We start from the raw sequence: 53970 nt of genomic DNA on the forward strand, positions 1-53970 counted from the left end.
CAGAGCGGTGAGGTTCCACCCGTACCCATCCCGAACACGGCAGTTAAGCTCACCTGCGTTCTGGTCAGTACTGGAGTGAGCGATCCTCTGGGAAATCCAGTTCGCCGCCCCCACTCATACAGAGCCCACTGGACTTCGGTCCAGTGGGCTTTTTTCATTTATGGCGAGTGGTAAACGCTCGCTCGCACACTACACAGACAGCGACCGCTCTCTCGGTCGCGTCTCTCATGTCGTCTGAGAGTGGCAACGCTCTCGTCGAACGCGCCGGTTCCGCCGACACCACTCCCGTTCGACCGTGACGGTGTTTCGAGGGGACCCGGACGGCCGTTCCGCTCGAAACTCGGCGAAATCGACAGACGAAGGCCCGATTTCGAACACGTTGATTGGGGTGAAATTCAGCGAAAACCGGGGTTACGATTCTCCCCTTTTACCGTATCAGGGTTAGAAGGGAGGGTTGCATGCGCGGCAGCAAACACCTCACCGTAGTCATGGTCGTTGCGATGCTCGCCGTCGCGATGGTCCCCGGGACCGTCGGTGCAGCGAGCACCGATGCCCTCCAGGTCGGCGTCACGCAGGACGCCGACACGGGCGACGCGACAGTGACCGTGACGCGGAACGAGACGGCCGTCGAGAACGCGACGGTCGTCGTCGAATCGAGCGGTAACTACTCCGGGAACGGAACGTACGCGACGGGCGCGAACGGCACCGTCGACCTCCCCAATCCGCAGGAGCGTGTGAACGCGACGTTCACCGTCACGGAGGGGAACAACACGACCACCGCGTCGGCCGTCCTCGTCCCGCTCGACGAGTCCCTCGACATCTCCGTCGAGGCTGACGACGCCAACGACACGCTCACCGCCACCGTCACCCAGTACGGCGACGCCGTCGAAGGCGCGTCAGTCATGGTCAACGGGAGCGCGTACGACAACGGAACGTACGAGACGGACGCGAACGGCACTGTCGAGGTTGCCGAACCGACGACCGCGACGAACCTGACGTTCGTCGCGATGGACGGCGACCTCACCGCGGAGACGACGGTCGCGGTGGAGGCTGACGACCTCAACGTCTCTGTCGAGGTTGACGACGCCAACGACACGGTCGTCGCCACCGTCACGCAGGACGGAGAACCGGTCGAGAACGCGTTGGTTCAGGTCAACGGGACCGACTACGCCGACAACGGAACGTACGAGACGGATGCGAACGGCACCGTAGAGGTCGCCGAGCCGACGACCGTGACGAACCTGACGTTCGTCGCGACGGCCGACGGCCTCACCGCCGAGACGACGGTCGCGGTGGAGGCTGACGACCTCGACGTCTCCGTCTCGCAGGATGAAAACGAGTCGGTCACCATCACCGTGACCGAAGACGGCGAGGCCGTCGAGAACGCCTCGGTCGCGGTCGAGGGCAACTACACGGACGCGGGCGAGTACGAGACGGACGCGAACGGTACCGTCGAACTCACCGCGCCCCTGCAGACTGTCACGGTCGACGTGACCGCCGAGTACGACGGCCTCAGCGCCGAGACGACCGCCACCCTGCAGGGTGAGGTCGCCGAGGACGACCCGTTCGGCCAGCTCGTCAGCCGGTTCGTCGAGCGGCTCAAGGACACGGGCGGTGACGGCCCCATCGGACAGGCCGTCTCCGACTTCGTGACCGAGAACAACCCGGGTAACGCGGACGACAAGCGTCCGGACCACGCCGGCCCGAAGAACAGCAGCGATGACGCCGACGGCGAGGAGGACGCACCCGGAAACTCCGACAAGGCCAAGAACGGTAACGCCGGTGGCCCGCCGGAGCACGCGAACAACGACAAGGCGAACGACGAGGACGAACAGCAGACCGCCGAGACTGAGGAGACCGACGAAGAGGAGACCGACGACGACTCCGACGACGAGTCAGAAGACGATGACGAGTCCAACGGTAACGGCAACGGCAACGGCAACGGCAACGGTGGTGGCCCGCCGGAGCACGCGAACAACAACTAACTAATCGAACACGGGTTCCCACGCATCAAGCGTGGGCTTGGGTTTCACCCTTCGTACGCGCCCGGGCGGGTACTGTGGACAGAGGCACCCCCAACATCTTACGCCCCTGACCGTGGTTGTCAGAGCACGACGGTCGGGCTACTCACTCGCCCGACGCGACTTTTTCTGTGGAAACGTCACCGAGCGCGCCGACGAGCGCGGGGTCGACGTCGAACCGTCGAACCGCGAGCCGTGCGCCCGCGACCACGAGGTCGTCGTCGACGCGGGCGGGCGCGCCGCTGGGATACCACGCCGAGTCGTCGGACGCGCGGACGCTCGACCGGAGCGACTCGCGGAGCCGACGGTGTGCGAACAGCGTCGAGACGAACGCGAGGGACGCCGCGAGCGTCACGCCGCCGCCGTCGAACTCCGTCTCGGTCGCTTCCGTTCTGGCCGTTTCGAGCGCGCCGGCGACGGCGAGCGACTGTCTCGCGTGGTCGCCGTCGGTGAGCGCGCGGGTGAGCGCGGCGTCCTGAATCTCTCGAATCGCGCTTGCTGTCGTCGGGTCGGTCATCGGAGGAGAGACGAGTTAGCTCACGCCCCGTCGAGCGGCGGCACGCGGAGCGTGTGGTCGACGACGGTCTCGTCCGGTCGCAGCGTCACCGTCCCGAGGAACACCGTCTCGCCCTCGGCGGCGTTGGTCGCGACGGTCTGAAGCGTCGCTCGTTGGTCGAGTTGCTCCCAGGTGACGCGCTCGACGAGGCGCTGGAACGCGTCGGGGTCGGTCCACCCCGAGTCGATATCGGACGGGACGTTGACCACGAACCGAAGTTCGGTCTCGGTGACGTGGATGCCGACGCGAAACGTGTCCGCGTCGGTCGAATCGTCCGGCGAGGGCTCGGTGGCGGCCGCGTCGGAGTCCGTGCTCGACGCGGGTGCGGTTTCGCTCGCCGTCTCGTCGGGGTCGGTCATGCCCGGCTGTCGGAGACGTGGAGACAAAGATGCACCGGACGTGAGCCGAAAGGCGAACCACGAGCGCGCGTCGTCGCCGACACCCCGGCGCGACCCGGCTACCGCGTGCCGCGAACCCGGTGACGGAGCCGCGTCTCCGGCGCTCGAACCGGGGTGTCGACCCCGGGGAACCGTCCTCCTCGACCCCGGTAGCGTGCGAATCTCACGCACACAGAGACGAACGTCGAACGGTTATTAGCGTTCGAGACACCAGTCCGACCAACGAATGAGTTACAAGATCGGTCTCGTCGGAAAACCGTCCGTCGGGAAGTCGAGTTTCTTCAACGCGGCGACGATGAACGACGTGCCCGAGGGCGCGTACCCGTTTACGACCATCGACCCCTCCATCGGCGAGGCGTACGTCCGCGTCGAGTGTGCGGCCCCGGAGTTCGACGAGTCGTGTACGCCCTCTGTCGGCTACTGCGACCACGGAATGCGGTACGTCCCGGTCAAACTCGTCGACGTGGCGGGTCTCATCCCCGGCGCGCACGAGGGGAAGGGCCTCGGGAACCAGTTCCTCACCGACCTCAACGAGGCGGACGTGCTCGTCCACGTCGTGGACTTCTCCGGTGAGACGGACATCGAAGGCGAGGCGACGGAGGGCCACGACCCCCGGGAGGACATCGACTTCCTCGAGAACGAACTGGACATGTGGTACCTCGGCGTCCTCGAGAAGGGCATCGACCGCTACCGCTCGGGCTACCACGGCGAGGACAAAGACATCGAAGTCGACCTCGCGGAGCAGATGTCCGCGTTCAAGACGAACAAGGACGAAATCAAGCAGATCATCCTCTCTCTCGGCCTGGAGCTCGACCCCGACGAGTGGGACGACGCGGACAAGGAGTCGCTCGCCCGCGAGATTCGAAAGCGGACGAAGCCCATCATCATCGCGGCGAACAAGATGGACAAGCCGGTCTCCCAGGAGAACTACGAGGAAATAACGGCCGACGCCGACTACGAACACCTGACGTTCGTCCCGACCTCGGCGCACGCGGAGAAGGCGCTGAAGAAGGCCGACGAGGGCGGCGTCGTCGACTATCGCCCCGGCGACGACGACTTCGACATCGTCGGCGGCGTGAGCGACGAACAGGAGGCGGGCCTCGAACAGATTCGCGAGTTCGTCGCGGAGTTCGGCGGCACGGGCGTCCAGCAGTCGCTCGAAAACGCGCTGTTCGACGTGATGGGTGCCATCGCCATCTTCCCCGGGAGCGCGAACGGCAAGAGCGACTCGCAGGGCGTCTTCCGCGACTGCTTTATCCTCCCCGAGGGCTCGACGACCGAGGACTTCGCGTACCACCTGCACTCGGACATCGGCGACGGCCTCCTCCACGGCATCGACTGCCACTCGAAGCGCCAGATCGGTTCGGACCACGAACTCGCGCACCGGGACGTGGTCGAAATCGTCTCGACGAACTGACTCTCTCGGACGCCAACCGCAACACCGTTATATCCGTGGCTGTAGGACCCGGGTATGGGTGAGGCCGAAACGACGGCCGCGACACTCGACGTCGAGATTGGGGGTCTCGGCGGCGAGGTGACGCTGGCCGACTTGTTCCCGTCGTCGTGGGTCGAGTCACATTGTCAGGCGGCATCGATTAGTGAATTCCTCGAAGAGAGCGGTTTCGCGGTCGCAGACCAGGAGTCCTTCGAGTCGATACCGGCCCACGAGTTGGACCGGTACGTCGACGCGAACACCGAGTTCGACGACTGGCAGGCGATGCTCTCCGCCGGCGTCGAGCGCTACGTGCTCGAACAGGCGGGGGCAGACGGCCCGACCGCCGACGCGGCCGCCGAGGTTGACGACGTCGGCGAAGTCGAGGCGGTCGAGGGGAGCGACTCGGCGGAAACCGAGACGGAAGACTCCCTCGAAGCCGGCGTCTGAACGCGGACGCGGGCGAGGGGCCGGGAGAAGGGAAGGAATCTCGGCTCAGGTAGTGCTGTTCTGTCCGGTGTCTTCGACGAGCGCAGCGCCGCGAGCGAGCGCGTCGTCCCACCAGTCGCATTCCCGAGCGTCGGCCACGGACAGCGGTGCTTCGGGTTCTTCGGGTCGTTCGCCGAGGTCGAGGCTCCACCACTCCACGTCGTGCCACGCGTCGTGTTTGTAGCCGACGCGCTCGAAACGGCCGACGCGCTCGAAGCCGAACGACTCGTGGAAGGCGATGCTCGCGGGGTTCGGGGTCGTGACGACGGCGACGGCAGAGACGTATCCCTGCCGTTCGAGCAGGTCTAAAAGCGCCGTGTAGAGGCCGCGGGCGACGCCGCGACGCTGAAAGTCCGGGTGGACGTAAATCGAGGTCTCGACGGCCCACTGGTAGGCGACGCGCTCTCGAATCGCCCCGGCGTAGGCGTAGCCGGCCACCTCGCCGTCGAGTTCGCAGACGAGCCACGGGTAGCCGGTCTTCTTCTCCAGTTTCGCTTCGAGGTCCGCGACGCTCGGCGGGTCGTAGGCGAACGAAATCGCGGTGTCCTCGACGAACGGCGCGTAAATCTCCCGAATCGCGGGGAGGTCGGACGCCGTCGCCGTGCGGAGGCGGACAGTCATGACTCAGGAGGGGTCACGCGGAGAGAAAGATGCGACGATGGCGGCCGGTCTCGCGGGTGATTCGGCTCGAGGTCGAACCGGCGCTCAGTCGCTCGTCGGCGCCGCGTCGAGGCCGTCGGCGACCGCCTGCGCCCGCTCGCGGATGTCGTCGGCGTCCGCGCGAACGTGTTCGCCCCCGTCGTAGAGCACGTCGCCGTCGACCATGGTGAACACCACGTCGTCGCCGTGGGCGGAGAAGACGAGGTGCGAAAGCACGTCGTGCATCGGCGTCGCGCGGGTGAGGTCGGTGTCGATACCGACGATATCGGCTTTCCACCCCTCGCGGAGCGCGCCGACCCGGTCGAAGCCGGCGGCCTTCGCGCCGTTGCGAGTCGCCATCTCGAAGACGGTCGCGGCCGGCGTGCTCGTCGGGTCGAACGAGTCGACTTTCTGGAGGAGGCTGGCCTGCCGCATCTCGGTGAAGGGGTCGAGCGTGTTGTTGCACGGCGGGCCGTCGTTGCCGAGGGCGACGTTGATGCCGCGGTCGAGGTAGTCCGGAATCGGCGCGATGCCCGACGCGAGCTTCATGTTCGACGACGGGCAGTAGGTGACGTGCGTACCGGTCTCGGCGAGCACTTCGCGCTCGGACTCGTCGGTGTGGACGCAGTGGGCGAGCACCACGTCGTCGCCGGTGATTCCGACCTCGTCGAGCCAGTGGATGTTCCGCATGCCCGTCTCCGCCTCGACGGTGGCGATTTCGTCGCGGTTCTCGCTCGCGTGGGTGTGGATGCGGACGCCGTCGTACCGGTCTGCGAGTTCGCGGACGCCCCGCAGACACGCCTCCGAGCAGGTGACGGCGAACCGCGGCGTGACGGCGTACCGAATGCGCCCGTCGAAGCCGTCGTGGTAGCGCTCGATGAGGCGCTCGGACTCGGCGAGGCCGGCGTCGGTGTCTTCCTGTAGTCCCTCGGGCGCGTTCGTGTCCATGAGCACCTTCCCGATTCGCCCGCGGATACCCATCTCGCCCGCCGCCTCGAACGCCTCCTCGGCGTGTCGGACCGAGAGGTGGTCGACGACCGTCGTCGTCCCGGACTCGATGCATTCGAGGTAGCCGAGCTCGGCGGCGACGCGCATCCCCGCCGCGTCGAGGCCGGCTTCCATCGGAAGCACGTGGTCGAAGAGCCAGTCGAGAAGCGACGTGTCGTCGGCGATACCTCGTCCGAGCGACTGTACCGAGTGGACGTGCCCGCCGACCAGCCCCGGCGCGATGACGTCGAACTCGCGTCGCTCGTGGTCCGGATACCGCTCTGTCAGGGTAGCGCGCCCTCCGACCGCGACGATGCGGTCGTCGTCGACGACTACGGCTCCCTCTTCGATGATAGTGGACGCGTCGGCGACCACGGTTCCCGCGAGTAACATCCTCGTGCGGGTAGACGACCGGGCGTGAAATAGGTGGTGACCCGGTCGCCGTCCGAGGTTGGTTGGAGTGAGCTTGCGGTCGGTGGCGGTGTGGGTGGTCGGGACCGGTTCTCGCGAGGCGAACGGACCCCGCGTCACTCCGACTCTTGTTCCGCCCGCAACTCCCTCACAATTTCGCTAGTATATGCTAACCAGTTCCGACCCGAGCGGTATCGCTCCAGAAATACTCGGAGAGAACCCCGAACACGCACGGGCGTGATTAGTACATGCTAAGTCAGTTCGCGACAGAGCGGAGACCGAATGCGCGAGTTCGAATTCGTCGTTCGCTTTTCCGAGGGCACCGACGAGCTGATGGACCTGTTTTACGAGTATCCGAGTTTGCGGTCCCGTTCGTCGGTCTGTTCGTCCACCGAGGACGTGATGTGGCGGGTCGACCACGTCGTCGGCACGCCGGAGGCGCTGTCGGCGTTCGAGGGGGTGTTCCTCGACGAGACGCGGTGCAACGAGTGTCTCGACGCGCCCGACTGCCACACCCACCGCGACTACCACGTCCTCGACCGGTCGGACAACTCGATGACCGTCTACACCTACCGCGAGGAGGTGAGTAACTGCCACTCGATTCCGCGGTACGTCCTCGAACACGTCGGACCGGGCGTCATCTTCGAATCGTCCCGCCGTGCGGGCGCGTACCGCTGGCGCATCCTCTACCCCGGCGACCACCCGCTCGGCGAACTGTACGAGACCATCGAGGCGCAACTCAGGGAGGGGCTGCAGCTGGACGTCGAACACCTCACGAGCGCGGGCAACTGGGACGCCGAAGCGCGTATCGCGGCCGACCTCTCGTCGGCCCACTGGGAGGCGCTCGAAACCGCCGTCGAACACGGCTACTACGAGCGACCGCGAAAGGTGACCGTCGAGGACCTCAGCGAGGTGCTCGACGTGCCGCGCTCGACAGTTCAGTACCGTCTGCGAACCGCCGAGGACCTCGTGATGTCGAAACTCGGCGACCGAAATCGGTAAGGAATCGACGACGCTCGGAAGCGGACGCTCGCTGCTCGAACCGTCATCGTATTTCGAACCGAACACGCTCGCTGTCGCTCGCGGTTCGAGAGTTGAGAGAAGTGCTCCGTCAGGGATTCGAACTCACTCGCAACGCGCTGCGTTGCTCGCTGCTCGAACCCTTCTGTTGCACCTCGGACTCGAACACGCTCGCTGTCGCTCGCGGTTCGAGAGTTGGGAGAAGTGCTCCGTCAGGGATTCGAACCCTGGTCATCACCGTGAGAGGGTGATATGATTGGCCGGACTACACCAACAGAGCACGTTGGTACATCCTTTCGTATTGCTCGTGATTGTAAAAGGCTGTCGCTTCAAATCGGGTATGATACCGACTGCCGTGTTGCGATTAGACGACCTGCTCGCCCTCGCGATACACCTGCTCGACCGTCCGCCACGCGCCCGCGTCCTCGCTCGGGTCGGCGTCGAGGACGACGAGGTCCGCGACGTAGCCCTCGGCGACCTTCCCCACGTCGTCCAGTCCGAGCAGGTCTGCGCCGCCGACGGTCGCGGCTTCGAGGGCCTCGGCGGGCGACAGGCCGTACTCGACGAGCAGTTCCATCTCGCGGAGCGCGTTCTGGCCGTGGTCGTTGAACGGCGTGCCCGCGTCGGTTCCCATGGCGATTTTCACGCCGGCGTCGAGCGCGTGTTCCCACGCGCCTTCGAAGCGCTCGACGGCGTCTTCGGCCTTCGCGACCGCCTCGGGCGGGATGCCGGCCTCGACGCCCGCCTCGACGATTTCCCGAACCGCCGAGGCCGTCGGGACCCAGTACGTGCCGTGGTCGACCATGAGCGCCGCGGCCTCCTCGTCCATGAACATCCCGTGTTCGACGCTCGAAATTCCCGCGCGGACGGCGTTCTTGATACCTTCCTCGCCGTGGGCGTGGGCCGCGGTCGGGACGCCCTTCGCGCTCGCGGCGTCGACGAGGGCGCGAATCTCAGCCTCCGTGAACTCGGGCGCGCCCGTGACCGCGCCGGTGGTGAGGACGCCGCCGGTCGCCATGCACTTCACCACGTCGGCGCCGCGTTTCAGTTGTTCTCGGGCGGCCTTGCGGACCTCGTTCGGGCCGTCGGCCTCCCGGCCGAACCAGTGGCCGTGGCCGCCGGTCATGGTGATGTTCTCCCCGGCGGCGAGGACGCGCGGCCCGTCGAGTTCGCCGTCGGCGACCGCGGCCTTCGCGCTCGTCGCGAGGTCGCCGGAGCTCCCGAGGTCGCGGACGGTCGTGACGCCCGCTTCCAGCGTCTTCCGGAGGTTGGCCGCGGCTCGGTAGCAGGCGCGTTCGACCGGCTCAGACTGGTAGGCCGCCACGTCGGGGCGGCCGTCCATCATGAGGTGGACGTGGGCGTCGACGAGCCCCGGCGCGACGACCGCGCCCGGGAGGTCCCGCGTCTCGCCGTCGGTCTCGTCGCCGACGGACGCGATGCGCCCGGTCGACTCGTCTATCACCACGTTCGCCTCGCGGGCCCCGTCGGCGTCGACGACCCGCACGCCGGTCAGCGTGAACATGGGTCTCTCAACCGAGCCGGACGACGTAAATCCGCGGGTGTCGGCGAGGTGGAACCGCCCGACAGCGAGACGGTCGACCAGTACGCGAAAAAACGGACCGACTCACTCGGGAACGACGTCGCCGACAGTGACCGCGTCGCCGACGGACAGCGTCTCGCCCCACGACGACTCCGGAACGGCGGTGTTGACCATGAGCCGGAAGTCGTGGTCGAACCAGTCGCCGCCGGACCACTCGGGGAGCGTCTCGCGGCGCTTCGTCATGAACGTCGTTCGGAAGTCGGGCGTCTCTTCGCCCGTGTCGGGGTCCCGGCTCGGGACGACACAGCGCTGGCAGGGGTTGACGCCCTCGAAGGCCGCGGCACCGATAGCGAACTCGACGACCGTCCCGCGCCGGTCGAACAGGTGGTCCTCCCAGAACGGCTCGGTCGCGTCTACGACGAGGTTCGGCCGGAGGCGACGGCGCATCTCGTCGGCGTCGACGCCGTCGAACCACGAGGCGACCGCTTCGAGCGTCCCCGTCGAGATGACCGTCGGCCCGCTGGCCTCGGTGTCGTCGGGGAACCCGCCGGCCGGGTCGCGCCGGAGTTCGACCGGGTAGCCGAAGTACGCCGAGAGCCAGTCGTCTGCCTCGTCTATCGGCCCGTCGTAGTCGGCCATCTCGGGGGCCGAGAGTTCGACCGTGCCGTCGTCGAGCGAGACGGAACTCCGGATGCGGTGGACCGCCCGCTCGCGCTTCCCGTTGACGTACTCGCCGTCCTCGTCGAAGATGGCGTACTCGCGGTCGCCGCGGAGCCCGCCGTTCTCGACGATATCGGCGGCGTCGACGAACTCGGCGTCGAGCGACTTCACGGGGTAGACCGCGATGCGGTCGAGCGTCACGGCCGCCGCTCCGGCGGTCGCGCCCGCTGCCGAATCCGTGGTCGCGTTCGCTCCCGTCTCGGCCGTCGCCGAGGTGCTATCGTCGTTCGGGCTCCCGTCCGTCATCTACTCCTCGGCTTCGTCCGCGTCGTCGTCCTCGCCTTCGGTCGCGTCGGCGAACAGCTCGGCGATGGTCTCCTCGTCGACGATTTCGTAGCCCGCCTCGGAGACGGTGACGAGATTCAGCTCGTCGCTCTCGATTTCGTCGTCGGCCGCGACGAGCGCCTGGACGGCGAGCGCGAGGCCGTCTTCGAGCGACAGGTCCTCGGCGTACCCGTCTTCGAGGGCGGCCTGCACGTCTTCGCGGTGGCCGCCGATGGCGACCGCCTTCCACTCTTGGGGCGTCCCCGACGGGTCGGTCGCAAAGAGGCGACCCGAGCCGTTCTCGACGCCGCCGATGAGGAGCGACGCGCCGTACGGGCGGGTGCCGCCGGACTGCGTGCTCTCCTGGATGTTGTCGGTGATGGTCTTCGTGAGCGTCTCGACGCCGATGGGCTCGCCGTAGCGCAGGTGCTCGCGCTGGGCGGTCGTCCGCGCGAAGTCGACGAGCTTCCGCGCGTCGGCGACGTGGCCGGCCGTGGCCGCGCCGAGCGCGTCGTCGAGCTTGTGGAGCTTCTCGATGCTTTCGGCTTCCATGAGTTCCGACGGAGTCGACCGGAGGGCCGCCAGAACGACGCCGTCGGCGGTGCGGACGCCGAGGACCGGCGCGCCGCGCTTGACGGCCTCGCGGGCGTACTCGACCTGATAGATGCGTCCGTCGGGGGAGAAAAGCGACGTACCGCGGTCGTAGGCCTGCTTGTCGTTTCGGTTCATCGTGCGACCTCCTCGCTCGCGTCGGCGACGTTCGTCATTACTCCGTGGTCAGTTCCGGAGGCGGAAAAAGCCTCCACACCCGGCATCGGTGTGGGGTTCACGTTCGAATCGCCGGGAAATCCGCGTTTTCAGACGAATCGAGGGCTGGAAGCCCCGTACTACGCTTCGACCACGTCCGCGTCGGGAGCGTTCCGCTTCACGCTCTCGATGCCCTGTTTCGCCTTCTGTTTCGACGCGTAGCCCTCGCCGGAGTCGGCGAGGATGTTCCCGTTGTCGTGGACGAGTCGCCACCGGTACTTGTCCGCCGCGTCGACGAACACCTCGAAGTGCGCCTTGCTCATACTCGGATACTGTTGTCAGCAAACAAAAGTGTACCCGCCAACGACGGGATTCGAACGCAGACCTACGCCGCCTCGGGTTCGAGCGCGTCGGCGTCGACCTCCAACAGTCGTTCCTCGCAGTCGTCACAGCGGACGACGAACACCTCCCACGAGCGGCAGCACGACTCGGCCGTCTCGGAGCCGAATCGAACGTCCCCGCCGCAGGCCGGACAGCGGTCGAGGTAGATGCGGAGCCCTCTCGCCAGCGCGCTCCGCTGTTCGCCCGTCAGGCGGTCCCAGTCGTCGAAGCGGTCGCCGAGGGCGGCGTCGGCGGCCACGTCCGCGACGAGCGCGGCGCGCGACTCCCACGTCCCGATGGTGGTGCCGTCGACGACCGCGACGAACCACCGGTTCCGAGACCGGGATTCCAGCGAGATGTCGTCGGCGTCGAGGTCGGTGAGGTCGGCGAGTCGCCGTCGAATCGTCGCGTCGTCGGTGCGCTCGATTTCGTCGTTCCACGCCGACTCGAACGCGGGGTCGAGGCGCAGTTCGTCGCCGCTTTCGTCCCAGTCGAGCGCGCCGGCCTCCAGGAGCGACGCCTCCACGTCCAACTCCTCGGCGGACTCGCCGCCCTCGTCTAACTGCCCCGCCTCGACCTGGTCGCTCGTCGATTCGGCGTCAGCGTCGTTCTCCGTCGCCGGCGCGGCCGGCGCGGCCGGCGCGGACCCGACGCGGGTCGGCGTCGGTTCCTTGTCGAACCATCGGAGGACCCGGTCGGGGAAGTACGTCTTCGTGAGCGTCGGCGTGCCGGGAATCAGGTAGCCGCGGAAGTAGATGGCACCCGCGAAGACGGCGAACGAGACGAGCGCGAGCGGCGGCCACGCGATGCCGAGCAACAGACTCAGCGCGGCGGCGATGACGACGTTCACGACGGTACACGGCGTACACCGGTTCTCGCCGGTGTACTCGGGCTGACGGAGTCGGTCTGCGAGTGTCGGTGTGGGCATAGCGAGGGGAAGCTTCGTTCCCTGTTATGAGGACTCACCCGTCAATAAACCTACCTATCATCTGTCACGAATCCCGCAGGTGAACGAACGTGACCCGTGGGGCACACAGACGGCACGTGACGACCCGCGACGACCCTTCCGATAGCACGCGTCACGCCCCGTTTATCGCTCCGGAACGCGTTTATCGGATATGGCCTCGTACTCCGCTGTCGCCCTTCTCGCGGTGTTCTTCGTCGGTCTCGTCGCCGGTGCCGGCGTCGTCGCCTACTCGCTTCCGACGGAGACGACGACCTCACCGACCAGTTCGATGACCACCGCGACCGGCTGTCTGCTCGCCGACGAGACCGCGCCCAGTTCGTGGGTCGGTCGGATGCCCGCCGGCGACCAGACGACCGTCGCGTTCAACCGGACCTTCACGCACGACGCGCCGAGCGTCGTCGTCCGCGGCGAACTCGACACGGCCGAAGACGGCGTCTACGTCTACCGAATCACGACCGCACCCGACGAAGACGGCGAGAAGGAGCCGTCAGACGACTGCGTGCCGCGCACGACCCTCGACGCCGTGGTCTCGGTCCCGAGCGACTTCGACTCGGTCACGGTCACCTTCGACGGTGAGGAGATGGTCCGCTTCGAGGCCGGTGACTCGTCACCGCTGTTCCGGACGCTCGAAGAATGAAGAGAGTAGGTACAACGGGAACGGCGAGTCTCAGCGCTTCGGTCGCTTGAACACGAGCGCCGTCTGTCCGCTGTTCGCGCCGGCACCGCGCGAGTCGGAAATCGTGTCCACGAGCTCCCAGCCGTCGCCGCCGAGGGAGTTGAGGGCGTCTTCCATCGGGGAGGTGTCGCCGCTGAACAGGCCGCCGTCGGCCGTGCGGACGATTTTGTACTCCCACTCGCCCGAGTCAGTCATCGGATTCCTCCGCGCCGCGGTCGGCCGCGTCGGGTTCCCGGTGTTCTCGGTGTCCCCGGCGCTCGTACGTGACGAACGAGAAGCCGTCTCGGTCGTCGCGGTCGGTCTCGACCCACCCGCCGCGGTCCCACTGGGGGAACCGCGTGTCGCCCTCGTGGGTCTCGTCGAGTTCGGTGCGAACTAGCCCCGCGGCGCGGGCGAGGAACTGCTCGTAGACGGTCGCGCCGCCGACGACGTACACGGTCTCGACGCCCATCTCGTCGGCCGCGTTCTCGGCTGCGGCGACCGCGGAGTCGACCGAATCGACCGCCTCAGCCCCCTCGGGGAGGTCGAGGTCGCGGGTCGTCAGGACGACGCTGTGGCGGTCCGGAAGCGGGCCGCCGAGCTGGCGGGCGATGCTCTCGTAGGTCTTGCGGCCCATCACGACCGGATGGCCGGTCGTCGTCCGCTTGAAGTGCTTCAGGTCCTCGGGAATATGCCACGGCATGTCGCCGTCGCGACCGATGACGCGGTTGTCGGCGACGGCGGCGACGAGGACGAACCGGACCGCGACGTCGCCCCCGGTTCCGGACCCAGCGGGCTCCTCGCCGCTCATTCGGCCACCGCGAAGCGAATCCCGTCGGCGGGGTCGTAGTCCCGGAGGACGATGTCCTCGAACGAGAGGTCTTCGAGCGGCACGTCGGCCACGTCGAGCGTGGGGCGCTCGCGGGGTTCGCGCGAGGCCTGCAGGAGCAGTCCGGGAACGTGGTCGTAGTCCTCCTCGCCCTCGGCCTCCTCGGGTGCCACGTCGAGGAGCCACTCGCGCACGTCGAGGTACCCTTCGGGGGAGTCCACGTCGGCGAGACGGGACTGGAGTTCGTCGAGGTGGTCGCCGTACCACGCGCCGCGCTCGCCGGTGCCGCAGTAGACGTGGGCGTCCACGATGGTGTGGGCGAACGACCCGAGTTCGAAGCCGGCGCGCTGGGCGACGACCTGCGCGAGGATGGCGTACGCCGCGAGGTTGAACGGGACGCCGAGCGCGATGTCGCCGGAGCGCTGGGTCAGATGGAGGTTGAGTTCGTCGCCCTGCACGTTGAAGACGAAGGTGTAGTGACACGGCGGGAGCGTCGAGACGGCCGCGTTCGCGGGGTGCCACGCGTTGATGACCAGCCGGCGGGAGTTCGGGTTCTCGTCGAGCGTGTCGAGGACGTACGCGAGCTGGTCGAACGTCCCCTCGTCGTTCATCCAGCGGTGGTCGTCCTCGGGCCACGCCTCGCCTGCAAGCCCCTCCTCGGGGACCGGATAGCGCCGCCAGAACCGGCCGTAGGCCGTATCGAGATGGCCGTCGTCGTCGGCCCACGCGTCCCAGATGCCTGTTTCCTCGCGCAGGGTGCGGATGTGTTCCTCGCCGGAGAGGTACCAGAGGAGTTCGTGGATGAGGGAGTTCCACCGGAAGCCCGAGAGGTCCTTCGTCGTGAGGAGCGGAAAGCCCTCCTGCAGGTCGACGGTGTAGTGCTTCGAGAAGCCCGAGATGGTGTCTACCCCGGTTCGGTTGGGTTTGTGTTGTCCGGTGCCGAGAACGTCTGTCACGAGGTCGAGATATTGGCGCATGAGAGGTGGCCTGGTTGGGTGTTGCTCTCGGTTGCGAGTTCTTTCGCTTTTCGGCTCAGCTCCGCAGCACCCACAACACGGAATAGCCCGCTTTTCGTACCTGTGCCCATGATTCGCAACCTCGCGCAGGGAATCCGGGTCTTCACGAGCAACGCCTTTCTCGTCGACGGCGAGACCACCGCGCTCGTCGACGCCGGCGCGAACTTCGACGTGGTGCCGAAGGTCCGCGAGTTCACGGAGTCGCTCGACGCGGTGTACCTCACGCACACGCACCCCGACCACATCGGAAACGTCGACGCCGTCCGCGACGCGTTCGACGTGCAGACGTGGGGTTACGACACCGGCAACCTCGCCGTGGACAAGCGCATCGACGACGGCGAGCGCATCCAAATCGGCGACGACGTGTACGAGGCGGTCCACACGCCGGGGCACAAGGACGACCACCTGTGCTTTTTCTCCCGCGGGTCGGGCGTCTGCTTCGCGGGCGACCTCGTCTTCGCCAACGGCGGCTTCGGCCGGACCGACCTCCCCGAGGGCGACCGCGGCGCGCTCGTCGAGAGCATCGACCGCCTGCGCGAGGTCGTCGGCGACGACCTGACCGAACTCCACACCGGCCACGGGCCGAGCGTCACGACTCGCCCGAGCGAGGACCTCGAACTCGCGGCGAAAGCGGCGCGGACGAGGTAATCCCACCGTAGCGACCGCTTCACTGTCGCACTTTCTGTGTGTGCTATCGGCTCGTGTAGCCGCCGTCGACGGTGAGCGCCTCGCCCGTCGTGAACGACGCGCCGTCGGAACAGAGCCAGACGACCGCGGAGGCGATTTCGTCCACGTCGCCGAGGCGGTTCATCGGGTGGAGCGACTCGATTCCCTTCCGCGCCTCGGGGTCGTCGAGGCCGCCCTCGCCGAGTAACGGCGTATCGACGAAGCCCGGACACACCGCGTTGACGCGGACGCCCTGTTCGGCGTACTCGATGGCCGCGCTCTTCGTCAGCCCGAGGACGCCGTGCTTCGCGGCGACGTAGTGGCTCGCGTTCGCGAAGCCGACCTTTCCGAGAATCGACGCCATGTTGACGACGACGCCCCCGCCGTTTTCGAGCATCGCGGGAACCTCGTGGCGCATCGACCGCCAGACGCCGTTGAGGTTCACGTCGATGACCTGCTGCCACTCGTCGAACGAGAGGTCGGCGGTCGGTTTCTGCGCGCCGCCGATGCCCGCGTTGTTGCAGGCGAAGTCGAGTCGGCCGTACTCGGAGACCGCCGTCTCGACCACCGCGGCGACGGCGTCGCCGTCTGTCACGTCGGTCTCGACGAACGTCGCCGTCCCGCCGGCCTCCTCGATTCGCGCGACGGTCTCCTCGCCGCCCTCGACGTCCACGTCGGAGACGACGACTCGCGCACCCTCCGCGGCGAACGCCTCCGCCACCGCGCGGCCGATTCCCGAGCCAGCACCAGTTACGACCGCGACTTCGGTGTCGAATTGAGCCATAGTACGCTATAGTCAACAACCACCTGACAGATAACCGTTTGTGCGACTCTCAGGTCGGGAGAACGTCGCGGGCGCCGACCAGTGTGGTGGGTGCGTGGCGGCGGTTACTCCTCGTCTTCTTCCGGGACGGCGTCCGGATGGAGGCCGAAGTAGCCCGGCTCGTCGCTCCGGGGGTCGTTGATGACGAAGTCCTCCTGGTTGGCGACGATCCACGGGATGGTCCACTGAACGATGCGGTTTTCGGTCTCCTCGCTGAGGTCGTCCTGCGGGGACAGCCCCTGCATCAGGCGGGCGATTTCGCCCACGGTGTACATGTAATCGGGGTCGAGGATGTCGGCGGGTTCGTACAGGAGATACCCGTAGAGGGTTTCGAACTCGTCTTTCGGCTTGGGCATACTCACGCTTCTCGGTCGACGGGCAAAACCCCGACGACCGCGGGCAGCGAGCGGCCGGCGGCGTGCTGGTCGACGGCGGGCGTCCGTCGCCCGTGCGACCGCCAGCGACCTCATGAGTAGGCTTATCAGGCGCGACGCGAGACCCGAAGCGATGAGCGACGCCGCTGCACGACTGGTTGAGACCTTCCGAGACTTCGGTGGGGACGACCTCCGAGACCTCTGGGTCTTCGACCATCACGGGTACGAACACCTCTATCTGAGAGAGGACGTGTCCGACGCCATCGGATGCGTCGACATCTCCCGATTCATCGACAACGAACGGTTCGGCTACATCACGAGAGACACCTACGAGACGCTGTACTACGCCGACTACGGCTACACCGTCCGCGGATTCGACTCGTTCGAGCAGTTCCGAACGTTCCTCGGCGACCGTCCCGTCGGCATCTTGGCCAGCTTCGACCGCGGCACCGACGGCCGGGATTTCGCCGCCCTGAACGACCGAGTCTGCGAGCTGAACGAGGCGTTCGACGGAGCGGAACTGTTCGACGACGCGGCCGCCCGTGACCGACGGCCCTGAGAAGGCGACCGTACCCGCGAGAGACGACCCTCAGCACTCGATTCGACGCGGAGAGCGCCGCCGCTGGCGACGTCGCGTCCGAAAGAAAAGTCGGGATGTACCGGGTCTACTCGAAGAGTTCGACGGCTTGGTCGTAGCGGGCGGCGGGCTCGTCCCAGTCGACGACCTCGAAGAACGCGGAGACGAAGTCGCCGCGGGCCGGGCCGTAGTCGTGGTAGTAGGAGTGTTCCCAGACGTCCAGCGCGAGGATGGGGTGGGAGCCCCAGAGTGCGCCCTGGTCGTGCTTGTCGACGACGACGTTCCGAAGCTGGTTCGAGAACGAGTCGTAGACGAGAAGCGCCCAGCCGCCGGCCGCGCCGGCCGCCGCTTCGAATTCGCCCTTCCAGGCTTCGTAGGAGCCGAAGTCCTCCGCGATACGCTCTGCGAGCGCGCCCTCGGGCTCGTCGCCGCCTTCCGGCGACATGTTCTGCCAGAACAGGTCGTGCAGGATGTGTCCCGAGCCGTTGTGGGTGACGTTGCGGAGCGCGCCGGCGGACGAGCCGAACTCGCCTGCTTCGCGGTTCTCGGCGAGGGTCTCCTCGGCCGCGTTCCAGCCGTTGACGTAGCCCTGATGGTGGGTGTCGTGATGCCACGTCAGCACCTGCTCGGAGATGTGCGGTTCAAGGGCGTCGTACTCGTACGGAAGCGGGTCGAGTTCGTAGCTCATAATGTGTAACCTCCATATCACGGGTCGGGCGGAATCCTGTTAAAACTTGAGGAGAGGTATGCTAGCACAAACCACGACGTGCGGGTCGCTGTCGGTCGATTTCTCCGATTCGAGAAACTCCGCTTCGCGCGAGCGTGTCAGCCGTCGAACGGGTCCGTTCGGCGCTCGTACTCGATTTCGGTCGAGACGGCGTCGGCGATGTCCGACCCGAACTCCCGTTCGACGACGTGCAACGACAGGTCCAGTCCGGAGGTGACGCCGCCCGCGGTGAGCACGTCGCCGTCGTCGACGACGCGGGCGGAGACGACTTCCGCGGCCGTCTCGCGGAGGTCCGAGAGTGCGCCGCCGTGGGTGACCGCGGGGCGGCCGTCGAGGATGCCGGCGCGGGCGAGGAGCATGCCGCCGGTACAGACGCCGGCGACGGTGGTTCCGGCCTCGTGGAGCGCCGCGATGGCGTCCGGAATCTCGCCTTTCTCGGCTTCGGCCCACGCGCTCTGTGCGGCCCGGGAGTTCCAGCCGCCGCCGGGGACGACGAGGAGGTCCGGGCGGTCGGTCTCGGGGTCGAGGACGCCGTCGACGCCGACGCGCATCCCGTGGCTCGCGGTCACGAACTCGCGGTCGGAGAGCGCGACGAGTTCGGCCTCGCAGTCGGCCCCGGCCGCGCCGGCGTTCTGGAACACTTCGAACGGCGCGACGGCGTCGAGTTCGTCGAAGCCGTCGTAGAGGATGATAGCGACCTGCATGCTTGCGGAGTCGGTTTCCGGGGAGAAAGTCGTTCGCGCCGCGGCGACCGAGGGCGGAGAACGGAAGCGGCGGTCGAGAGCCGCCGCCGTCGCGACCGTCGGTCAGTCGTCGCCGCGGGCGGCCTCGAACATCGAAATCGCCCGTTCGCGGCGCTCGGAGTGGTCCACGATGGGCTCCGGGTAGTCGGGCGCGAGGCGCTCGCGTTCGAGGTCGGTCAGCTCGTGCCACTCGTGGATGGTGTTGGCCGTCACGTCCGATAGCTCGGGGACGTACCGATTGATGTACTCGCCGTCGGGGTCGTAGCGCTCGCCCTGCGTCATCGGGTTGAAGATGCGGAAGTACGGTTGGGCGTCGGTCCCGGTCGAGGCGGCCCACTGCCAGCCGCCGTTGTCGTTTGCGGTGTCGTGGTCCGCGAGGTGCTCGCGGAAGTGCGCGTAGCCGTGTCGCCAGTCGCACAGGAGGTCCTTCGTGAGGAACGACGCGACGATCATCCGGACGCGGTTGTGCATGTACGCCTCCTCGCGGAGCTGTCGCATCCCGGCGTCGACGATGGGGTAGCCGGTCTTCCCCTCCTTCCACGCCGCGAGTTCCTCGGCGTCGTCGCGCCACGCGATGTCGTTTTCGTACTCCTTGTAGTTCTCCGTGACGACGTTCGGATGCTCCCGGAGGACGTGGGCGTAGAACTCCCGCCACGCCAACTGCGACTGGAACTCCTCGACCGACTCGTCTCGCTCCCCGCCGACGCCCTCCCGGGCCGCCGCGGTCGCCGCGTACACCTCGCGGATGCCGATGGTCCCGAACTTGAGGTCCGTCGAGAGCCGCGACGTGGCGTCCCGCGTCGGGTAGTCGCGGTCGTCGGCGTAGCGGTAGATGGCGTCCGCACAGAACGCCGAGAGGCGCTCGCGGGCCGCTTCGGTCCCCGCCGACTGGACCGCGGCCGACGGCTCCTCGAAGCCGAGGTCCGACATGGTCGGTAGGTCGCCGGCGGCGACGTCGAACTCGGCGTCACCGAGCGCTTCCACCGCGGTTTCGAGCGTGTTGGCGTCGGCGAGGTCGTCGGCGTCCGGTTCCGGATAGGGCTCGGGCTTGTCGCGGTCGCGCCACTTCTTCCAGAAGTAGGTGTAGACGGAGTAGGTGTCGCCCGCGTTTGTCGTAATGCTCCCCGGCGGGTGGAAGATGGCGTCGTGGACCGGCTCGCGGCCGACGCCGGCGTCGTCGAGGGCGAGTCGCACGTCGGCGTCGCGCTCGCGGGCGAGTCCGGAGTAATCGATTCCCCAAGTGGCTCGCTCGGCGTCGAGCGCCGCCGCGACCGCCGGGACGACGGCTCGGGGGTCGCCGCGGGCGACGAGCAGGTCGCTCCCGCGCTCTCGGTACGCGCCGCGGAGTTCGGCGAGCGCGTCGAGTAAGTACCTGACGCGGGGCGCGCCGGCGTGGTCGAGCACGTCCCGGTCGAAGACGAAAAGCGGGGCGACGGGGCCCGCCTCGGCGGCCGTCGCGAGGCCGCGGTTGTCCGCGACTCGCAGGTCCCGGCGGTGCCAGTGCAGTTGCATAGCCGCGCCTCAGGACGGCGGCCATGTCAATGTAGCGGCAGTCCGACTCCGACGCGAGAGCGAAGCCGCCTAACCCGTCCGTTCGAACGAACTTAATCGGCCTACGGCTCGGGAAACGGCATCCTACCGCGCCTAACGGCCGTCACTGCCCCGTTTTCGGACGCCTGCTGGCATGGATATGGTACGGTGGCCGACCCTCGCGGCGGCGCGACTGTCTCGGGTAATATGATGTTATCGACCGAATTCCGGGACGAGAGCACGTTTACGTTCTTGCTATCTGGTGTACCCGGTTCATACCTATACCGCGTCGTAGCCACGGTTCTGGTATGTCCGGGCATCGCTTCCTTCCTGACTCCGCGGTCCGACAGCCGCGTCTCCGCTCCCCACTCGTGTTTCCGCTCCTCCTCTTGACGTTCGTCTGCGGAACGCTCGGGTGGCTCGTCTGGGTCCCCTACGGCGTGTTCCTCGGCGTGCTTCCACCCCTGGTCGTCTTCGGCTTCGCGTTCGCCGAACTCTCGTCGACCTCGCCGTCGCCGCCGATGCTCCCGTCGGCGCGTCCCTCGCCGCCGCTCTCGCTCGACGGCCGCGTCGACCTCGCCGCCGCGCTACACGGCGCGGGCGTCTTCGCGACCGACGCGGACGACAACCTCTCGCTGTCGCCGCGGTTCGCCGAGGACTGGCGCGCCCGCATGCTCGACACCGACGGTCGGGACCGCGACCGCGAGGCGCTCGCGGCGCTCCTCGGCGTCGCCCCGGAGCGGGTCGAGATGGGGTGGAACGAGCGGGGACTGTTCGCGCGACTCGACCGCGGCACCGTCGGGCAGTGGACCTCCCGGGCCGCGTTCGTCGCCGACCTCACGGCCGTCGCGACGTTCCGCCGGTACTACCCCGAGTGGTGGCGATTGCCGACGGCGGACCGGAACCGCGTCCTCGGCGCTCTTCGGTTGTGTCTCCGAACGTGCCCGACCTGCGACGGTGCAGTCGCGGTCGAGAGCGAACAAGTGGCACGGCCCGACAGCGAGCGGGCGAAGCGACGCGTCTCGGCGACCTGTCGGGGGTGCGATTCGGTCCTGTTCGACGGCGTCGTCGAGCAGTCGGCGGGCGAGCCGTCCGGGTCCGACGAGGGGGCCGGCGTTCACCCGCAGAACACGCGCTGAGCGCGCCGCTCCGCCCGACTGAGCCGCGACGGCGAGGGCTCGGATTCGCGGCGGACCGCCGCGCTCAGGGCAGCGGGTCGATGCCGTCGCGCCGGCCGTCGAGAACGGAAAAACGCTCTCCGCGGCGTCGTTCGAGCCACCGGAGCAGGCGCTCGGCCCACCGGAGCTTCTGCGCTTTCATCGCCCCCACGCTCGGGTCGTCGAAGTCCCAGCCGACGAAGACGAGCCGTCCCGCGCCGAGTTCGTCGGCGATGAAGGCCGCTCGGTCGCCGTCGGTGAAGCCGCCCCAGTTGACGACGGGGCCGACCGGGGCCGCCTGCGTCGTCCCGAGGACGTTGTCAGCGTCGAACCGCGGCACCCACTCGCGGACCGCGGGGAGGTTGTCGCCGTGGGCGTGGGCCGCGACGGGCACGCCGGATTCCGTTAGCTCGACCGCCGTCTCGGGGTTCTTGTCGAGGTCGGTCACCATCAGGTCGAGGTCGAACCCGGCGGCTCGGACCGCGTCGGCGGCGGTGGAGGCGGCGACGACCACGTCCACGTCGGGGGCGTCGAGCCTGTCGAGTTCGTCGTCGAGCGTCGGTGCCGCCCCGCAGACGGCGACGGTCGCGTCCGCCCAGTCCAGTCGGTCGCGGTCGAAGGGGCTCACGAGGTCGGCGAGCGCGTCTCTGGCGCGCTCGTCGCCGGTTCGGTCGAAGCCGAAATCGTCGAGAATCCGTCCGTAGACGGGTTCCCACGTGGTGAAATCCATGGTGTAGCTGTCGCTCAGAATGTAACTGTATGGGCCGGAATGGCACTCGTGTACCCCTACCCGCGTGCCCTTCCGGCGTCCACAGGACCGTTTTAGGGTCGGATGGTATAAGTTTTCTCTTAGTAGAACGGTCAACGTCTGCCGAACGTCAGACGAATAGACGGATCTGGCACGAGATAGCGTACCAGTCAGTTCGTCGCCCGCTCGACGGTCTCTAACGCGGCTTCGAGGGCATCTGAGGCGTCCGTGACGAGCGTCGGAAGCCGGGCGAGCGCGGCGGGACTTCCGACCAGAAGCGCACCGGTGTCGCCGGCGGCCAAGACGGCTCCCGCGTCGCCGGCGGCGGCGGCGAGAGATTCCCGGTCGTCGGCCCCGAGCCCTTCCAGTTCGAAGACGCGCGTGACGCTCTCGGCGGCGACCTCGCGGTTCGCGCCGACGCGGTCGAGGTGCCTCGCGGCCTCGCCGGGCGTCGTCACGTCGAGTTCTTCGACCGACACGTCGCCGGGTTCGCGGACGCGGCGGCGCTTGAACTCGTGGCCGATGAGGGCGGCGTCGCGGGTCTCTTTCACGTCGTGGGTCCGGACGACGTGCGCGCCGCGTTCGACCGCCATCGACGTGGCGGCGAGGCTGACGGGCAGCGCCTCCTCGGTCGAGCGACCGGCCACGTCGCGGAGGAAGTTCTTGCGGTTGATGGAGACCAGGATGGGGTGTCCGTAGCCGCGGAACTCCCGCAGGCGGTCGAACGTCTCGCGGTCGTGTTCGAGCGTCTTCGCCTCCGACCAGCCGCCGAAGGCGGGGTCCACGATGGTCTTGTCGGTGAAGCCGTTCAGTTCGAGGGCGTCGTAGATGTCGTCGACTTCCTCGATTGCACCGGGGCGGGTGAGGTCCGGCGGGCTGGCCATCTTGGCGACGGCGGCGTCGAACTCCTCGCAGACGCGGGGCATCTCCGGGTCGGCGAAGCCGCAGATGTCGTTGACCATGTCGAAGCCGCCGTCGAGCGCCGCCTCGGCGACCTCGTGGTAGCGCGTCTCGATGGAGAAGACGGCGTCGCCGGAGACGCTGTCGAGGACCGAAAGCGCCGTGTCGAGCCTGTCGAGTTCGTCTTCGGCCGACAGCACGTCGAGGCGCTTGTTCGCCGATTCGAGGCCGACGTCGACGATGTCGGCCCCCTCGTCGATGAGTTCGCGGTCGACGTACTCGGCGGCCTCGCTCGGGTCGTTGAACACGCTCGGCTTGTACGGGGACTCCTTGGAGACGTTCAGCACACCCATGATTCGCGGCGGGTGGTCGTCGCCGATTTCGAGTCCTGCCGCATCGACGGTTCGCATACCCGCCGGTTGGACCACACGAACATATGCCGACCGGTCGCGGAAGGTGGGACGAAAGCCGAGTTCGAATCCACGAAACACGGGAATTGAGCCCTATTGAGCCCTCATAGCAACCGCTTAATAGCGCTCTTTGGACGTTACATCCAACCGGGCTCCAACCGGGCGTACCCACCGATTATGACTGGCGACGGACTCCCGACGATACTCGCCGTTGACGACGAACCGTCCCTGACGACGCTGTACGAGGCGTGGCTCGCAGACGACTTCCGCGTCAGGACGGCGTCGAGCGCCGAGGAGGCTCTCGAACTCGTCGCCGGCGAGTCGTTCGACGCCGCGATGCTCGACAGGCACATGCCCGGCGGCACCGGCGACGAGGTGCTGTCCGAACTCCGGGCGCGCGACCACGACTTCCCGGTCGTGATGGTGACGGGCGTCGAACCCGACACCGACATTGTCGAGATGCCGTTCGACGACTACCTCGTCAAACCGGTGGGAAAGCGGGAGGTCCAGCGGACCGTCCGCTCGCTCGTGGTTCGCGGGTCGTACAACGACCACCTCCGGGAGTACTTCGCGCTCGCCCGCAAGCGGGCCGTGTTGGAGGCCTCCTGCGACCGCGAGGCGCTCGAAAACTCGGCGTCGTACCGCGAACTCACCGCCGCCGTCGACGACGCGGAGGCCCGCGCCGACTCGGCCCGTGCGGAACTGCTCGAAGACGGCTTCGAGGGGACGACTCCCGACCTCGGATGACAGACGGGAGGTTCGCTCGACCGTGACGAGACGCCTCCTGCCGCGGTTCGTCAGGAAGCGGTACGCGGTGAAGTTCGTACTCGCGCTCGGACTCGTCACGCTCGCCATCGCGGCCGTCGGCGGCTACTCGTACCTCCACGCCAACGAGGTCATCGGCGAGGAGACGCGCGACGGCCTCGTGACGAACGCCGAGATTCAGGCGCAAAACCTCGACGAGTGGCTCACCCGGATGGAGGTGCAGATGCGGTCGATATCGGAGTCCGCGGCGTTCCAGTCCGGCGACGACCGCGACATCAACCTCTATCTGTGGTCGGTGGTCGAACGCGACCGCGACATCGACGCCGCGTACTACATCGACACGAGAAACGAGACGGTCCTCACGAGCACGGGGAGCGCCAGCGTCGCCTCGGCCGAGTCGGTGACGACGTATTACGGCCGACAGGAGTTCACCGCGCTCGCCCAGCAGTCCCACGGCGACGTGGTCATCTCCGACCCGTTTCGCCCCTCGGAGGGGGCCGCACCGGTCCTCCTCTTCGCGACGACGATACCCGAGCGGCCGAACCGGGCCGTCATCGCCGTGGCGAACCTCCGCGATATCTCTGAGACACACCTCCACGACATCAACGCCGGTCGGTTCGTCGTCGTCGACGCGGCGGGCACCGTCGTCCTCGCGGAGGACGAGTCGCGGCTGTTGGAGACCGACGCGCTCGAAACGACCCGGTACGACTCGGCGTCCGGGTTCGTCCCCGGCCAGTCGCTCGGCGACTCGAAGACCGAGGTCGGGTTCGCCCGAATGGAGGCCCACGACTGGGTCGTCACCTCGCGCGTCCCCACGGGGGAGGCGTACGCCCTCCGGACGGACATCCTCACCCAGATACTCGCGACCCTGTTCGTCGTCGGCGCTGGAGCGGCCCTGCTGGCGGCCACCATCGGACGGGACACCGTCGACGCGGTTCGGACCCTCGGGTCGAGCGCGCGGGAACTCACCGACGGCAACCTCGACGTGGCGATCGACCGCGACCGCGAAGACGAGTTCGGCGACCTCTACGAGGCGTTCGACGTGATGCGAGTTTCCCTGCGCGACCAGATTCTTGACGCCGAGCGCGCCCGCGAGGAGGCTGAGTCGGCGAGACGGGAGGCGTGGGACGAAAAGGAGGCCTCGGAGCGCCGCCGCCGCCACCTCGAACGGACCGCGGAGGCCTACGGCGAGGTGATGCGGGCCTGTGCCGACGGCGACCTCGCGGAGCGAATCGACCCCGACGAGGAGAGCGAGGCGATGGCCGAGGTCGCTCGGTCGTTCAACGAGATGATGGCCGACGTCCAAGAGCGGAACGAACAGCTTCGAACCGTCTCGAACGTGCTCTCGCACGACCTCAGAAACCCCCTCAACGTCGCGGTCGGCCGGGCGGAACTCCTCGCCGACGAGACCGAAAGCGACCACGTCGAACCGCTCGTCGAATCGCTCGACCGCATCGACGCCATCATCGACGACGCGCTCGTGTTGGCGCTCCAGCGGCGGGTCGAAGACACGCTCCCGGTCGCGTTGTCCGACGTGGCGCGTCGGTCGTGGACGCACGTGGACACCGGGGACGCGACGCTCGTCGTCGACGAGAACCCCCGGTTCGCCGCCGACCCCGACCTCGCGGCCCACGTCTTCGAGAACCTCTTTCGGAACTCGGTGGAACACGGTTCCACGGGCAGTCGGATTCCATCCGACGACGCTGTAGAACATGGTTCTACAGGCAACCGGACTGTGTCCGGTGACGCTGTGGAACACGATTCCACGGGCAGTCGGATTCCATCCGACGACGCCGTCGAGCACGGCGACGACGGAGTGACCGTCACCGTCGGCGCGCTCGGGGACGCCCGCGGGTTCTACGTCGAAGACGACGGCCCCGGCATCCCGGAGTCCGACCGAGCGAGCGTGCTCGAACCGGGCTACACGACGAACCGCGCCGGCGGCGGGACCGGCTTCGGCCTCCCGATCGTCCTGCAGGTCGCCGACGCCCACGGCTGGGACCTCACGCTCTGCGAGTCGGCGTCCGGCGGGGCGCGATTCGAACTCAGCGACGTCGAGCGCGTCGGCCGCGACACCGACGACGCGGCCTCCCTCGTGTGACTATATATCGCACTTAGCAACCACCATGACCGGACGCGAGAAACGACTGACCGTAATGCCACCTTGTCGGGACGACGAACCGAGTCGGCGTGCGCTTCTCGGCGCGCTCGGGGCGACGGGAGCGGTCGGGCTGGCCGGCTGTCTCGGGAGCGTCGGGTCAACTCCGACCCGGACCGCGGCCACGACGACCGACGACGACGCGCTCTCGGGGCGTATCGCCATCGCCGGCAGTAGCACGGTCTACCCGCTGACGCTCTCGCTCGGAAAGTCGTTTTCGGACGCGCACCCGGACGTGACGGTGTCCGTCACCTCGACGGGCACCGGCGGGGGGTTCGCCGACTTCTTCTGTGCGGGCCGAACCGTCGTGAACGACGCGAGCAGGGCCATCGAGACGGACGAGCGCGACGCCTGCGCAGCCGCCGGTGTCGAGCCGGTGGAGTTCCGCATCGGCACCGACGCCATCTCCGTCGTCGTCAATCCCGACGCCGACTGGGTCGATTGCCTCACGCTCTCCGAACTCGCCGAGATATGGCGCGTCGACGGGGCCTCGTCGTGGAGCGACGTGCGACCCGAGTGGCCCGACGAGCCGATTCGCCTCGCCGGCCCGACCACGGCCTCGGGCACGTTCGACTACTTCTCGGCGGCTGTTCTCCCGAGCGCGGTCCAGCGCACGGACCACCTCACGACGGAACAGGACACGGCCATCGCCAAGACCGTCCGCGAATCGCCGTACGCGATGGGCTACTTCGGCCTCGCGTACTACCTTCAGAATCGCGACGCCGTCCGGGCGGTCCCGATTTCCGAGCCCGACGGGTGCGCTCTCCCGTCGCCAGCGAACGCCAAGAACGGGAGCTACGACACGCTCTCGCGGCCCCTCTATATCTACGTCGCTCGCGAGGCGCTGTCGCGCCCGGAGGTCGCCGCGTTCGTCCGGTACTACCTCGAACGGTCCACGTCGGAGCCTGCGGTCGTCGGCTACGTGCCCGTCACGGCGGAGACGGCGTCGGCCAATCTCGACCGGCTGGACGCGCTCCTCGCGGACGGCTGACCGGCATCACGCCATTTTTATCCGCCGCTCGGCTACCTCGGCCCATGGCGAAGGTCAGCGTCGGACTCCGCGGATGGCGGTTCGAAGAGTCCGAGATATTCACCGACGAGGGCGAGTTCAAACCGCTCGACGAGATTCCCGAGGACCCGCGGGAGCGACTCATGCGCCTCGTCTCGCTCGTCGAGGAACCGTGCGACGCCTGCTATCTGGTCCACGGCGACGAGGACATACAGCAGTGCCGACAGGCGTCCATCGTCTACGGCGAGCCCCGCGAGGAGGTGCTCCTCTGTGACCACCACGAGCCGGACTTCCTCTACTGGTTCCGCGAGGAGGACGGCCGCGACTTCGTCGGCGACGCGGTGTTCGCCGACGCCTTCCACGAGTGGTTCGCGGACGGCGGTCGCGCTCCCGACGGCTACGGCGGACTGGACTACGTCGACACCGACCCCGACGAACTCCCGTCGCCGCCGGACGCCAACGAGATTCAGCGCCGGCTGGAGGAGAACTTCGTCGAGGGCGAGCGTATCAACCTCCGCGACTACGGCCCCGACGCGGACGACGAGGACGCGACGCCCCTGACCGAAGACGACCTCGACGCCGTCGACCTCGACACGGACTACCCGACGAAATGAGCGACGACCCAGACGCCGGTTCCACCGGGGGCCGCGAGTTCGTCGTCGTCGTCGTCGAACCCGAGACGCCCGGCAACGTCGGCACCATCGCGCGGGCGATGAAGAACTTCGGCATCTACGACCTCCGCCTCGTCGACCCGCCGGAGCTGGACCCCGACGGCGAGGCGTACGGCTTCGCCGGCCACGCCCGCGAGGACGTGCTCCCGAACGCCACCGAGACGACCTTGGAGGAGGTCGTCGAGGAGTTCCACACCATCGGGACGACCGCGGTCTCCCACGAGGACTCCACCCGGCACATCCGCTACCCGTTCAAGACGCCGGTCGAAATCGCCGACTCGCTGGAGTCGGTGGAGACGAAGACCGCGCTCGTCTTCGGCCGCGAGGGGACCGGCCTCGACAACGAGGAGTTGGCGATGCTCGACGAGGTCTGTTGCATCCCCGCCGACGACCGCTACCCCGTGCTCAACCTCGGACAGGCGGCGACGATTCTCATGTACGAGCTTCGCCGCTTCACTGTCGAGGAGACGCAACTCCCCGACGTGGAGCGCGAGCGCGCCTCCGAGGCCGAAATCGAGGTCGTCTACCGCTTCTTCGACGAGTTGCTCGACGCCGTGGACTACCGCGAGCACAAGCGAACCAAAACCTCGCGGATGATGCGCCGACTGCTCGGCCGCGCCCACCCGACCGAGCGCGAGGCCGCGACGCTGACGGGCGTGTTCCGCCGCGCCGCCGAGGCCGTCCGCGACCCGGACCGCTTCCGCGACGACGAGAACTGACGCGACCCGTCTCTACTCCTCGCCGCCGGCGCGCCGCGCTACTCGTCACCGCCGCTCCGGCGGGCGAACATCACGTAGCTCACGAACGAACAGACGTCCTCGACTTCTCCGGACTCGCGCTCGGCGCGGGTCGTCGTCCGAATCTCCACGAGCCCGCGGTCGTCGGTCTCGGCGGTCGTCTCCAGCACTTCGGTTTCCACGACGAGCGTGTCGCCCGGGTACACCGGTTTCCACCAGCGGAGTTCGTCGACGCCCTTCGCGCCGAGGGACGCCGAGTCGGCGAGGAAGCCGTCCACGAGCAGGCGCATCGTCATCGCCGTGGTGTGCCAGCCGCTGGCGATGACGCCGCCGTACATCGACTCGGCCTCGGCGCGTTCGGGCTCGGTGTGGAACCACTGCGGGTCGTACCGCCCGGCGAACTCCAGAATCTCCGATTCGGTCACGTCGTACTCGCCGAACTCGTGGGTGTCGCCGACGGCGAAATCCTCGAAGAACTGCATGACCCCTCTTCGGCCGCCCCCGTGGAGAAAGTAGCGGTGCCGGTGGTCCGGGCGGCGGGGTCGCTCGACCGCGTTCGACGACTCCGTTCCTCCGGCGCGCCAGACAGCTTTTGCGACCCGACGCCGTATCCTCACGCGAGATGGCATCGCCCCCGCGCCGCTCTCGCCTCCCGATGGTCGTCGTCGGCGTCGTCGTCCTCGCGTTCTACCTCTCGCTCAGCGCGCTCAGCGCGTTCGCGGTGGTGACGCTCTGGCGGCTTCGCCCGGACCCCCTGACCGCCGCCGTCGTCGGCGTCGTCGTCGCCGTCGTCCTCGGCTACCTGAGCTTCCGCTTCGGCACGGTGCGACTGCTCAGCCAACTCGACGCGCGGGACATGTCGCCCGGGGAGTCGCCGTCGGTCCACCGCCTGCGCGACCGCCTCGCCGAGCGGATGGACCTCGACCCGCCGACGCTGAAGCTCGCGCGTTTCTCCGCGCCGAACGCGATGGCGCTCGACCCGATGGGTCGCGACGTGGTCGTCCTCGACGCCGCGCTGTTTCGCCTCCTCGACGCCGACGAGTTCGAGGCGCTGCTCGCGCACGAACTCGCGCACCTCGAACGGAAAGACGGGCTGGTCCAGTCGCTCGTGGCGAGCGTCCTCCAGACGGTCGTCGGCGTCGGTTACCTGTTCGTCTCGCCGGTGACGTTCCTGACGACGGGCGTCGCCCTCGGCTCGGCGTGGATGCGCGGCCGGCCGGGGTCGTGGCACGAGACGCTCGCCGGGCGGCTCCGACTCCGACTGGACGAGTTCGTCGGCCTGTTCGGCTTCGGCCTCACCGTGTTCGTCCGGTCGCAGTCGCGAAAGCGGGAGTTCGCGGCCGACGCGCGGGCCGCCGAGGTGACGGGCAAGCCGATGGCGCTCGCGTCGGCCCTGCGGAAGTTAGAGCGGGCCGCTCGGCCGGGGTTCGGCCTGTCGCCGCTGTGGGTGTACGGCGAGGTCGAGGTCGAAGACCCGGTGTCGGACCTGCTTTCGACCCACCCCTCGACCGACGAGCGCGTCGAGCGACTGGCCGCGATGGCCGACGAGTCGATGACGCGAATCGAGGTGCGGTGAGATGCCCGGCTCACCCGACCCGGTGCTCGGTAATTGGCTTCTCACCCACGTCGTCGCCGTCGCCGCCGCGCTCACGACCGTCGGCGTCGTCTACGCGACTCGCGCTCGGAGCGCCCGCGGCTCCCTGATACCCGCGCTCCTCGGCGGCGGCTACGCCGTCGCCACGCTCGCCGTCTGGACCGCGGCGCGACTCGCCACCGACGCGTTCCCCTCGGGCTTCGTCGAGGACTCGCTGGCCGCGGCGGGCTTCGTCGGGTTCTCGTTCCTCTTGCTCGCCGGGTTCGTCGTCGTCGCGGCCCTGCTGTTCGCTCGCCGGGGACTGGTCGCGCCGCTCGTCGGCCTGTTCGGCGTCACGGAACTCGTCTGGTGGGCGTTCCTCCACGTCCGCGGCGAGACGGACGCGCTCGGGATGTTCCTCATCGTCGGGCCGGCGCTGTTGGCGCTTCTCCTCGTCGCGGCCGGCGTCGAGTACGCGGGCCGGTGGGGCTGGCGGCGGTTCGTCCGCGGTGGCGGGCGCTCGACGACGTGAGAACGGAGAAAAACCGGGTGCGGTCTGACGGCTTCAGGCCCGCTTTTGAATCTCCTCGCGGAGCACGTCGCTGACGATTTCGCCGTCGGCCTTGCCGCGGAGCGCGCCCATCGCCTCGCCCATGAGCGCGGAGAACGCGCCCATGCCCTGTTCTTCGACCTGGTCGGCGTTGCGCTCGACGACCTCCGCGATGGCCTCGCGGACCTCGTCCTCGGAGACACCGGAGAGTCCGGCCTCCTCGACGGCCTCCTCGGCCGTGAGGCTCGGGTCCTCGGCGATGGTGGCGAGCACGTCGTTGACGCCCTCTTTGGCGAGGTCGCCGTCCTCGACGAGGTGCATGACCGCGAGCAGGTGGTCGTCTGTGAGCCCCGCGACGGCCACGTCGTCGCGGCGGAGTTCGGTCAGCGTCGATTCGAGCAGGCCCGCCGCGAACGTCGCGTCGATGCCGGCGTCCACCGCCTCCTCGAACAGGGGCATCTTCCGGCCGTAGGCGACCTGTTCCGCGAGGCCGGCGTCGAGGCCGAACTCGTCTTGGTAGCGGTCGACCTTCTCGGTCAGGAGTTCGGGCGTCTCAACGTCGCTCGGGTCGAGGTCGACGGTGAGCACGTCCGTCTCGGGGTACATCCGGGCCGCGCCGGGGAGCGGGCGGAGGTAGCGCGTCGTCCCGTCGTCGTTAGCGCCGCGGGTCTCCTCGGGGACCTCCTCGATGGCGACGGCGGCGCGCTCGGCGACCGCGTCGATGGCGAGGTCGGCCGTCTCGGGGTCGTCGGCGACGATGGCGACCGCGTCCTCGGGACCGGCGTCGACGGCGTCGCGGAGCGCTTCGACCTCGGCCTCGGTGACGCCGTAGGCCGGGAGTTCGTCGGTGTGGAAGATGCCGCCCGCGCCGTGGCGCTTAGCGTGGTCGGAGAGTTCGGTACCGAGGCGGCGGTCGGGCTGGAGTTCGCGGCCGACGAGGCCGTCGAAGCCGTACAGGGGGACGGCCGTGACCTTTCCGCCCGCGTCCAGCGCGCCGCGGATGACGCCCGAATCGCTGTCCTCGAACACGTCGGTCGCGTCGGCCACGTCGCCGACCGAGGCGTCCCGCGACTGGAGTTCGTCGCGAATCTCGACCAGTTCGGCCTGTCGGCCGACCTCGAAGCGGACGATTTCGTCGATTTGGTCGAGCGCCTGCACGCCCTTGATTTCGACGCGCGCGCCGTCGGCGATGGAGACGTTCACGTCCTGCCGGATGGTGCCGAGGCCGCGTTTGACCGTGCCCGTCGAGCGCAGGAGCATGCCGATGGTCTGGGCCGCCTCGCGCGCCTGCTCGGGCGAGGAGATGTCCGGCCCGGTGCCGATTTCGACGAGCGGGATGCCGAGGCGGTCGAGGCTGTAGAGGACGCCGTCGTCGCGCTCTTCGACCCGCTGGGCGGACTCCTCTTCGAGCATGAGGTCGACGACGGAGACGGGGCCCTCGCTGGTTTGAATCTCGCCTTCCTGCGCGATGAGCGACGAGCGCTGGAAGCCCGAGGTGTTCGAGCCGTCGATGACGAGCTTGCGCATCACGTGCGCCTCGTCGACGACGTTCATGTCGAGCAGTTCGGCGATCTGCATGGCGACCGTGCGCGCCTCGTGGTCGAGTTCGTGCGGCGGCTCGTCGTCCTCTTCGACCAGACAGGTCGAGTCGTAGGCGAGGTACTCGAACTCGCGTTCGACGCGGCTCTCTTCGAGCGCGGCGTCGTCGAGTTCGCCCAGTTCGCTCTTGGTCGGGTGGAGGAAGCGCGTGAACGTGCGCGCCGCCTCGTCGGGCTCGCGGAGGTCGGTCGGACACCCGCAGAACAGCTTCGTCTCGGTGTCGAGTTGCTGGTGAATCTCCAGTCCAGCCACGAGGCCGAGGTCCTCGTAGTCGTAGTCGTAGTCGGTCATTGCTACTCCCTGCGTTCGGGGGGAGTAAAAAAGGATTCAGTCTGCCGTCAGAGGCGACGAAGCCCCTCGCCGATACCTTCGACCTGTTCACACTCGGGACAGACGTACGTCCACCCGTCGTTCGTCGCTCGTCCCTCCGGGAATACGGCCCCACAACCTCGACACTCCAACATGTCTCGCCCGCGGGCCCGCTGCTCTTGCAGTCCGGCCATACTGGTATAATCGTCAAAATCAGGCTTCAAAATACCGATTTTCGAGATTTCGTGACAGTTCTTCACTCGGGGGTGACTGTCACGGCGGTGCCGGAGTGCGATTGCTACCGCGAGCCGAGTAAATATAACCGTCTCTACGACTGAACCGACTGAAATCGTCGAGCGCGCGACTCGAATCGGGACGTCCACCCGCTCGCCCCGACGTATCAAAAAGTGGACTGCTTTTCCGGCCGGGCTCAGTCGTCGCCGAGGATGCCGCGATGGGTCATCTTCTCGGGGTCGAGCACCTCGTCGGCCTCCGCCTCGGTGAGGTAGCCCTCGTCGACGGCGACCTGCCGGACGCTCTTGCCGTCCGCGAGCGCCTTCTTGGCGACCTTCGAGGCCTTGTCGTAGCCGATTGCGGGGTTGAGCGCCGTCGCCAGCGCCATCGACTGTTCGACCCGCGTCTCGCAGTGTTCCTCGTTGGCTTCGAGCTTGGCGACGAACCGCTCGGCGAACACCTCGGAGGAGTTCGCCAGCAGCTTCGCCGATTCGAGGAAGTTGTGCGCGAGGACGGGCTTGTAGAGGTTGAGGTCGATTTGGCCCTCGGCGGCGCCGGCGGAGACGGCGGCGTCGTTGCCGACGACCTGCTTGTGGACCTGATTGACGGCCTCCGCGACGACCGGGTTGATTTTGCCGGGCATGATGGAGGAGCCGGGCTGGTTCTCCGGTTGTTCGAGTTCGCCGAGCCCGTTGCGCGGGCCGGACGCGAGCAGGCGGAGGTCGTTGGCGATTTTGTTGAGGGAGCCGGCGACCGTGCGGAGCGCGCCGTGGGCCTCGCTCATCGCGTCGTGGGCCGCCTGCGCCTCGAAGTGGTTGTCGGCCTCCCGGAACTCGACGCCGGTCTCCTCAGACATGTACTCCGCGGCCTTCGCCGGGAACTCGGGGTGCGTGTTCAGTCCCGTGCCGACCGCGGTGCCGCCGAGCGCGAGTTCGCCGAGGTGTTCGCGGACGTTCTCGACGCGGCGGACGCCCTTTTCGACCTGCGTGCGGTAGCCGCCGAACTCCTGTCCGAGGCGGACGGGCGTGGCGTCCTGCAGGTGAGTGCGACCGGTTTTGACGACGCCGTCGAACTCGTCTTCCTTGTCGCCGAGCGCCTCGGCGAGCGTCTCCAGCGCGGGGAGGAGGTCCTTCTCGACGGCTTCGAGGGACGCGACGTGCATGGCCGTCGGAATCACGTCGTTCGAGGACTGACCGAAGTTGACGTGGTCGTTCGGGTGGACGACGCGGTCGCCGATGCCCTCGCCCATAATCTCCGCGGCGCGGTTGGCGATGACCTCGTTGGCGTTCATGTTCGAGGAGGTCCCGGAGCCGGTCTGGAACACGTCGACGGGGAACTGGTCGTCGAGTTCGCCGGCGATGACCTCGTCGGCGGCCTCGACGATGGCGGCCGCGACGTCCTCGTCTATCATGCCGAGGTCGCGGTTGGCCTGCGCGGCGGCCTTCTTCACCACGCCGAGCGCGCGGACGAAGCGCCGCCCGAAGGTGATACCGGAGATGGGGAAGTTCTCGACCGCCCGCTGGGTCTGTGCGCCCCAGTAGGCGTCGACAGGAACTTCCATCTCGCCGAGACTGTCCCGCTCGATTCGATAATCATCGTCGCTCATGGCTCGGGGGTCGTTTTGGCAGGGGGTAAAATCCATTGGTCCGTGCGCCCGCCCCTCGTTCATGAAAATTTACTCATGTTTGAATAGTTATTAATTTGTACCGTATGTAAACGCAGTCTAGCGATTCTGACCAACCAGTTTTCTGATGACAAAAAAATTTACTCGATTTCGAATTGTTGATTTGGAAAGTCTTAAGTAAATCGTGTAAAATTCATTGTCTGGACTTGTCACGGACCAACAATCATGACTGACACACCTGATTCGGACGACGTTTCTCGACGCACGTATCTCAAACTGGCCGGTGGTGCCGGAACCGCGACGTTCCTCGCGGGCTGTACCGGCGGCGGCGGAGAGTCGACGACGGAGTCCACGGAGAGTTCCGGCGACTCCGAGAGCACCGAGGAGACGAGCGGTGACGACTCCGACTCTTCGACGGAGTACAACGCGCTCGAAGTGCAGCACTGGTGGACCGGCGGCGACGGCGGCGCGGCGGTGCAGGCGCTGTTCGAGGGCTTCGAAGAGCAGCACCCCGACATCGAACTCACGGAGAACCCAGTCGCGGGCGGCGCGGGACAGAACCTCCGCGCGGTCATCAAAAAGCGCATCCTGAACAACGACCCGCCGAGCTCGTGGCAGGCGTGGCCCGGCGCGAACCTCCAGCCCTTCACGGACGCCGACAAGCTGGAGGACATCGAGGAGTCCGTCTGGGACCACAACGACATGAAGAACACCTACCTCGACGGCCCCCAGGAGGCGGCGCAACCGGCGGGTAACTACGTTTCGGTCCCGCTGAACATCCACCGCCTCAACAACCTCTTTTACAACGTCGAGGTCGTCGAGGACGCGGGCGTCGACCCCGCGAGCATCGACTCGCCGAGCGCCCTCGTGGACGCGATGGCGACCGTCGACGAGGCGGGCTACGTCGGGATGGCCCAGCAGACGAACTCCGCGTGGTCGACCGGTCAGCTCTGGGCGCAGGTGCTCCTCGGCGAGTACGGCGCGGACGTGTACGCCGACGTGACCGCGGGTAACGTCGAGGCCAACGCGGACGCCGTCCGCGACTCGCTCGACATCGTCAAGCAGTACTCCGAGTACTACCCGAACGACGCCGGCTCCATCTCGTGGCAGGACGCCAACTCGAAGATTATCGAGGGCGACGCGGCGTTCTTCCACCAGGGCGACTGGGCCGCGGGCATGTACCGCGGGCAGGACGGCTTCGAGTACGAGTCCAACTGGGACCACGTCCCGTTCCCGGGTACCGAGGGACTCTACTCGCTCAACATGGACTCGTTCCCGATGCCGACGAACAACCCGTCGCCCGAGGCGACGAAAGCGTTCCTCCGCTACGTCGGCTCGGTCGACGCCCAAGAGCGGTTCAACCCCAAGAAGGGCTCCATCCCGCCGCGCACCGACGTGCCGCAGGACGCCTTCGGACCGTTCCTCCAGAACCAGATGGACGACTTCTCCAACTCCGAGGCCCAGCCGCTTTCGATTCAGCACGGCCTCGCGGTCGCCCCCGACGCGCTCACCGCGTTCGAGGACGCGATGGCCTCGTTCATCTCCAACTACGACGTGGAGGCGGCCTACAGCGCCGTGCAGTCGGCGTTCCAGTAAGGGAACACTCCCCCATTTCCGATTATGTCAACTCACATCCTCAAGCGACTCCTGGACCGTCTGCGAGACGGCGGTTCGCCGGTTCGAACCGACGGCGGGACGGCCGCCGCGGGGAGCGAAACGGCCGGGGGCGACTCCGACCTCGGGTCGGCGCTGTCGTCGCTCCGCGAGAGCGACGCGGTCCGCTCCGCGCCGTTTTGGCTCCCGCCGTTCCTGCTGATGGGCTTTTTCGTCTACGGCGCTATCAGCTGGAACATCGTCATCTCCCTCACCGACTTCGGCGGGCTCACGCTGCCGACGTACGACCCCTCGACGTTCGACCTGGAGATGTACCGGCGGGCCTTCTCGGACGGCCAGTTCTGGATCGCCACCCGGAACACGTTCGTGCTCCTCATCTCGTTTACCGGCCTCTCGCTGGCCGGGGGGCTCGGCCTCGCCATCCTCGTCGACCGCGGCATCCGGTTCGAAAACTGGTTCCGCACCGTCTACCTCCTGCCGTTCAGCCTGTCGTTCGTCGTGACGGCGGTGTTCTGGCGGTGGATGTACAACTTCGACTCGGGGCTCATCAACGCGTTCCTGCGGGGAATCGGCCTCGACTTCGTCGCGTCGAAGTGGCTCACCGGCAGCATCGACACGGGCGCGCTCGGGGCGATACCGCTCGTCCCCGACACGTTCTACTTCAAGCTGTTCGCCGTCATCTTCGCGCTGCTCTGGCAGTTCAGCGGCTACGCGATGGTCGTCTACCTCGCCGGTCTGCGCGCGATTCCGAACGACCAGTACGAGGCCGCGCGGGTCGACGGCGCGTCCATCCTCCGGATGTACCGGCGGGTCATCCTGCCGCAGCTCCGCGCCTCGACGGTGAGCGCCGCGGTCGTCCTCATGGTGTTCGCGCTCAAGGCGTTCGACTTCCTGTACGTCCTGTTCGGGAGCAACCCGGGCCCGACGGCGGACATCCTCTCGACGATGATGTACCGACAGGCCTTCTCGGCCAACGAGTGGGCCTACGGCTCCGCCATCGCCGTGGTGCTCTTCGTCGTCGCGCTGACCGTGGTCGCGCCGTACCTCTACGGCGAGTACCGGCGGGGTGAACTATGAGCGTCCGCGACGACCTCGCGGAGCGCGTCGGCGTCGACCTCGAAGCCGTCGACCCGCTTCGCGTCGCCCTCTACGCGACGCTCGTCGGGCTGGTGGCGTTCTACCTGTCGCCCCTCGAATCGGGGCTGATGACCGCGCTGAAGACCGAAGCCGAGTTCGCCACGTCGCCGCCGTTCGTGCCGCCGACGGTCGAGGGCTTCACGCTCGAACCGTTCGGCGTCGCTATCGACACGCTGTCGTCGGCCATCCTCAACAGCATCATGCTGGCCGTGCCGGCGACGGTGCTGTCGGCGCTGTTCGGCAGCTTCGCGGCGTACGGCCTCACGAACTTCGAGTGGCGCGGCCAACTCGGCGTCGTCGCGCTGTTCATCGCGGGCATCTTCATCCCGTACCAGGCGGTGCTCATCCCGCTGTCGCGGCTCTGGGCCATCGTGGACACGCAGTCGTTGCTCGCGCCGGTTCTCGACATCACGGTGTTCTCGGCGCAGGTGCCCGTCCTCGGGACGGTCGAACTCGCCACCCACCCGCACTACGCGAGCATCATCAACCTCATCATCACCCACACGGCGTACGGGATTCCCATCACGACGCTGCTGTTCCGAGGCTACTACAAGAAGCTCTCGACGGAGATGCTGGAGGCCGCTCGCCTCGACGGCGCGGGCGCGTTCACCGTCTACCGCCGCATCGTGCTCCCGCTTTCGATGCCGATGTTCGCGGTGACGCTCATCTACCAGTTCACGCAGGTCTGGAACGACCTGCTGTTCGCGCTCATCATCATCCCCTCGGGGTCCGGCCCCGCGGCGGTGGCGACTATCGCGCTCAACGAACTGACCGGCGGCATCATCCAGACGTTCAACACGCAGATGGCCGGCGCGTTCGTCGCCGCCCTGCCGACGTTGCTCGTCTACGTCCTGTTCGGGGACAAGTTCGCGAAGGGGGTCGCGGGCGGCACATGAGCCGACTCGCACGCGGCGCGGTCGGCTTCCGCCGCTCCCGTACCTCTCTCGTCGCATCGCAGACGACCACCACGACACGCACACAGACCCATGGCTGACCTCACGCTCGACCACGTATCGAAGTTCTTCGACGACGGCGGCTCCAAAGTCGTCGCCGTCGACGACGCCTCCGTGACCATCGAGGACGGCGAGTTCCTCGTTCTCGTCGGTCCCTCGGGGTGCGGCAAATCGACCACGCTCCGCATGATTGCGGGGCTGGAGACCGTCTCCGAGGGCGAGATTCGCCTCGGCGACGACCGGATGGACAACCGCCCGCCGCGCGACCGGGACATCGCGATGGTGTTCCAGTCGTACGCGCTGTACCCGCACATGACCGTCCGCGGGAACATGCGCTTCGGGCTGGAGGAGTCGACCGACATGGCCGACGCCGACATCGACGAACTGGTCGAGGAGACGTCGTCCATGCTCGGTATCGCCGACCTGCTCGACCGCAAGCCCGGCGAACTCTCCGGCGGCCAGCAACAGCGGGTCGCGCTCGGGCGCGCAATCGTTCGCGACCCCGAGGTGTTCCTGATGGACGAGCCGCTGTCCAACCTGGACGCCAAGCTCCGCTCGCAGATGCGGACGGAGCTCCAGCGCCTGCAGGAGGACCTCGGCGTCACCACCGTCTACGTCACTCACGACCAGACGGAGGCGATGACGATGGGCGACCGAATCGCCATCCTCAACGACGGCGAACTCCAGCAGGTCGCCACGCCGCTGGAGGCGTACCACCGCCCGGCGAACCGCTTCGTCGCGGGCTTCATCGGCGAGCCGTCGATGAACTTCTTCGAGATGGACGTGCAGGGCGACGAACTCGTCGGCGACGCGTTCTCCTACGAACTCTCGGCGAAGTCCGCGAACGCGGTCGAGGGCTCGGAGCGCGTCACCCTCGGTATCCGCCCCGAGGACGTCGAAGTCATCGACGACGCGGCCGCGGACCACGCCTACGAGACGACCGTCGACGTGGTCGAACCGATGGGCAACGAGAACGCGGTCTACCTCGAACTCGGCGGCGAGCGCCGCTTCGTCGCCACCGTCGGCGGGATGCGCCGAGTCGAAGCCGGCGAGTCCGTCGTCGCCCGCATCCCCGAGGACGCGGTTCACCTGTTCGACGCGACCACCGGCGAGACGCTCCAGAACAGGTCGTTAGAGTCGGCCGACCTCGACGCGCCGGAAGCGAACCTCTGAGCGGGCCGTTGGGTTCAGTCGGGTTCAGCCGGATTCAGTCGAGTCGGATTCTTTTCGGTCGGTTCGCCGTTCGCTCAGTACGTCGGTCGCGGCGGTTCGCTCACTCCTCCAGCGCCGCGTACTCCTCGGGCGTGTACGTCTTCAGTTCCATCGCGTGGATGTCCGTCGTCATGTGGTCGCCGAGGGCGTCGTAGACGAGTTGGTGCTGCTTGACCAGCGACTTCCCCTCGAAGGCGGGCGAGACGACGACCGCGGCGTAGTGGTCGTCCTCGTGGTTCTCGTCGACCGTTCGCGGCCGCGAGACCGTCGCGTCGGCGTCCTCGATGTGCGATTCGATGAGTTCCTCGATGGCGGCGAGTTCCATGTGCGTACTGGCGGCCCGCGCCGGCAAAAAGCGTCCGGGAAGTGGCGGGCGCACTCGCGGAGCTTTTTATACGGTGACGACACACCTCGGTTCGTGACTGACGCGACACCCCACGCTGGACTCGCCGAGGAGGCCGCTCGCGTGCTCCGCGACGAACACGAGCGACTGTTGACCGTCGTCGGCCAGTGCGCCACCGCCGTCGCCGCCGAGTGGGACGGCGATTCGGTGGCGGACCGCGAGCGCGTCATGCCGCCGTTCAGGCGCGCGCTCGACGGCTCCGGCGCGCTCTCTCGACTGCCGCGAGCCCTCGCCGACGCGGTGACGGCCACCGGCCGCCCGATGGCCGCGCCGCCCGTCGCGGCCCCGCCGTACGTGGTCGTCACCGGCGAGGGCGTCGTCCTCCGCGCCAACCTCGGCGAGGAACGACTGGTGGTGCTCCTCCGGGCGTTCGAGGTCGTCCGCGACGGCGACGACGGCTCCCACCGCTACCGCCGCATCGACGGCGTCGAAATCGAGGCCGAAATCGTCTGAGTCGGTTCGCCCCGTCTCGACCGCGGTTACATCTGGTAGCGGCGCACGTCGTCCCGCGGCGGGGCCTGCGACTGCCCGGTCATCTCCTCGTAGGTCATCCCCGCGAGGTACTCGTCGTAGGTCACGTCGTAGCCCTGCCGGAGGTGGAAGTCGAGCTGTCCGCGGTCGAGTTCCGACTGGAACAGCGCGTGGACCGCCCGGCGGACGAGTTCGTCGGCGTCGTCGGGGTCGAACAGAGCGACGAGCATGGCGAGTTCGTGTCGCGTCTCGCGGTCGAGCGACACGTCGAGGCTGTCGCCGAGGTCTCCGTAGGCCGCGTCAACGTCGTCTGTGAGTTCGTCGAGCGTCATCGCCCGGCGATGGGGTCGTCACGGGGATACGCGTTTCGACCGCGGTATCTGTCCGCCGTGCGTCCCGCCGCCCGGTCGACGGTTCCCGACAGAAGACACTTACTGGTAATCCGGCAATTTCCGTGCATGTCCTCGGAACTCTCCCGACGGTCCCTCCTCGGCGGGCTCGCGGCCGGTTCGGCCCTTCTCTCGGGCTGTCTCGGCGGGCTCCCCGGCAATAGCTGTCCCTCCAGCTACTCGCTCGAAGCGACGGCACTCTCCGACCCCGAACTGGTCGATACCGTGACTCAGGACTTCCACGAGCACGCTGAGACGGTGTCGCGTCTCGTCGCAACTGCGGCCAGCGAGGGCGAGGCAACGCACAGTACGTACCGCCATCTCCCGCTCGATTCGGGCGACTACGTCGAACACGACGGCGCGTACTACCGCGTCGAACGCGAGCGAATCGAGACGCGAGAACGCACCGCCCGCGAAGTCGGAATCGAATACGACCGAAACGAGTCGCCGACGACCGGGGCGACGGTCTTCGACTTCGACGAACTCCCGAAGGCCGACCGCGAGGCGTTCCTCGCCGCGTATCCGAGCGAGAATTTCGAGAACGGCGACGGTCCGCGAGGATTCTCGGTCGGCGGATACGCGTACGTCTATCCGGACGGTGCCGAGTCCCGACTCGTCGACGCCGGGACCGTCTGGATACGGTACGATGGGCGACCGTTCGAGGTCACCGTCGGAGAGACGCGAACCGTCACAGAAGAGACCAACAGATACACGCTCGAACAAGTCGGCGAAGACAGGGCGGCGTTCGTCGCGTTCGTTCACGAGGAACTCGTCGTTCCGCTCGACGACCTTTCGGACGCCGAACGCGCGGTGTTCGAGCGCGCAATCGACGGCGAGGTAGACGAGTGCGAACCGCTCTCCGACGACTTCGCCGCGCTCAAAGACCGGCTCGACGAGATATCGGAGAATACAGCGACCGGCTACGGTGCCCCGCTCGTCGAGTACGAGGGAACCACGTACGAAGTGGACCTGATAAACGCGGTCGTCTGATAACCGTTCGGCATCGCCACGGCTAAACGCGGGCCGTCCCAAGCCGGGGCGATGAGCGACGCGCCGTCCGAACTCCCCGCCGACCTCGACCGCGAAGCAGTCCAGTCCGCGCTCACCGAGTGGTACGAGGCCGACCACCGGGACTTCCCGTGGCGGCGCACCGACGACCCCTACGAGATTCTCGTCTCCGAGGTGATGAGCCAGCAGACCCAACTCGGCCGCGTGGTCGAGGCGTGGGAGGCGTTCCTCGACGAGTGGCCGACGACGGCCGACCTCGCGGCGGCCGACCGCGCCGACGTGGTGGGCTTCTGGACGAACCACCGACTGGGGTACAACAACCGCGCGAAGTACCTCCACGAGGCCGCCCGGCAGGTCGAAGAAGAGTTCGATGGCGAGTTCCCACGGACGCCCGACGGCCTCTCGGAGCTGATGGGCGTCGGCCCCTACACCGCCAACGCGGTCGCCTCCTTCGCGTTCAACAACGGCGACGCGGTGGTCGATACCAACGTCAAGCGGGTGCTCCACCGCGCCTTCGCGGTCCCCGACGACGACGCGGCGTTCGAGGCCGCCGCCTCGGAACTCATGCCCGACGGCGAGTCCCGCGTCTGGAACAACGCCATCATGGAACTCGGCGGGGTCGCCTGCGGGAAGACGCCGACGTGTGACGAGTCCGGCTGTCCGTGGCGGCGGTTCTGTCACGCCTACGAGACGGGCGACTTCACCGCACCCGACGTGCCGACACAGCCGAGTTTCGAAGGGAGCAGGCGGCAGTTCCGCGGTCGAGTCGTCAGGGTTCTCGGCGAGTACGACGAACTCGGTCTCTCGGAGTTGGGGCCGCGGGTCCGCGTCGATTACGGCGGCGACACGGGCGCGGAGTGGCTCCGCGGCCTCGTCGACGACCTCGAATCCGACGGCCTCGTCGATGTCGCAGAAGATGGCGACGGCGTCCGCGTCTCGCTGGCGAAGTAGTTCGCGCTCCGTCGATGGCGCTCGCCGCGGTTGTCTCGTCGCGGTCGTCTCGCCGCTCGTATTTATCCCACCGCACTAGTCCGGCACCAGTCGCACCCCTCGGTTCCGACTACGTACACTCGATGCCAACACGCGACGCGTCGTCGTTCGACCCTCGCGAAGTCGCCGAATCCGCCGAATCGAAGACCCTCGCGCTGGAGGGTGGGAGGCGACTCGCATACGCCGAGTACGGCGATTCCGACGGAATCCCGGTCGTGTTTCTCCACGGTGCGCCGGGGTCGCATCTGCTCGGGGCACTGTTCGACGCGTCGGCCGAGGAACGCGGAATCAGAGTCCTCGCGCCCGATAGACCCGGCTACGGGTTGTCGTCGCCGCGCCCGACACCCGAGGGACCGGGCGAGCCGAGCCGGCAACCCACGACACCTGCACCTGCGGAGTTCTTCGACGCGCTTCTCGACGACATCGGCGCGCAGTCGGCGGGGTTGGTCGCGTTCTCCGGCGGGAGCCGAGACGCGCTGGCTGTCGCGGCGGCGCGGCCGGACAGGGTTCGGCACGTGAGCGTCGTCGCGGGGGCGGTTCCACCGGAAGCGAGCGAGGAGACGCCCCGAACGCAACGGCTCCTGTCGTGGCTGGCGACGAACGCGCCGGCGGTCCTCAACTATCTCTTCCGCGGGCAGGCGTGGCTCGCCGAGAGGCTCGACCCCTCGCTCGTCGTCGCGCAGTACACGGCCGACGACGCGACCGGAGCGGTTCCAGACGGGGTCGCCGCGCTGGTCCGAGACGACTTCGTGGTGGCGGTCAGTCGCTCGCGCCGGGGCGTCCTCGACGATTTCCGAAGCGCGGCCGCGCCGTGGGACATCTCCTTCGACGACATCGAGGCCGGCGTGTCTCTGTGGCACGGCGACGCCGACACGAACGTCCCGATAGCCGACGCGAGACGCCTCGAATCGGAGGTTCCAGCGGCTCGGCTTCGAGAGGTGTGCGGCGCAGACCACCTCCGGACGCTCCTCCGGAGTGCCCCCGGCGTGCTGGACGAGCAGCGCCGCGCCGCGGGATCGCTCGACTCGGACGCTTCGGACGGCCCGCCGGGGTCGACCGCCGCCGCCGAATCGCACCACTGCGTTTGATATACCGGACCGAAAAACGGTCGGTCGAACGGAATGAAACACGCCCAGTTCTCGGTCGACTACCCGGACCGGCTGGTCCACCCGCTCCAGCGCGGGATGATGCGCGACTCGCCGGTCGACCGGGCGGAGCTGTTGATGTGGAGTCCGACGGCCGACGCGACGACGCTGTTCTGGTTCGACGGCGACCGAGACGCGGCCGACGCGCTCGTTTCGGGCGTCGATTCGCTCGTTCGGGCGCACTTCGTCGAGGGAGCGGAGGGGACCTACGGCTTCCTCCACCAGCGCGACTACGAGTTCGCGGACCCGCTTCTCGGGGTCGTCGCCGACGCTCGAGTGATATTCCTCCCGCCGGTGGTGTTCCACGCCACCGGCTCCGTCCGGTTCGAGGCTGTCGGCGAAGTGTCGGCGCTTAGCGCGTTTTACGACGACATCGCGGCGCTCGGCGACCTCACGGTCGAGCGCGTGAAGCCCTTCGACCGGCGGCGGTCCCCCTCGCAGCTCACCGACCGACAGCGGGCCGCGCTGGAGACCGCGGTGTCGGCCGGCTACTACGAAATCCCTCGCGAGGGGTCGGTCGCGGACGTGGCTGACGCGCTCGACTGCTCGACGAGCACGGCCGGCGAGCTACTCCGAAAGGCCGAGGCGACGGTGCTCCGGGAGTTCGTCGGTTCGAGGTGACGCGCGCCGATTCCTACGGCACCTTCAGGTAGGCGTCGCCCGCCGCCTGTCGCGCCACGAGCTCGCCGACGCCCGAGGGAACGACCTCGACGCCGTCGGCCAGTCGGTCGGCGTCGAACCCGCGGCCGTCGAGCGAGTTCCGACAGGCGCAACAGCGAACGCCGGCCTCGAACAGCGGGTCGAGGCGGTCGCGGACGGGCGAGTCGGCGAGGAAGAGGAGCGCCGCGTCGCCGTTGGCGAGGAGCGTGACCTCGCCCGTCTCGACCGTCTCGTCGTCGAGCAGGTTTCGGACGTTACGGATGGCGTGTCGCCAGTCGCCGAGGTCGGCGCTGGAGACGTGGAAGACGACGTTCACGGTTGGTTTTCGCGGTCCGGGTTCCTGTGTGTTGTGCCCGTCCGACACGCTCGACTGCGGCCGACGAGATTTTCACGGCGCTCTCGGAGATACAGGGTATGACGCAGCCACACGTGGTCGCCATCTGCGGCAGTCTCCGCGACCGCAGCTACACCCGATTGGCGCTCGAACACGCCCTCGCCGGCGCGTCGGCCGCCGGCGGTACGACGGAACTCGTGGACCTCCGCGAGTACGACCTCCCGCCGCTCGACGCCGATTACGACGAGCAGGGCGATTCGGCCGAACTCGTCCGCGTCGTCGACGGCGCGGACGCGGTCATCCTCGGCACGCCGGTCTACCACGGCTCGTACTCCGGCGTCCTCAAGAACGCCCTCGACTACTGCGGCTTCGACGAGTTCGGCGAGAAGACCGTGGGCCTCCTCGCCGTCGCCGGCGGGTCGTTTCCCGTGACCGCCCTCGAACACCTCCGGTCGGTCTGCCGGTCGCTGAACTCGTGGGTGCTCCCCCATCAGGTCGCCATCCCCCGCGTCTCCTCGTCGTTCGACGGCGACGACCTCGCGAGCGAGGACCTGCGCGAGCGGGTCGAGCGACTCGGCCGCGACGCGGTCGTCTACGCCAACATCGAGCCCGAGCCCCCGACGTTCGAAAGCGGCGAGAACGTCGGCGCGGACGACTGAGAAGTCGCCACGCGCCGTTTCGAACGCGGCGCGGGTTCGGTGGACCGACCCGTCTCGACTCCCGACCGTCGCGGCAGATGAACAATCGTTTTGACCCTCCTCGTCCCCCAGTCAGGATATGCACGCCATCACGCAGAGCGGATGGATAGAGGTCATCTCCGGCTCTATGTTCTCGGGGAAGACGGAGGAGCTCCTCCGACGCCTCCGCCGGGCCGAAATCGCGGGACAGGAGATTTCGGTGTTCAAGCCCCAGCTCGACGACCGCTACGGCGAGACGACGGTCGGCTCTCACGCCGGTCGTTCGTGGGAGGCGAGCGTCGTCCCCTCCGAGGGCGAGGGCGTCTGGCAAATCGCCGAGGAACTCAACGGCGAGGACGTGGTCGCAATCGACGAGGCGAACTTCTTCTCGGCCGAGCTGGTCGACGTGTGCGAGGCGCTGGCCGCCGACGGCAAGCGCGTCGTCGTCTCCGGGACCGACCAGACGTTCCGCGCCGAACCCTTCGACCCGCTTCCCCAACTGATGGCGCTCGCCGAGTACGTCGACAAGCTCCAGGCCATCTGCACCGTCTGCGGCGAGCCGGCCACACGGAACCAGCGACTCATCGACGGCGAGCCCGCGCACGTTGACGACCCCACCATCCTCGTCGGCGCGGAGGAGTCCTACGAGGCGCGGTGCCGGAACTGTCATACCCTCCGGCGGGACTAGAGGCTAGCGTGACTACTTGGGTCGAAACCCCACGCGAGGGCCGCGACCGCGGACCGACCGGCATCCTCCGCGCGTGGGTCGCCGTGGTCGTCCGCCCCCGCCAGTTCTTCCGGGACGGCGTCGCTCCCGGCGACCAAGCGCCCGGCCTCGTGTTCGCCATCGCGGTGGCGCTCGTCTATCAGGGCCTCGGGTTCGCCTTCGCGCCGGCGACGATTCCGGCCATCGAGGGCGGCCCGCTCGTCTCGGCGCTCGTCGCCCTGCTCGTCGTCGCGCTGTTCGTCGCGCCGGCGCTCCTCCACCTGACGGCGGCCATCCAGACGGCGCTTCTCATCCCGCTTTTGTCCCGCCGCGCGGGGGTGAGCGAGACGGTGCAGGTCATCGCCTACGCCGCCGCGCCGTGCGCTTTCGCCAGCCTCCCGATTCCCGGCGTCCGCGCGCTGTGCGCCGCCTACGGCGCGGTGCTCCTCGTCGTCGGCATCAGCGAGGTCCATCAGACGACGGTTCCGAAGGCGGCGCTCGCCGCGGCCGTCCCCGCCGGCGTGGTCTTCGGCTACGCCTTCGGCGGCTTCCGAGCCGTCTCGGAACTCGCCGCGGCGCTCGCGCTCGTCTGAGCCGAACCGCGCCTCGAATTCCCGCGTTTCGACCGACGGAGCGCCGTTTTTTCGCCCGCACACGCGCAAATCTCCCCTGAGCGTTTTTCGACAATCGTTTTAGTTAGGGGTTGTTTGCTCAACGCAATGGATTGGATTACGCACGAGGAGGACGTCTGGTTCGAATTCCGGGGCAATAGCCCCCACCAGCTCGTCCCCGGCCGATTTTACAGAGGCACCGTCGACGGGTACGCCGACTTCGGTGTCTTCGTCGACCTCGCTTCGAACGTGACCGGATTACTGCACCGCAGCGAACTCGACCGCCGCCTCGAATCCCTCGAATGGGAGCCGGGCGACGAGGTGTTCGTCCAGGTGAAGAACGTCCGCGACAACGGCAACATCGACCTCGGCTGGTCGATTCGCCAGTCCGACTCAGAGTTCCGCGGCGCTCGCATCCACGACCCCGACGGCGACGCCGACGGCCAGCCCGTCGAGAAGGAAGCCGAGAGCAGCGGTCCAGCGACCGTCAAGACGCGCCCGAAGACGGGCAAGACGACGAAGCCCGTCGGCGCGAGCACGTCGTCCGAGACGGTCGAAGCCGAGCCCGAGTCCGAACAGGAAACCGAGCCCGAGCCCGAGTCCGAACAGGACGCCGCGTCCGAGTCCGAGCCCGAACAGGACGCCGCGTCCGAGTCCGAGTCCGACGCCGGAGACGAGGACCGCGCGCCGACCGCCGGGGACGTCGTCGACGACATCGCCGTCAACGGCGAGTCCGAGCAGGACGTCGAAGCGGAACCCGAAAGCGAACCCGAGTCCGAGTCGGCGCCCGAGCAGGACGACACCGACGCCGAGCAGGAAGCCGAGACCGAGGCTGACGCCGACGCCGACGAGGCGGAGCGCGTGACCCTCGCCAGCATCGACGACCGCGTCGGCGACGTGATTCGCGTCGAGGGCGAAATCGCCAGCGTCCGCCAGACCGGCGGCCCGACGGTGTTCGAACTCCGCGACGAGACGGCCATCGCCGACTGCGCGGCCTTCGTCGAGGCCGGCGTCCGCGCGTACCCCGAAGTCGAAGTGGGCGACTACGTCCGCATCGACGGCGAGGTCGAGCGCCGCCGCGGCGAGCTGCAGATAGAGACCGAGGAACTGACGATTCTCGACGGCGACGAGGCCGACACCGTGGCCCAGCGCCTCGCGGACGCCCTCTCGGACGAGGCCCGCCCGGACGCCGTCGCGCCCCTCGCGGCCCACGAGCCGGTCGCCGCCGTCGGCAAGTCGCTGCTCGACGCCGCGGAGGCCATCCGCCGCGCCGTCCTCGAATCGCGCCCCATCGTCGTCCGCCACACGGCAACCGCCGACGGCTACGTCGCCGGCGCCGCCGTCGAGCGCGCCGTGCTCCCGCTCATCCGCGAGGAGCACCCCCGCGACGACGCCGAGTACCACTACTTCACCCGTCGCCCGCTCGAGGAGGCCGTCTACGGCATGGACGCCGCCACGAACGACGTGACGCGGATGCTCGAAGACCGCGACCGCCACGACGAGAAGCTCCCGCTCGTGCTTCTCCTCGGTGCCGGCTCGACCGCCGAGTCCCTCGACGGCCTCGGCCTGCTCGGCGTCTACGGCTCCGAGCGCGTCGTCGTCGACGCCGCGCCCGCTGACGACGAGGTCGCCGAGGAAGTCGACGTGCTCGTCAACCCCGCCCGCGAGGGAGCCGACGCCCGCGACCTCTCGGTCGGCGCGCTCGCCTCCACGCTCTCGGTCGCCGTCAACGAGGACATCCGCGACGACGTGTCGCACCTCCCCGCCGTCAGCTACTGGGAGAACTGCCCGCAGCAGTACCTCGACCTCGCCGAGTCCCACGGCTTCGACGCCGACCGCGTCCGCGAACTCCGCGAGGCCGTCGCGCTGGAAGCCTACTACCAGTCCTATCAGGACAAGCGCGAACTCATCGCCGACCTGCTGTTCGACGCCGACGAGGGCCTCGCCGGCCACGTCTCCGAGCAGTTCCGCATCAAGCTCGAAGACGAAATCGAGACGGCGCAGGCGAACCTCGAACGCCGCGACGTCGGCGCAATCTCCGTGGCCGTCCTCGACTCGGACGCCTACAGTCACCGCTTCGACTTCCCGCCGACGGGCCTGCTCGTGGACGAACTCCACCGCCGCACCCGCGAGGGTGACGCCTTCGTGACCGTCGCGCTCGGCATGGACGAACTCTACCTGCGCTCGACGGGCGACCTCGACCTCCGCGCGGTCGTCGAGTCGGCCGCCGAGAAAGCGCCCGCCGCCGGCCTCGCCGCCGCGGGCATCCGCGAAGGTCGTATCGAGTTCCTGACCGGCGCGCGCGACGAGGCGCTCGAAGCCGTCCTCGACGCCGCCGCCGAGCAGTTCTAAGCCGCAATCCAGACTCCTCCTCGCGCGGTTCGACGGAGGGCTGTATTCCAGCCTCCCGAGCGACACGCTTATCCACGAAACGACCCGATTCGCGCCCATGAACCGCCACCGCGTCGCCGAACGGGAGGTGTGTCCGTGAGCGCCGAGACCGAGACGGAGTCCGAGGCGTTCGAACGGACCTGCGAGGCGCTCGTCGAGCGCATCCTCGCGGGCGACGTCGACCGCGACGGCCTCGAATCGGCAAAGCTCGACGCCTGTTCGGAACACTCCTCGCCGAAGGTTCCGAAGAACGTCGAGATTCTGCAGTACGCCCCGGAAGACCGCCGCGAGGAGGTCAAAGAGGTCGTCCAGCGCAAGCCTGTCCGGACCGCCTCCGGCGTCTCGCCGGTCGCCATCATGACCTCGCCGCACATGTGCCCCCACGGGAAGTGTCTCTACTGTCCCGGCGGGCCCGCCAGCGAGTTCTCCTCGTCGCAGTCGTACACGGGCCACGAGCCCGCGGCCGCCCGCGGCGTCCAGAACGACTACGACCCCTACGGGCAGGTCACGCTCCGACTCGAACAGCTTCGACACATCGGCCATCCCGTGGACAAGGTCGAACTCATCCTGATGGGCGGGACGATGACCGCCCGGAGCCACGACTACCAGGAGTGGTTCGTCAAGCGGGCGCTCGAAGCGATGAACGACTACGACCTCGACAAGGAGCCCGAACCGGCGGAAGATCGGTCGTTCAAGCCCGACCCCGAGGATGTCGAGTTCAGGTACATCGAGGACGTCATCGCGGAAAACGAGACGAACGACATCCGCAACATCGGGACGACCTTCGAGACGAAGCCGGATTGGTGTGACCCGGAGCAGATAGACCGGATGCTCGATTTGGGCGCGACGAAGGTCGAAGTCGGCGTCCAGACGACCTACGAGCGCATCAACCGCGAGATGCACCGCGGCCACGGCGTGCAGGCCTCTATCGACGCCAACCGCCGGCTCCGCGACTCGGCGTTCAAGGTCGGCTTCCACATGATGCCCGGCCAGCCGGGCATGACCAAGGAGATGTGTCTGGAGGACTTCCGTCAGCTGTTCGAAAACAGCGACTGGCGGCCCGACTACCTCAAAATCTACCCGACGCTCATCGTCCGCGACACCATCACCTACGACATGTGGCGGCGCGACGAGTACGAACCGCTGAACAACGAGGAGGCCGCCGACATCGTCGCGGAGGTCATGGGCATGATTCCGAAGTACACCCGCCTCCAGCGCGTCCAGCGGGACATCCCCGCGGACTTCATCGACGCCGGCGTCTGGAAGTCGAACCTCCGACAACTGGCCGCCCAGCGCGCCGAGGAACGAGGTATCGTCCAGCGGGACATCCGCGCCCGCGAGGTCGGCATGAACGAGGCCGACCCGGACCCAGAGCGCATCGAACTCGACGTGATGACCTACGAGGTCGCCGGCGGCACGGAGCACTTCATCTCGTTCGAGGACCCCGTCGAGGACCTGCTCGTCGGGTTCTGTCGCCTCCGGTTCCCCGGCAACCCGGTCCGCCGCGAACTGCAGGACGCGGCGCTCGTCCGCGAACTCCACGTCTACGGCTCCGAGGCGGGCATCGGTGCCGACGGCGACTGGCAGCACAAGGGCTACGGGAAGAAGCTCCTCGCGCACGCCGAAGAACTGTCCCGCGACGCCGGCTACGACAAGATTTCGGTCATCTCGGGCATCGGCGTCCGGCAGTACTACAAGGAGAAACTCGGCTACCACCAGGACGGTCCGTACGTGTCGAAGCGGCTGTAGCCGACGAAAACACCCTCATCGACCGATTCTCACCGCTGATTGTCGCTCCGCCACGTTTTTACTTTTCGGCCGACCGCAGTCGATAGAATGGCACCACAGGGGGGTGCGGCGGTTCAGGGGCAGGCGACGACGTGGCTTCAGGACCTCCGCTCGGCGCTCGCACAGTTCGTTTCGACCGAAGAACGGCTCGGCATCTCGGCGGCGCTCGTGGCGCTCGCGCTCGGAATCGCGGTGTTCCTCGCGCCGCGACTCGTCTCGCGGGCGACCGCCGAGTTCCGAACGCGAGTGTTGGACCACCCGCGGGTTCCCGACGCCGTCACCGACGCGGCGTGGCTGTTTCCCGCGACGGTCGTCGTCCGGACGCTCCAACTCGCGGTCTTCGTCGGCGCGGCGCTGTCACTGTTGCTCCTCTGGGGCTTTACGGGCCTCGCCGCGGATTTCGCCGAGGTGCTCGCCGTCGCGGTTCCGAACGCCGTCAAACTCGGGGCCACGGTCGCGCTGTTCGCCGGCGCGCTCGTCGGAACGAACGTCCTCGAAGAGCGATTGGAGTCGTACGCGACCGCCTCGGACAACATCAACGCCCACCAGCAGGGCATCGTCTTCCGCGTCCTCCAACTGGTCGTCCTCCTCGCGGTCGGGATGGCGGCGCTCACCGTCTGGCAGGTCCGAATCGGCGGCCTGCTCGTCGGCGCGGGCTTCCTCGGTATCGTGGTCGGGATGGCCGCGAGACAGACCCTCGGGTCGCTCATCGCGGGCTTCGTGCTGATGTTCTCCCGGCCGTTCGAACTCGGCGACTGGGTGGAGATAGACGACGCCGAGGGCATCGTCACCGACATCACCATCATCAACACCCGGCTGAGCAACGCCGACGGTGAGACGGTCGTCTTCCCCAACGACCGCGTGACGAACGCGAAGATAACCAACCGGACGAAGCGCAATCGCCTCCGACTCCGCCTCGACGTGGGCATCGACTACGAGGCCGACATCGAACACGCCGAGTCGGTAGCGGCGGAAGCGCTCACCGACCTCCAGTTCGTCGAGGACGTGCCGAAACCGCAGGTGATGCCGACGACGTTCGGCGACTCGTCAATCGGGCTCCAACTCCGCTTTTGGATTACGAACCCCTCGGCCCCGCGTCGGGCGCAGGCGAAAGCCGAGGTGCTTCGGAGCGTGAAACTCGCGTTCGACCGCGAGGGAATCAAGATACCCTACCCGCAGCGCGAACTGCTCGCCCGCGAGGAGTCCGACGGCTTCCAGCTCCGAGAGGCCCGTCGCAGTCGGCCGGTGGAGAAGTCGGTCTCGAAGGAGTAGGCGTCCCGGCTACAGCGATTTTCGCATCTCGACGTGCGGGATGCCGGCCTCGTCGAACTCGTCGCTCGTCGTCTCGTAGTCGAGGCCGTGGTAGAACCCCTCAGCGGTCGTCTGGCCGTGGAGCAGAAGCGAGTCGAACCCGCGCTCGCTCGCCTCGGCTTCGAGCGCGTCCATGAGCCGTCGCCCCCAGCCCTCGCCGCGGGCCGATTCGAGGACGGCGACGCGCTCGACCTTGCCGACGCCGGGTTCGTACTCGCGCAGGCGGGCCGCGCCCACCGGGTCGCCGCCGCGGTAGGCGACGAAGTGGACCGCCTCGGCGTCCGGGTCGTCGTGTTCGTCCCACTCCAGTTCCTCGTCGACGCCCTGTTCGTCCACGAAGACGGCCTTTCGGACGGCGAAGGCGTCGTCGCGCTCGCCCTCGGTGACCGCGACGCGGACCTCGGTTTCGCTCATGGGAGCAGTTCCGCGGGCGGCCACCTGACGATTGCGGAGCGGGTTTTATCGTGTCGTTCCACTGACTACCGTCCGTGAGTACGCTCGACAGGTTCTTCCTCGGACGCGAGGACGCCCCCGTTCGACAGCATCAACTGGGCGGCGTCGCCCTCTTCGCGCTCGTCTTCGCCACGCACCTCCCGCCGGACGCGGTCGGTCCGCTTTCGTACCCGTTCGGGCTCCGGCTGTGGCCCGTGGTCGCGCTCGGCCTCGGTGGCGGCGCGGTCGGTGCGCTCCGCGGCGACGGCGTCTTCGGGGCGCTCCCGCTCGGCGCCGGCCCGGTACTCGGCTTCTTCGCGGCGCTCGGCGCGGCCGAGTTGACGACGCCGAGCATGGGACTCTGGCAGGGAGTCGCGACCGGTCTCGTCGCCGGTGGGCTCCTCGCGAGCCTCGGATTCGCGCTCGGCTTCGTCGGGCGCTACGCCGTCGCTCGCGTACTGTCGTCGGCCTGACCCCGTTCGGACTCGCCGCCGAGCGCCCAGCCGAGTCGGTAGACGAGCGACCCGGTTGCGAGTGTCACCAGCACCCAAACGACGAGCAGAATCCCGAGAAAGAGGACGCCGTAGCCACCGAAGGGAACCAGCGGCAGCGCGAAGACCACGGGTGCGGCGACGATGGCGAGCGACAGCGGGCGCGTGCTTCCGTCACGTCGGGCCGCGTACCCGAGGGGAAGAAACAGCACGACGGCGGCCTCTAACGCGAGCGCGCTGACCGAGAACCACGGGTTCGGCCCCGGCATCGCAATCGCGGTGGCGACCGCG

At 67.9% G+C, this 53970-nt stretch carries 59 protein-coding genes, 1 tRNA gene and 1 rRNA gene (1 of these 61 only partly in view); 32 read left to right on the forward strand and 29 right to left on the reverse strand.

The window, feature by feature from the left end:
* Positions 1 to 113: ribosomal RNA gene (rrf, locus tag C5C07_RS09090) — 5S ribosomal RNA — on the forward strand; the annotation flags it as partial.
* A gap of 345 nt (positions 114 to 458) precedes the next feature.
* Positions 459 to 1985: a hypothetical protein gene (locus C5C07_RS09095; protein ID WP_115804953.1), complete on the forward strand. Its 1527-nt coding sequence runs from the start codon at positions 459 to 461 to the stop codon at positions 1983 to 1985.
* A gap of 142 nt (positions 1986 to 2127) precedes the next feature.
* Here the strand turns inward: C5C07_RS09095 and C5C07_RS09100 are convergent, their stop codons facing one another.
* The gene (locus C5C07_RS09100; RefSeq protein WP_004974233.1) at positions 2128 to 2538 is read right to left on the reverse strand and encodes a hypothetical protein; all 411 of its coding nucleotides are present in this window, start codon (positions 2536 to 2538) and stop codon (positions 2128 to 2130) included.
* 20 nt (positions 2539 to 2558) lie between these two features.
* Positions 2559 to 2936, reverse strand: a complete 378-nt coding sequence (locus C5C07_RS09105) for a hypothetical protein (protein WP_050459839.1) — start codon at positions 2934 to 2936, stop codon at positions 2559 to 2561.
* 265 nt (positions 2937 to 3201) lie between these two features.
* Between C5C07_RS09105 and C5C07_RS09110 the strand changes: the two genes are divergently transcribed.
* Positions 3202 to 4392 carry a redox-regulated ATPase YchF gene (locus tag C5C07_RS09110; RefSeq protein WP_115804954.1) on the forward strand — a complete coding sequence of 397 codons (1191 nt, stop codon included), beginning with the start codon at positions 3202 to 3204 and terminating at the stop codon, positions 4390 to 4392.
* A gap of 54 nt (positions 4393 to 4446) precedes the next feature.
* Positions 4447 to 4857: a hypothetical protein gene (locus C5C07_RS09115; RefSeq protein WP_004974241.1), complete on the forward strand. Its 411-nt coding sequence runs from the start codon at positions 4447 to 4449 to the stop codon at positions 4855 to 4857.
* Between the two features lie 45 nt (positions 4858 to 4902).
* Here C5C07_RS09115 and C5C07_RS09120 read toward each other — a convergent pair whose 3' ends face one another.
* Both C5C07_RS09120 and C5C07_RS09125 read right to left on the reverse strand, forming a co-directional pair.
* Complete coding sequence (locus C5C07_RS09120; protein ID WP_004974244.1) at positions 4903 to 5517, reverse strand: GNAT family N-acetyltransferase; 615 nt, start codon at positions 5515 to 5517, stop codon at positions 4903 to 4905.
* A gap of 84 nt (positions 5518 to 5601) precedes the next feature.
* Positions 5602 to 6915 carry a 5'-deoxyadenosine deaminase gene (locus C5C07_RS09125; RefSeq protein ID WP_050459838.1) on the reverse strand — a complete coding sequence of 438 codons (1314 nt, stop codon included), beginning with the start codon at positions 6913 to 6915 and terminating at the stop codon, positions 5602 to 5604.
* A 300-nt stretch (positions 6916 to 7215) separates the two neighbouring features.
* On the opposite strand from C5C07_RS09125, the gene C5C07_RS09130 reads away from it, so the two are divergent.
* A complete protein-coding gene (locus tag C5C07_RS09130) occupies positions 7216 to 7935 on the forward strand; it encodes a helix-turn-helix domain-containing protein (RefSeq protein ID WP_004974252.1) in 720 nt (239 codons plus the stop codon).
* 223 nt (positions 7936 to 8158) lie between these two features.
* Here the strand turns inward: C5C07_RS09130 and C5C07_RS09135 are convergent.
* The 6 genes from C5C07_RS09135 to C5C07_RS09160 form a co-directional block, all read right to left on the reverse strand.
* Positions 8159 to 8233, reverse strand: a tRNA-Glu gene (locus C5C07_RS09135).
* Between the two features lie 84 nt (positions 8234 to 8317).
* On the reverse strand, positions 8318 to 9475 hold the full coding sequence (locus C5C07_RS09140) for an amidohydrolase family protein (RefSeq protein WP_115804955.1): 1158 nt from the start codon (positions 9473 to 9475) through the stop codon (positions 8318 to 8320).
* Positions 9476 to 9577: 102 nt separating this feature from the next.
* A complete protein-coding gene (locus C5C07_RS09145) occupies positions 9578 to 10459 on the reverse strand; it encodes an MOSC domain-containing protein (RefSeq protein ID WP_115804956.1) in 882 nt (293 codons plus the stop codon).
* Complete coding sequence (gene psmA2 / locus C5C07_RS09150) at positions 10460 to 11206, reverse strand: proteasome subunit alpha (protein WP_004974258.1); 747 nt, start codon at positions 11204 to 11206, stop codon at positions 10460 to 10462.
* Between the two features lie 158 nt (positions 11207 to 11364).
* Entirely contained in the window at positions 11365 to 11547 is a 183-nt protein-coding gene (locus C5C07_RS09155) for an HVO_2922 family protein (protein ID WP_004974266.1), read from the reverse strand.
* Between the two features lie 62 nt (positions 11548 to 11609).
* A complete protein-coding gene (locus tag C5C07_RS09160) occupies positions 11610 to 12533 on the reverse strand; it encodes a hypothetical protein (protein WP_115804957.1) in 924 nt (307 codons plus the stop codon).
* A gap of 190 nt (positions 12534 to 12723) precedes the next feature.
* Between C5C07_RS09160 and C5C07_RS09165 the strand changes: the two genes are divergently transcribed.
* Positions 12724 to 13209, forward strand: coding sequence for a hypothetical protein (locus C5C07_RS09165; protein WP_115804958.1), 486 nt, complete (start codon positions 12724 to 12726; stop codon positions 13207 to 13209).
* 30 nt (positions 13210 to 13239) lie between these two features.
* Here C5C07_RS09165 and C5C07_RS09170 read toward each other — a convergent pair whose 3' ends face one another.
* Genes C5C07_RS09170 through thyA form a run of 3 tightly spaced genes read right to left on the reverse strand, consistent with a single transcriptional unit; the run spans position 13240 to position 15033 of the window.
* The gene (locus C5C07_RS09170; protein ID WP_115804959.1) at positions 13240 to 13443 is read right to left on the reverse strand and encodes a DUF4177 domain-containing protein; all 204 of its coding nucleotides are present in this window, start codon (positions 13441 to 13443) and stop codon (positions 13240 to 13242) included.
* Positions 13436 to 14038 (reverse strand): dihydrofolate reductase, encoded by a 603-nt coding sequence (locus C5C07_RS09175; protein ID WP_115804960.1) that lies wholly within the window; start codon positions 14036 to 14038, stop codon positions 13436 to 13438. The genes C5C07_RS09170 and C5C07_RS09175 overlap by 8 nt, the downstream gene beginning before the upstream one ends.
* A complete protein-coding gene (gene thyA, locus C5C07_RS09180; protein ID WP_115804961.1) occupies positions 14035 to 15033 on the reverse strand; it encodes a thymidylate synthase in 999 nt (332 codons plus the stop codon). Before thyA ends, C5C07_RS09175 begins: the two co-directional genes overlap by 4 nt.
* Positions 15034 to 15141: 108 nt before the next feature.
* Between thyA and C5C07_RS09185 the strand changes: the two genes are divergently transcribed.
* Complete coding sequence (locus C5C07_RS09185) at positions 15142 to 15720, forward strand: MBL fold metallo-hydrolase (RefSeq protein ID WP_115804962.1); 579 nt, start codon at positions 15142 to 15144, stop codon at positions 15718 to 15720.
* A 43-nt stretch (positions 15721 to 15763) separates the two neighbouring features.
* Here the strand turns inward: C5C07_RS09185 and C5C07_RS09190 are convergent, their stop codons facing one another.
* The gene (locus C5C07_RS09190) at positions 15764 to 16522 is read right to left on the reverse strand and encodes an SDR family oxidoreductase (RefSeq protein ID WP_115804963.1); all 759 of its coding nucleotides are present in this window, start codon (positions 16520 to 16522) and stop codon (positions 15764 to 15766) included.
* A gap of 104 nt (positions 16523 to 16626) precedes the next feature.
* Positions 16627 to 16917: a DUF5827 family protein gene (locus tag C5C07_RS09195; protein WP_008094761.1), complete on the reverse strand. Its 291-nt coding sequence runs from the start codon at positions 16915 to 16917 to the stop codon at positions 16627 to 16629.
* 151 nt (positions 16918 to 17068) lie between these two features.
* On the opposite strand from C5C07_RS09195, the gene C5C07_RS09200 reads away from it, so the two are divergent.
* Positions 17069 to 17494, forward strand: a complete 426-nt coding sequence (locus tag C5C07_RS09200) for a hypothetical protein (protein ID WP_004974280.1) — start codon at positions 17069 to 17071, stop codon at positions 17492 to 17494.
* Positions 17495 to 17600: 106 nt separating this feature from the next.
* Here the strand turns inward: C5C07_RS09200 and sod are convergent, their stop codons facing one another.
* The 3 genes from sod to C5C07_RS09215 all read right to left on the reverse strand — a co-directional run bounded on the left by sod (position 17601) and on the right by C5C07_RS09215 (position 20494).
* Positions 17601 to 18200: a superoxide dismutase gene (gene sod, locus C5C07_RS09205; RefSeq protein ID WP_058826155.1), complete on the reverse strand. Its 600-nt coding sequence runs from the start codon at positions 18198 to 18200 to the stop codon at positions 17601 to 17603.
* A gap of 137 nt (positions 18201 to 18337) precedes the next feature.
* Positions 18338 to 18943 carry a DJ-1/PfpI family protein gene (locus C5C07_RS09210; protein ID WP_004974285.1) on the reverse strand — a complete coding sequence of 202 codons (606 nt, stop codon included), beginning with the start codon at positions 18941 to 18943 and terminating at the stop codon, positions 18338 to 18340.
* Positions 18944 to 19045: 102 nt separating this feature from the next.
* Positions 19046 to 20494, reverse strand: coding sequence for a deoxyribodipyrimidine photo-lyase (locus C5C07_RS09215; RefSeq protein WP_115804964.1), 1449 nt, complete (start codon positions 20492 to 20494; stop codon positions 19046 to 19048).
* A 389-nt stretch (positions 20495 to 20883) separates the two neighbouring features.
* Between C5C07_RS09215 and C5C07_RS09220 the strand changes: the two genes are divergently transcribed.
* Positions 20884 to 21651 (forward strand): hypothetical protein, encoded by a 768-nt coding sequence (locus tag C5C07_RS09220; protein ID WP_082220696.1) that lies wholly within the window; start codon positions 20884 to 20886, stop codon positions 21649 to 21651.
* 64 nt (positions 21652 to 21715) lie between these two features.
* On the opposite strand, the gene C5C07_RS09225 is transcribed toward C5C07_RS09220, so the two are convergent.
* A complete protein-coding gene (locus C5C07_RS09225; RefSeq protein WP_115804965.1) occupies positions 21716 to 22399 on the reverse strand; it encodes a 6-hydroxymethylpterin diphosphokinase MptE-like protein in 684 nt (227 codons plus the stop codon).
* Between the two features lie 188 nt (positions 22400 to 22587).
* Entirely contained in the window at positions 22588 to 23727 is a 1140-nt protein-coding gene (locus C5C07_RS09230) for a dihydropteroate synthase (RefSeq protein ID WP_004974291.1), read from the reverse strand.
* A 177-nt stretch (positions 23728 to 23904) separates the two neighbouring features.
* On the opposite strand from C5C07_RS09230, the gene C5C07_RS09235 reads away from it, so the two are divergent.
* The 5 genes from C5C07_RS09235 to C5C07_RS09255 are packed head-to-tail and all read left to right on the forward strand — an operon-like array spanning position 23905 to position 29049.
* Positions 23905 to 24474, forward strand: a complete 570-nt coding sequence (locus tag C5C07_RS09235) for a response regulator (protein WP_115804966.1) — start codon at positions 23905 to 23907, stop codon at positions 24472 to 24474.
* A 22-nt stretch (positions 24475 to 24496) separates the two neighbouring features.
* Positions 24497 to 26593 carry an ATP-binding protein gene (locus C5C07_RS09240; RefSeq protein ID WP_115804967.1) on the forward strand — a complete coding sequence of 699 codons (2097 nt, stop codon included), beginning with the start codon at positions 24497 to 24499 and terminating at the stop codon, positions 26591 to 26593.
* A gap of 55 nt (positions 26594 to 26648) precedes the next feature.
* Positions 26649 to 27641 carry a PstS family phosphate ABC transporter substrate-binding protein gene (locus tag C5C07_RS09245; protein WP_050459952.1) on the forward strand — a complete coding sequence of 331 codons (993 nt, stop codon included), beginning with the start codon at positions 26649 to 26651 and terminating at the stop codon, positions 27639 to 27641.
* Positions 27642 to 27685: 44 nt separating this feature from the next.
* Positions 27686 to 28273 carry a hypothetical protein gene (locus tag C5C07_RS09250; RefSeq protein WP_004974299.1) on the forward strand — a complete coding sequence of 196 codons (588 nt, stop codon included), beginning with the start codon at positions 27686 to 27688 and terminating at the stop codon, positions 28271 to 28273.
* The gene (locus C5C07_RS09255) at positions 28270 to 29049 is read left to right on the forward strand and encodes an RNA methyltransferase (protein ID WP_115804968.1); all 780 of its coding nucleotides are present in this window, start codon (positions 28270 to 28272) and stop codon (positions 29047 to 29049) included. The genes C5C07_RS09250 and C5C07_RS09255 overlap by 4 nt, the downstream gene beginning before the upstream one ends.
* A gap of 38 nt (positions 29050 to 29087) precedes the next feature.
* Here C5C07_RS09255 and C5C07_RS09260 read toward each other — a convergent pair whose 3' ends face one another.
* A complete protein-coding gene (locus C5C07_RS09260; RefSeq protein WP_004974302.1) occupies positions 29088 to 29549 on the reverse strand; it encodes a MaoC family dehydratase in 462 nt (153 codons plus the stop codon).
* Between the two features lie 173 nt (positions 29550 to 29722).
* On the opposite strand from C5C07_RS09260, the gene C5C07_RS09265 reads away from it, so the two are divergent.
* Together C5C07_RS09265 and C5C07_RS09270 are read left to right on the forward strand one after the other, a co-directional pair.
* Positions 29723 to 30643 (forward strand): M48 family metallopeptidase, encoded by a 921-nt coding sequence (locus tag C5C07_RS09265; RefSeq protein ID WP_050459951.1) that lies wholly within the window; start codon positions 29723 to 29725, stop codon positions 30641 to 30643.
* 1 nt (position 30644) lies between these two features.
* Entirely contained in the window at positions 30645 to 31172 is a 528-nt protein-coding gene (locus C5C07_RS09270; protein ID WP_004974306.1) for a hypothetical protein, read from the forward strand.
* A gap of 33 nt (positions 31173 to 31205) precedes the next feature.
* Here C5C07_RS09270 and gatE read toward each other — a convergent pair whose 3' ends face one another.
* From gatE to C5C07_RS09280, 3 genes are all read right to left on the reverse strand, one after another.
* Positions 31206 to 33080 (reverse strand): Glu-tRNA(Gln) amidotransferase subunit GatE, encoded by a 1875-nt coding sequence (gene gatE, locus C5C07_RS09275; RefSeq protein WP_004974308.1) that lies wholly within the window; start codon positions 33078 to 33080, stop codon positions 31206 to 31208.
* A 47-nt stretch (positions 33081 to 33127) separates the two neighbouring features.
* Positions 33128 to 33292: an HVO_2901 family zinc finger protein gene (locus C5C07_RS22155; RefSeq protein WP_191965854.1), complete on the reverse strand. Its 165-nt coding sequence runs from the start codon at positions 33290 to 33292 to the stop codon at positions 33128 to 33130.
* Between the two features lie 236 nt (positions 33293 to 33528).
* The gene (locus tag C5C07_RS09280) at positions 33529 to 34938 is read right to left on the reverse strand and encodes a class II fumarate hydratase (protein WP_004974311.1); all 1410 of its coding nucleotides are present in this window, start codon (positions 34936 to 34938) and stop codon (positions 33529 to 33531) included.
* A gap of 243 nt (positions 34939 to 35181) precedes the next feature.
* On the opposite strand from C5C07_RS09280, the gene C5C07_RS09285 reads away from it, so the two are divergent.
* From C5C07_RS09285 to C5C07_RS09300, 4 genes are all read left to right on the forward strand, one after another.
* Positions 35182 to 36552, forward strand: coding sequence for an extracellular solute-binding protein (locus tag C5C07_RS09285; RefSeq protein WP_050459825.1), 1371 nt, complete (start codon positions 35182 to 35184; stop codon positions 36550 to 36552).
* 24 nt (positions 36553 to 36576) lie between these two features.
* Positions 36577 to 37647 carry a carbohydrate ABC transporter permease gene (locus C5C07_RS09290; protein ID WP_004974315.1) on the forward strand — a complete coding sequence of 357 codons (1071 nt, stop codon included), beginning with the start codon at positions 36577 to 36579 and terminating at the stop codon, positions 37645 to 37647.
* A complete protein-coding gene (locus tag C5C07_RS09295) occupies positions 37644 to 38603 on the forward strand; it encodes a carbohydrate ABC transporter permease (protein ID WP_004974317.1) in 960 nt (319 codons plus the stop codon). The genes C5C07_RS09290 and C5C07_RS09295 overlap by 4 nt, the downstream gene beginning before the upstream one ends.
* Before the next feature lie 90 nt (positions 38604 to 38693).
* Positions 38694 to 39833 carry an ABC transporter ATP-binding protein gene (locus tag C5C07_RS09300; RefSeq protein WP_004974319.1) on the forward strand — a complete coding sequence of 380 codons (1140 nt, stop codon included), beginning with the start codon at positions 38694 to 38696 and terminating at the stop codon, positions 39831 to 39833.
* A 100-nt stretch (positions 39834 to 39933) separates the two neighbouring features.
* On the opposite strand, the gene C5C07_RS09305 is transcribed toward C5C07_RS09300, so the two are convergent.
* Positions 39934 to 40197 (reverse strand): BolA family protein, encoded by a 264-nt coding sequence (locus tag C5C07_RS09305; protein ID WP_004974320.1) that lies wholly within the window; start codon positions 40195 to 40197, stop codon positions 39934 to 39936.
* A gap of 93 nt (positions 40198 to 40290) precedes the next feature.
* On the opposite strand from C5C07_RS09305, the gene C5C07_RS09310 reads away from it, so the two are divergent.
* Positions 40291 to 40728 carry a hypothetical protein gene (locus C5C07_RS09310; protein ID WP_115804969.1) on the forward strand — a complete coding sequence of 146 codons (438 nt, stop codon included), beginning with the start codon at positions 40291 to 40293 and terminating at the stop codon, positions 40726 to 40728.
* A gap of 26 nt (positions 40729 to 40754) precedes the next feature.
* On the opposite strand, the gene C5C07_RS09315 is transcribed toward C5C07_RS09310, so the two are convergent.
* Positions 40755 to 41078 carry a hypothetical protein gene (locus C5C07_RS09315; protein ID WP_004969267.1) on the reverse strand — a complete coding sequence of 108 codons (324 nt, stop codon included), beginning with the start codon at positions 41076 to 41078 and terminating at the stop codon, positions 40755 to 40757.
* A 126-nt stretch (positions 41079 to 41204) separates the two neighbouring features.
* On the opposite strand from C5C07_RS09315, the gene C5C07_RS09320 reads away from it, so the two are divergent.
* The 4 genes from C5C07_RS09320 to C5C07_RS09335 all read left to right on the forward strand — a co-directional run bounded on the left by C5C07_RS09320 (position 41205) and on the right by C5C07_RS09335 (position 44899).
* Positions 41205 to 42125, forward strand: coding sequence for a hypothetical protein (locus C5C07_RS09320; RefSeq protein WP_004974326.1), 921 nt, complete (start codon positions 41205 to 41207; stop codon positions 42123 to 42125).
* A 51-nt stretch (positions 42126 to 42176) separates the two neighbouring features.
* Positions 42177 to 43094 (forward strand): A/G-specific adenine glycosylase, encoded by a 918-nt coding sequence (locus C5C07_RS09325; protein ID WP_115804970.1) that lies wholly within the window; start codon positions 42177 to 42179, stop codon positions 43092 to 43094.
* Positions 43095 to 43216: 122 nt separating this feature from the next.
* Positions 43217 to 44221: an alpha/beta fold hydrolase gene (locus tag C5C07_RS09330; RefSeq protein WP_115804971.1), complete on the forward strand. Its 1005-nt coding sequence runs from the start codon at positions 43217 to 43219 to the stop codon at positions 44219 to 44221.
* Positions 44222 to 44254: 33 nt separating this feature from the next.
* On the forward strand, positions 44255 to 44899 hold the full coding sequence (locus C5C07_RS09335; protein WP_004974336.1) for a helix-turn-helix domain-containing protein: 645 nt from the start codon (positions 44255 to 44257) through the stop codon (positions 44897 to 44899).
* Positions 44900 to 44912: 13 nt separating this feature from the next.
* Here C5C07_RS09335 and C5C07_RS09340 read toward each other — a convergent pair whose 3' ends face one another.
* Positions 44913 to 45254, reverse strand: a complete 342-nt coding sequence (locus C5C07_RS09340) for a DsrE family protein (RefSeq protein WP_004974337.1) — start codon at positions 45252 to 45254, stop codon at positions 44913 to 44915.
* 98 nt (positions 45255 to 45352) lie between these two features.
* On the opposite strand from C5C07_RS09340, the gene C5C07_RS09345 reads away from it, so the two are divergent.
* From C5C07_RS09345 to C5C07_RS09370, 6 genes are all read left to right on the forward strand, one after another.
* The gene (locus tag C5C07_RS09345) at positions 45353 to 45931 is read left to right on the forward strand and encodes an NADPH-dependent FMN reductase (protein ID WP_004974340.1); all 579 of its coding nucleotides are present in this window, start codon (positions 45353 to 45355) and stop codon (positions 45929 to 45931) included.
* Between the two features lie 118 nt (positions 45932 to 46049).
* Positions 46050 to 46637: a thymidine kinase gene (locus C5C07_RS09350; RefSeq protein WP_004061202.1), complete on the forward strand. Its 588-nt coding sequence runs from the start codon at positions 46050 to 46052 to the stop codon at positions 46635 to 46637.
* A gap of 83 nt (positions 46638 to 46720) precedes the next feature.
* Positions 46721 to 47248 (forward strand): YIP1 family protein, encoded by a 528-nt coding sequence (locus C5C07_RS09355; protein ID WP_081605193.1) that lies wholly within the window; start codon positions 46721 to 46723, stop codon positions 47246 to 47248.
* Positions 47249 to 47374: 126 nt separating this feature from the next.
* Positions 47375 to 49618 carry an OB-fold nucleic acid binding domain-containing protein gene (locus tag C5C07_RS09360; RefSeq protein WP_115804972.1) on the forward strand — a complete coding sequence of 748 codons (2244 nt, stop codon included), beginning with the start codon at positions 47375 to 47377 and terminating at the stop codon, positions 49616 to 49618.
* A 129-nt stretch (positions 49619 to 49747) separates the two neighbouring features.
* Entirely contained in the window at positions 49748 to 51406 is a 1659-nt protein-coding gene (locus tag C5C07_RS09365) for a tRNA uridine(34) 5-carboxymethylaminomethyl modification radical SAM/GNAT enzyme Elp3 (protein ID WP_115804973.1), read from the forward strand.
* An 87-nt stretch (positions 51407 to 51493) separates the two neighbouring features.
* Positions 51494 to 52717, forward strand: coding sequence for a mechanosensitive ion channel family protein (locus tag C5C07_RS09370; RefSeq protein ID WP_115804974.1), 1224 nt, complete (start codon positions 51494 to 51496; stop codon positions 52715 to 52717).
* A gap of 9 nt (positions 52718 to 52726) precedes the next feature.
* Here C5C07_RS09370 and C5C07_RS09375 read toward each other — a convergent pair whose 3' ends face one another.
* The gene (locus C5C07_RS09375; protein WP_004974354.1) at positions 52727 to 53170 is read right to left on the reverse strand and encodes a GNAT family N-acetyltransferase; all 444 of its coding nucleotides are present in this window, start codon (positions 53168 to 53170) and stop codon (positions 52727 to 52729) included.
* A 74-nt stretch (positions 53171 to 53244) separates the two neighbouring features.
* On the opposite strand from C5C07_RS09375, the gene C5C07_RS09380 reads away from it, so the two are divergent.
* Positions 53245 to 53661, forward strand: coding sequence for a hypothetical protein (locus tag C5C07_RS09380; RefSeq protein ID WP_004974355.1), 417 nt, complete (start codon positions 53245 to 53247; stop codon positions 53659 to 53661).
* On the opposite strand, the gene C5C07_RS09385 is transcribed toward C5C07_RS09380, so the two are convergent.
* A protein-coding gene (locus C5C07_RS09385) for a hypothetical protein (protein WP_115804975.1) crosses the window boundary here: on the reverse strand, positions 53628 to 53970 show its 3' portion. The gene runs 1007 nt beyond the window's last position; the window shows 343 of its 1350 coding nt (coding positions 1008-1350); its start codon lies beyond the right edge, outside the window; it ends in the stop codon at positions 53628 to 53630. The genes C5C07_RS09380 and C5C07_RS09385 overlap by 34 nt on opposite strands.

Origin of the sequence: Haloferax sp. Atlit-4N, assembly GCF_003383025.1 — an archaeon.
GTDB classification, from domain to species: Archaea; Halobacteriota; Halobacteria; order Halobacteriales; family Haloferacaceae; genus Haloferax; species Haloferax gibbonsii.

What these genes read in the sequence shown, in the direction of transcription:
- C5C07_RS09095 (WP_115804953.1), top strand. Translation starts at nt 459, where the DNA reads ATGCGCGGCAGCAAACACCTCACCGTAGTCATGGTCGTTGCGATGCTC.
- C5C07_RS09100 (WP_004974233.1), bottom strand. Translation starts at nt 2,538, where the DNA reads ATGACCGACCCGACGACAGCAAGCGCGATTCGAGAGATTCAGGACGCC.
- C5C07_RS09105 (WP_050459839.1), bottom strand. Translation starts at nt 2,936, where the DNA reads ATGACCGACCCCGACGAGACGGCGAGCGAAACCGCACCCGCGTCGAGC.
- C5C07_RS09110 (WP_115804954.1), top strand. Translation starts at nt 3,202, where the DNA reads ATGAGTTACAAGATCGGTCTCGTCGGAAAACCGTCCGTCGGGAAGTCG.
- C5C07_RS09115 (WP_004974241.1), top strand. Translation starts at nt 4,447, where the DNA reads ATGGGTGAGGCCGAAACGACGGCCGCGACACTCGACGTCGAGATTGGG.
- C5C07_RS09120 (WP_004974244.1), bottom strand. Translation starts at nt 5,517, where the DNA reads ATGACTGTCCGCCTCCGCACGGCGACGGCGTCCGACCTCCCCGCGATT.
- C5C07_RS09125 (WP_050459838.1), bottom strand. Translation starts at nt 6,915, where the DNA reads ATGTTACTCGCGGGAACCGTGGTCGCCGACGCGTCCACTATCATCGAA.
- C5C07_RS09130 (WP_004974252.1), top strand. Translation starts at nt 7,216, where the DNA reads ATGCGCGAGTTCGAATTCGTCGTTCGCTTTTCCGAGGGCACCGACGAG.
- C5C07_RS09140 (WP_115804955.1), bottom strand. Translation starts at nt 9,475, where the DNA reads ATGTTCACGCTGACCGGCGTGCGGGTCGTCGACGCCGACGGGGCCCGC.
- C5C07_RS09145 (WP_115804956.1), bottom strand. Translation starts at nt 10,459, where the DNA reads ATGACGGACGGGAGCCCGAACGACGATAGCACCTCGGCGACGGCCGAG.
- psmA2 (WP_004974258.1), bottom strand. Translation starts at nt 11,206, where the DNA reads ATGAACCGAAACGACAAGCAGGCCTACGACCGCGGTACGTCGCTTTTC.
- C5C07_RS09155 (WP_004974266.1), bottom strand. Translation starts at nt 11,547, where the DNA reads ATGAGCAAGGCGCACTTCGAGGTGTTCGTCGACGCGGCGGACAAGTAC.
- C5C07_RS09160 (WP_115804957.1), bottom strand. Translation starts at nt 12,533, where the DNA reads ATGCCCACACCGACACTCGCAGACCGACTCCGTCAGCCCGAGTACACC.
- C5C07_RS09165 (WP_115804958.1), top strand. Translation starts at nt 12,724, where the DNA reads ATGGCCTCGTACTCCGCTGTCGCCCTTCTCGCGGTGTTCTTCGTCGGT.
- C5C07_RS09170 (WP_115804959.1), bottom strand. Translation starts at nt 13,443, where the DNA reads ATGACTGACTCGGGCGAGTGGGAGTACAAAATCGTCCGCACGGCCGAC.
- C5C07_RS09175 (WP_115804960.1), bottom strand. Translation starts at nt 14,038, where the DNA reads ATGAGCGGCGAGGAGCCCGCTGGGTCCGGAACCGGGGGCGACGTCGCG.
- thyA (WP_115804961.1), bottom strand. Translation starts at nt 15,033, where the DNA reads ATGCGCCAATATCTCGACCTCGTGACAGACGTTCTCGGCACCGGACAA.
- C5C07_RS09185 (WP_115804962.1), top strand. Translation starts at nt 15,142, where the DNA reads ATGATTCGCAACCTCGCGCAGGGAATCCGGGTCTTCACGAGCAACGCC.
- C5C07_RS09190 (WP_115804963.1), bottom strand. Translation starts at nt 16,522, where the DNA reads ATGGCTCAATTCGACACCGAAGTCGCGGTCGTAACTGGTGCTGGCTCG.
- C5C07_RS09195 (WP_008094761.1), bottom strand. Translation starts at nt 16,917, where the DNA reads ATGCCCAAGCCGAAAGACGAGTTCGAAACCCTCTACGGGTATCTCCTG.
- C5C07_RS09200 (WP_004974280.1), top strand. Translation starts at nt 17,069, where the DNA reads ATGAGCGACGCCGCTGCACGACTGGTTGAGACCTTCCGAGACTTCGGT.
- sod (WP_058826155.1), bottom strand. Translation starts at nt 18,200, where the DNA reads ATGAGCTACGAACTCGACCCGCTTCCGTACGAGTACGACGCCCTTGAA.
- C5C07_RS09210 (WP_004974285.1), bottom strand. Translation starts at nt 18,943, where the DNA reads ATGCAGGTCGCTATCATCCTCTACGACGGCTTCGACGAACTCGACGCC.
- C5C07_RS09215 (WP_115804964.1), bottom strand. Translation starts at nt 20,494, where the DNA reads ATGCAACTGCACTGGCACCGCCGGGACCTGCGAGTCGCGGACAACCGC.
- C5C07_RS09225 (WP_115804965.1), bottom strand. Translation starts at nt 22,399, where the DNA reads ATGGATTTCACCACGTGGGAACCCGTCTACGGACGGATTCTCGACGAT.
- C5C07_RS09230 (WP_004974291.1), bottom strand. Translation starts at nt 23,727, where the DNA reads ATGCGAACCGTCGATGCGGCAGGACTCGAAATCGGCGACGACCACCCG.
- C5C07_RS09235 (WP_115804966.1), top strand. Translation starts at nt 23,905, where the DNA reads ATGACTGGCGACGGACTCCCGACGATACTCGCCGTTGACGACGAACCG.
- C5C07_RS09245 (WP_050459952.1), top strand. Translation starts at nt 26,649, where the DNA reads ATGCCACCTTGTCGGGACGACGAACCGAGTCGGCGTGCGCTTCTCGGC.
- C5C07_RS09250 (WP_004974299.1), top strand. Translation starts at nt 27,686, where the DNA reads ATGGCGAAGGTCAGCGTCGGACTCCGCGGATGGCGGTTCGAAGAGTCC.
- C5C07_RS09255 (WP_115804968.1), top strand. Translation starts at nt 28,270, where the DNA reads ATGAGCGACGACCCAGACGCCGGTTCCACCGGGGGCCGCGAGTTCGTC.
- C5C07_RS09260 (WP_004974302.1), bottom strand. Translation starts at nt 29,549, where the DNA reads ATGCAGTTCTTCGAGGATTTCGCCGTCGGCGACACCCACGAGTTCGGC.
- C5C07_RS09265 (WP_050459951.1), top strand. Translation starts at nt 29,723, where the DNA reads ATGGTCGTCGTCGGCGTCGTCGTCCTCGCGTTCTACCTCTCGCTCAGC.
- C5C07_RS09270 (WP_004974306.1), top strand. Translation starts at nt 30,645, where the DNA reads ATGCCCGGCTCACCCGACCCGGTGCTCGGTAATTGGCTTCTCACCCAC.
- gatE (WP_004974308.1), bottom strand. Translation starts at nt 33,080, where the DNA reads ATGACCGACTACGACTACGACTACGAGGACCTCGGCCTCGTGGCTGGA.
- C5C07_RS22155 (WP_191965854.1), bottom strand. Translation starts at nt 33,292, where the DNA reads ATGGCCGGACTGCAAGAGCAGCGGGCCCGCGGGCGAGACATGTTGGAG.
- C5C07_RS09280 (WP_004974311.1), bottom strand. Translation starts at nt 34,938, where the DNA reads ATGAGCGACGATGATTATCGAATCGAGCGGGACAGTCTCGGCGAGATG.
- C5C07_RS09285 (WP_050459825.1), top strand. Translation starts at nt 35,182, where the DNA reads ATGACTGACACACCTGATTCGGACGACGTTTCTCGACGCACGTATCTC.
- C5C07_RS09290 (WP_004974315.1), top strand. Translation starts at nt 36,577, where the DNA reads ATGTCAACTCACATCCTCAAGCGACTCCTGGACCGTCTGCGAGACGGC.
- C5C07_RS09295 (WP_004974317.1), top strand. Translation starts at nt 37,644, where the DNA reads ATGAGCGTCCGCGACGACCTCGCGGAGCGCGTCGGCGTCGACCTCGAA.
- C5C07_RS09300 (WP_004974319.1), top strand. Translation starts at nt 38,694, where the DNA reads ATGGCTGACCTCACGCTCGACCACGTATCGAAGTTCTTCGACGACGGC.
- C5C07_RS09305 (WP_004974320.1), bottom strand. Translation starts at nt 40,197, where the DNA reads ATGGAACTCGCCGCCATCGAGGAACTCATCGAATCGCACATCGAGGAC.
- C5C07_RS09315 (WP_004969267.1), bottom strand. Translation starts at nt 41,078, where the DNA reads ATGACGCTCGACGAACTCACAGACGACGTTGACGCGGCCTACGGAGAC.
- C5C07_RS09320 (WP_004974326.1), top strand. Translation starts at nt 41,205, where the DNA reads ATGTCCTCGGAACTCTCCCGACGGTCCCTCCTCGGCGGGCTCGCGGCC.
- C5C07_RS09325 (WP_115804970.1), top strand. Translation starts at nt 42,177, where the DNA reads ATGAGCGACGCGCCGTCCGAACTCCCCGCCGACCTCGACCGCGAAGCA.
- C5C07_RS09330 (WP_115804971.1), top strand. Translation starts at nt 43,217, where the DNA reads ATGCCAACACGCGACGCGTCGTCGTTCGACCCTCGCGAAGTCGCCGAA.
- C5C07_RS09335 (WP_004974336.1), top strand. Translation starts at nt 44,255, where the DNA reads ATGAAACACGCCCAGTTCTCGGTCGACTACCCGGACCGGCTGGTCCAC.
- C5C07_RS09345 (WP_004974340.1), top strand. Translation starts at nt 45,353, where the DNA reads ATGACGCAGCCACACGTGGTCGCCATCTGCGGCAGTCTCCGCGACCGC.
- C5C07_RS09350 (WP_004061202.1), top strand. Translation starts at nt 46,050, where the DNA reads ATGCACGCCATCACGCAGAGCGGATGGATAGAGGTCATCTCCGGCTCT.
- C5C07_RS09360 (WP_115804972.1), top strand. Translation starts at nt 47,375, where the DNA reads ATGGATTGGATTACGCACGAGGAGGACGTCTGGTTCGAATTCCGGGGC.
- C5C07_RS09370 (WP_115804974.1), top strand. Translation starts at nt 51,494, where the DNA reads ATGGCACCACAGGGGGGTGCGGCGGTTCAGGGGCAGGCGACGACGTGG.
- C5C07_RS09375 (WP_004974354.1), bottom strand. Translation starts at nt 53,170, where the DNA reads ATGAGCGAAACCGAGGTCCGCGTCGCGGTCACCGAGGGCGAGCGCGAC.